The organism is Streptomyces sp. NBC_01716, assembly GCF_036248275.1.
GTDB lineage: Bacteria > Actinomycetota > Actinomycetes > Streptomycetales > Streptomycetaceae > Streptomyces.
Genome location: NZ_CP109181.1, coordinates 5,902,984 through 5,960,654 on the forward strand (window position 1 = coordinate 5,902,984; position 57,671 = coordinate 5,960,654).

A 57,671-nucleotide genomic window follows, 5' to 3' on the forward strand; every position below is an offset into this window, starting at 1 on the left:
AGCGATCATCAGCGGCAGGATGAGGACCTTCTCCAGCACCCGGCCCACCAGGGTCGAGCGGTGCAGGAGGAGCGCCACGGCGACGCCGAGGACCGTCTCGACGACGGCGGCGCCGACCGCGTACAGCACCGTCACCCACGCCGAGTCCCAGAAGGAGGAGTCGGTGAAGATGCGCCGGTAGTTCTCCAGACCCACGAGGTCCGGCTGCGGTTTGCTCGCCGCGAAGTCGAACACGGTGTAGTAGAGGCCGAGTCCGAAGGGGTAGAGGATCCCGCCGGTCAGCAGCAGGGCGGGGACGACGAGCAGATACGGCCGCAGGGAGCGCCGCCAGGCGGGCACGCTCCTCTCCGCGCCGGGACCGCGGCGGCCCCGGGGCCCCGGTTCCGCGGCCGACGCCTTCTCAGGGGCGCCGGCCACGGCCGCGTCGTCGGCCGAGGCCGCCCCGTGATCGGCCTCCGTCGACGAGTCCATGGGTGTCACCCGACCTTCGGGGCCAGATCGTCCGCCAGACCGTTGAGTACCGGCCCCGCGCTCTTGCCCCCGTAGATCTCCTGGAGCGCCGACGCCCAGCTGGTGGTCGCGTCGAAGAACTGCTCCTGCGGGGTGAACTGGATCCGGGTCTGGTCCTGGACGGCCTCGAACGTCTCGATGAAGCCCGGGAGTTCCTTCATCTTGTTCCGGTACGCCGCGTCGTCGCTCACGGATCGGCGCACCGGATCGATGTGGTTGTACTCGATCGCGCCCTTGCGCAAGTGCTCCTTGCCGGTGGCCCACTGGAGGAACAGCCACGCCGCGCTCTTCTTGCCGCTCTTCGCGTTCATCCCGAGCGACCAGATCCACATGTTGGTCGCCAGGGACCCGTCGGGGCCCTTCGGCCCCGGGTGGAACGCGATGTTCCCGGCGGCGGGCGAGGCACCCTTCACCGCCTGGAAGTACGCGGCGGTGTCCGCGTCGAAGAGCATGCCCGCCTTCTTCGCGCCGAGATCGCTGGAGCACTGGTACCAGGTGTACGAGGTCCAGGAGGGCGGCCCGCCCTTCTTGACCATCTCCGCCCAGTCGCGGGTGAAGCCGATGGCCTCGGGCGAGTTCATGGCGGGCTTCAGACTCTCGCCGTCGACCGTGAAGTCCTTCAGCCCGTAGCGGGAGAACATCGTCATGAAGCCCGGATGGATCGTCGCCCAGCTCCGCGAGCCGCGTACCGCGACCCCGTACATCCCGTCGAAACCGGCGCCCGGCGCCTTGCGCTTGATGGTGCCCGCGAGTTCACGCAGCTCGTCGAAGGACTCGGCCGGCCTCAGCCCCAGCTTGTCGAAGACCTCCGTGTTGTACGCGACGACGTTGGCCTCCCAGCCCCACGGCAGGGCGTACTGCCCGCCCCGGCCGAGCGGCGCCCCGGCCTTCAGGGACCATCTGGTGCCTTCGAGGAGACTCGGCAGGAAGTCGTTCTGGTCCCACTCCGCCCCGGTGGCCGACTCGTTGCGCATCCACGGACCGAGATCCTCCAGCCAGCCCGGCGGGCCGTACTGCCACACCATGTAGGCGCCGAGCATGAAGATGTCGTACGACGCCCGGCCGCTGGAGAGGTCCACGGTCAGCTTGTCGAAGTAGTTGTCCTCGGGGAACACGTCGTACTCGACCTTGATGCCGGTCTTCTCGGTGAAGGTCCCCAGCTCGGCGATCAGCGCGTCCGTGTACGGGTGCTTGTTGAGCAGCGCCTTGACCGTGGTGCCCTGGTGCCGCCGCCAGTCGAAGGATCCGGTGACGTCGTCGGCCGCCGAACCGTCGCTCTTGCCGTCGCCGCCGCCGAAGCCGGCCCCGCAGGCGCTCAGCAGGGGGACGGAGGACGCCGCCGCCGTCAGAGCGAGGAACCGCCGGCGGTCGTGCCCGAGCTTCCCGTGCATGTCCATCCATGACCTCCACGGTCCGGCAGGAGACGCTGTTCCCACGTCCCACTCGTGGATAACGCGTTCCTTCGAGTGGTTAACAGAGCTTGGAACACCGGTAGTTGCGCGTCAATCCCGCGCGCGCCGGAAAATCTCGGTGCAGAGTGAGAACTTCACAGAGGGAGCCGATATGTGGATGGGTGTCGATCTCGGTACACAGAGCGTCCGCGCGGTGCTCGTCGACGACGACGGGGCCGTGCTCGGCGGCGGCGCGGCCCCACTGGCCGGCGTACGCGAGGGGGTACGCCACGAGCAGTCGCCGCACGACTGGTGGCGGGCGGTTCGCGCGGCGATCGGCGGAGCCCTGCGGGACCTGCCCCCCGGCCGGTCGCGCCCGGTCCGCGCGCTCGCCGTGTGCGGCACATCCGGCACGGTCCTGCTCACCGACGGCACGGGCCGGCCGCTCACCGCCGGGCTGATGTACGACGACGGGCGCGCCACCGCCGAGGCCGCGCTGGCCCGCGAGCGAGGACTGCGCGTCCAGCCCACCTGGGCGCTGCCCAAGGTGATGTGGCTGCTGAGGGAGCAGCCGGCGGGCGAGGCCGTACGCCTCACCCACCAGGCCGACTTCGTCGTGGCCCGGCTGACCGGCCGGCCCACCGCCACCGACTCCAGTCATGCCCTGAAGACCGGTTACGACCTGACGGCCGACGCCTGGCCGCACGAGCGGCTGGCCGGGCTCGGGCTGCCGGAGAGCCTGTTCCCGGAGGTCGTACGGCCGGGCGGGCGGCTCGGCGAGGTCGGCGCCGACGGGGAGGCGGCCACCGGTGTCCCCGCCGGCACCCCCGTGATCGCCGGGATGACCGACGGCTGCGCCGCGCAGATCGCCTCCGGCTCACTGAGCGTCGGGTCCTGGAACTCGGTCCTCGGCACCACACTCGTCCTCAAGGGCGTCACCGACCGGCCCGTCCACGACAGCACCGGCGTGGTCTACAACCACCGTGCGCCCGACGGCGGTTGGCTGCCCGGCGGCGCCTCCGGTGTCGGGGCCGGCGCGCTGGCCGGGGCGTTCCCCGACGCGGACCCCGCGCACCTCGACGCCCTGGCCCACCGGTACGAGCCCTCGCACGGGCTCGCCTACCCCCTGGTCTCGCGCGGCGAGCGGTTCCCCTTCCTCGCCCCCGACGCCAGCGCCCTCCTGCTGGGCGAGCCCCGGTCCGACGCCGACCACTGGGCGGCGCTCCTCCAGGGAGTCGGCCACACCGAACGGCTCTGCCTGGACTACCTGGACCATCTCGGCGCCCCGCAGGACGGCCCGCTCACCTTCACCGGCGGCGGCTCGCGCAGCCCGTACTGGAACCAGCTGCGCGCCGACATCCTCGGCCGGACCGTGCACATCCCCCGGCACAGCGAACCCGCCCTCGGGATGGCCGTCCTCGCCGCGTACGGCGCGGGCGCCGCCCCCACCCTCGCTGCCGCCGCCACGCGCATGGTCGGCCTCAGCCATGTCCTGCGCCCCGACCCGGCGCGCACCGCGCGCTTCCTGGAGCCGTACCTGAAGCTGGTCGGCGAACTGGAACGGCGCGGCTGGCTCCCGGCGCCCGTCGCCGCGCACGCGCGCACCCGTGCCGACGCTTTGGAGACCTCGTGAGTACGACCCTGCTGCTGGCCCGCCACGGGCAGACGCTCTGGCACGCCGAGAACCGCTACGCGGGCGTGAGCGACGTCGGCCTCACCGACGAGGGCCGCGCCCAGGCGGCGCGGCTGGGGGAGTGGGCGGGCCGGCAGGCGACGCCGATCGACGCTGTATGGACCTCCACGGTGCCCCGCGCGATGGCCACGGCGGATCCGGCGTGCCGGGCACTCGGCCTCGTACCGAAACGCGAACACGACCTGCGCGAATGCGACTTCGGGGTGATGGAGGGCCGCACGCTCGCCGAGTTCGAGGCGACGGACCCGACGGGCGCGGCGGCGTTCCGCGCCGACCCGGTGGTGAACCCCTTCCCGGCCGCCGAGGACCCCCGCTCGGCCGCCGCGCGCGGAGCGGACGCGCTGCGCCGGATCGCGGGGGCGCACGACGGCGGCCGGGTACTGGTGGTGGCGCACAACACCCTGCTGCGGCTGGTGCTCTGCGAACTGCTGGGAATCCCGCTGAGCGACTACCGGCGGGTGTTCCCGGGACTGCGGAACGCGGCGGTGAGCGAGGTCCGCACGGACGGCAGGAGCGTGGCGCTGCTCTCGCTGAACGTGCCGTGCGAGCCTCGGGTGTAACTCCGCGCGCAGACGCGGAGGTTACGTCGCGGAGGAGAAGTACACCGCCAGGCGTGCCTGCTCCACGGGAGCCATGCGCTTGAACCACTTGCCCCACGTGGAGTGCTTGATCCTGCTCCGGTGAGTTCCGGACCGGACGGTGTTGAGCTCGTTGTGGCCGATCCCGGCGTCGTACTGGACTTCGTGCTCAGCGATGCCGGCGATGCCGGACGCCTCCGAGACGATCGCGTCGTCGAACGAGGAGACGGTGGTCCAGTCGGTGCCCATGCGGGAATTGGGCATGGCGTTCGGAAGGCTCTTGAGGAACGCGCTGTTCGGCTTCATGTCCGCGCACTGCTGCCAGCCCGCCGCACAGACGTTGCCCCAGTTGGTTCCGCCGTGCGGAGTGCCGAGGGTGACGACGTCCTCGATGTAGAGGCGCGGCGGGAAGCCCGCGGTGCCCTTGGCCGTGTGGTGGAGCGCGGCGCGGACGACGAGACCGCCCATGGAGTGGGCGACGACGTCGACCTTCACGTTCTTCTTCGGGTTCGAGTAGTTCTTGTAGACGTAGTTCGCGAACGCCTTGGCCACGGTCTTCAGGGACGTGTCACGGCTGCCCCTGTAGTTGTACGAGCACTTCTTGTTGCCCGAGTAGTAACCGAAGGTGAGCAGGTTTCCCCGCCATCCCTTCTTCGCGAAATGCCCACGGGCGGCAGAGAAGTAGTCGGTGCAGTCGTGCTTGCCGGTCGGAGCGAATCCGTGGACGAAGATGACGCGGTTGTTCTTCCCGTTCGCCCGGCCCGGCGCGGCACTGGCCGGTGTGACGGTGAGCATGGTGAGAACGACGGCCAGCGCGGCGGAAAGAAGCAGCCTGAGCCGCCTCTGCGGTTTCTGCATGGTGATTCCCCGTGATTGATGGTGGGTCACTTGTACCGGATGCAAGGACATTTCCGGCGGACGATGGGCACATTAGCCCGGCCAGGTCACGGGGTGTGCCGGTCGTTCGCCCCACAGGGACTCACCGGGGCAGCTGCGGATCAGTGGTAGGCGTGGACGACGGCGTGGCCCTTGCCGCGGCCGATCATCCATTTGTTCACCGGGGTGGTGATCAGGAAGGCGACGGCGAATCCGCCCAGCAGGGCCGACCAGAACAGCCCGTCGGACAGGTGGGCGTCCATCGCTCCAGGGGTCAGGGCGATGATGGCGTTGTCAACGAGCTCCATGACCGCGATGGAGACGGTGTCGGCGGCGAGGGCGACTTTGACCGCGCTCTTGAAGTCCAGGCCGGCCCGGCGGACCGCGAAGAGCGTGAATGAGTAGCCGAAGATGAATGCCAGGGTGATCGCCAGGATCATGGTGGGCACGTTGCCCCACAGCAAGGCCGTACCGATGGCCATGCCGAGGATCTCGCCGATGGCACAGCCGGTGAGGCAGTGCAGGGTCGCTTTGGCGGCGGTGGACCACGACGCGCCCGACCGCCCGTTGCCGGCCTGGTGAGTGGCGTGGTCATGAGCGGTGGGTGTGTGGTGCGCACTGTGGTCCATGACGTCCATCCCCATTCCCGTCGATGTGACCCGACGCCGGGCCCCGCATCGCGACTCTATACCCCTGGGGGGTATTTTTCCAGTGGTGTTCGGATGCCCCCAAGGGGGCGGGCGGCCTGGGGGTGCCCGCCCCCTTGCGGACTACTGGGCAGGCTCAGTTCTTGCCGAGCAGCTTGTTCATTCGGGTGATCTCGGCGGTCTGGGAGGTGATGATCTCCCCGGCCATCTTCTGGGCCGGCTCGTACGCGCCGTCGGCTTGTTCTGTCTTGGCCATCTCTACCGCACCCTTGTGGTGCTTGATCATCATCTCCATGAAGGCGGTGTCGAACGCCTTGCCCGAGGAGTCTTTGAGCTGCCGCATCTCCTCCGCGGTCATCATCCCGCCCGAGCCATGTACGGAGTGGCCCATGTCGCCCTCGGCGGGAACCTTCTCGCCCCACGAGGTCAGCCAGCCGGACAGCGTCTTGATCTCCGGGTCCTGGGCCTTCTTGATGTCCGTGACGAGCTTCTTCACCTCGGCCGAGTCCGTCCGGGACGGAGCGAGGCCGGACATCTCAACCGCCTGGCGGTGGTGGGGGATCATGCCCTTGGCGAAGGCGATGTCGGCCGCGTTGTGCTGCCCAGTGGAGGCGGAGGCCCGTGCCGACGCGGAGGGCGACTTCGTTGTGTGGCTGTCGTGTTCGGCCGCGCTGTCGCCTCCGCCGCAGGCGGCCAGGACGAGCGTGGCCGCACCGGCGGCAACGAGGGCGCCGGTACGGCGGACGAGGGAACGCTTGCTGTTCATGGTGGTGCAACTCCTTCACGCCGCCCCAAGAACTGGGGTGCGCGGATGTGGCGGAAATGAGGGCGTGCGAAAGCCCGGCACCGGTCACCGGCAGGAGCCGGGACGGGGGGTGCCGTGCGGGCCGCTCTATATCCGCAGGAGCTGCAGTTGGGAAAGGTCGGGCGGCGCCCGGCTGCTCGCGGCCGACTCCGGCACGCTGTCGCTCCAAGCGGCGGCGGCGGGGACGTCGGTGAACGCGGTGCTCAGTGCGGGCGGGGTGTAGGAGGAACCGACGCCCGTGGCCGCGCACGTCTGGTCGGCGTGATCGAGATGGCCCGTTCCGCCGGCGGTGTGTGCGCACTGCCCGGCCGCGGCGGATTCGTTCCCCGCGTGGGTCATGACCATGGTGTGGCCGCGGTCGGCGTGAGCCGTCGGCAAAGGGCTGAGTGGCAGGGCGTGCATGCCCAGCACGCCGGCCAGTACCGCCAGGACCAGCAGCGCATACAGCCGCCCGGCGGGGCGGTTGCGGGAAAGGCCGCGTGCGGTCACGGCTTCATCGTACGAGGCCGGGTGCACTGGGTGGGCACCGGCCGAATGCGTTCCACATCAGCCTATGGAACCGGCACTTGGTCGCGCAGGACGACGACCGCGGTGCGTCCGGCCCCTACCAGCTCGGCCACCACCGCTTGGCGCGGCCGGCGGTCGGCGCCGTCGAGAAGCCGGGCGGGGGCGCCGACCGTGATGGTGTGGCCGTCGACGGTGGCGGTGACGCCCGCGAGTACGAGAACCGGGGCAGCACACTCATGACCTGACCGTGATCGTTCTCAGCGCCTACCGCTGTACCGCTCACCCGTGACCCGGTCCCGCTGAACGCACCCCCGGATCAGGCAAGGTGCCACCGCCCGGACCCCACCGCCCCTTTGGTGGGAAGTCACAGCCCGCTGGGCAGTCGCCCCGCCGCGCGAAACGATCTACGTAGCGGTGCGACCACCCTCACCTCAGCGGATTCCGTGACGAGCGTCACGCCCACCGGCCGCATGGAGCGCACCAGTTGTTGGAAGTCCACGATGCGCCGGGGCGCCGCGTTGTGTTCGGTCACTCATGTCCGGGACCACGGGGGTGGGCTACGGTCAGCCTGTTCCCCAGCCCACACGTCTGTCCTCACCTCGCGGAGTCCCGATGAGCACTGCTGCCGTCACCACCCGTACCGGAGTGGTTCTCGCCGATCTGCTCCCCGTCGCCCGGAACCGGTACGCCGTCGACACCGCGCTCGTACTCGGCGGCGCCGCGCTCACCGGTATCGCGGCGCAGCTCTCCGTCCCGGTCCCCGGCTCCCCGGTCCCGGTCACCGGCCAGACCTTCGCCGCGCTGCTCGTCGGGACCGCGCTCGGTGCTCGCCGGGGCTTCCTCGCGCTCGCCGTCTACACCCTCGTGGGGCTCGCCGGCATGCCGTGGTTCTCCGAGGGCGAGTCGGGCCCCGGCATCGTCTCGCTCGGCTACGTACTCGGGATGCTGCTCGCCGCGACGGTCGTCGGTTCGCTGGCCCGGCGCGGCGGCGACCGTTCCGTCGTGCGTACCGCCGGGACGATGGTGCTCGGCTCCGTGATCATCTACGCGGTCGGCGTGCCCTATCTCGCGGTCGCCGCCGACCTGTCGCCCAGTGCGGCCGTCGCCGGCGGACTCACCCCCTTCCTGCTCGGGGACGCCCTCAAGGCCGCGCTGGCGATGGGTCTGCTGCCCGCGGCCTGGAAGCTCGTCGGCCGCGGGAACTAGGGCGTGTTCGGCGGAGCTTCGCGACCCCGGAACACGGCGCACCGTGCCCGACGTGCCACACTTCGCCCATGCGCGTCTATCTCGGCTCCGACCATGCCGGCTTCGAACTCAAGAACCACCTCGTCGAGTGGCTCACGGCCCACGGCCACGAGCCCGTCGACTGCGGCCCGCACATCTATGACGCCCAGGACGACTACCCGCCGTTCTGCCTCCGCGCAGCGGAGCGGACGGCGGCCGACCCGGCGGCCCTCGGCATCGTGATCGGCGGCTCCGGCAACGGCGAGCAGATGGCCGCCAACAAGGTGAAGGGCGTGCGCGCGGCGCTCGTCTGGAACGAGCAGACCGCGGGGCTCAGCCGCGAGCACAACGACTCGAACGTGATCTCGATCGGCGCCCGGATGCACACCCAGGCCGAGTCGACCAAGTTCGTGGAGATCTTCCTCGGCACCGAGTACACGGGCGAGGAGCGCCACGCCCGCCGGATCCAGATGCTCGCGACGTACGAGACGACGGGCGAACTGCCCCCGATCCCGGCACACCACCCCAAGCAGGACTAGGTCCTGTTCGGACGGGCACGCACAACGCACCACGCACCAAGGAGAATCCGTGCCCGAGGGGCATACGATCCACCGCCTCGCCGAGGACCTGACCGAACGCTTCCACGCGGACGCGACAGGGGTGAGCAGCCCGCAGGGCCGGTTCAGCGAGAGCGCGGCGCTCCTCGACGGGCGGGTGATGGACGGCGCGAGCGCCCACGGGAAACATCTCTTCGTCGGCTTCGAGGAGAGCGGCTGGGTCCATGTCCACCTCGGCCTCTTCGGGAAGGTGGCGCTCGGCGGGACCCCCGCCCCGCCACCCACCGACACCGTCCGGCTGCGCCTGCTGAACGACACGTACTACATGGAGCTGCGCGGCCCCACCACCTGCGCGCTGATCACCGAACCCGAGAAGCGCGCGATACACGACCGGCTCGGCCCCGACCCGCTGCGCCCGCCCGACGCACCCGGCAACGACCCGGAACGCGCGTGGGCCCGTATCTCCCGCTCCCGTACCACCGTCGCCGCCCTGCTGATGGACCAGAAGATCATCGCGGGCGTCGGCAACGTCTACCGCGCCGAGGTCCTCTTCCGGCACGGCATCGACCCGTACCGCGCCGGGCGCGATCTCACCCGCGCCGAGTGGGAAGCGATCTGGACCGACCTGGTGGCGCTGATGCGCGAGGGCGTGCGGCTCAATCGCATCGACACCGTACGGCCCGAGCATCTGCCCGAGGCCATGGGCCGCCCGCCGCGCGTGGACGACCACGGCGGCGAGGTGTACGTCTACCGGCGCGCGACCATGCCCTGCCATCTGTGCGGCACCGAGATCCGTACGGCGTCACTCGCCGCCCGCAACCTCTTCTGGTGCCCCGGCTGCCAGCGGAAGTAGCCGCGAGGCCGACGACCCGTCAGAAGCCGTGCGGCAGCCACGGTGCGACCGGCGACGCGAACGCCACCGACGCCTCCACCAGCGCGCCCGGCCGCAGTTCACGGACCAGCCCCGCCCGCGCCAGCGCCGCCGGCGAGGTGTCGCCCAGATACATCGTGGCCAACTCCCGTACCGACAAGGACAGATCGGCCGCGTCCGCCGTCCGCTCGCAGGACGCGCCCTTGACGTCACCGGTCAGCCGCCAACGCCCCTCGTTCCAGGGGCAGAAGGCGTCGTCGACCTCGAACACCACGTCCACCGGCGCCTGGTACGTCCGCGCCTCCAGTGCCGCGCCCACCTCCACCAGCCGTACGTACAGCGAGTCCCGCACCCGGATGTTGGCGCGCCGGACGTCGGAGACCAGGAACTGGAACGGGTCGTCCACCGGCAGGTTCGACACGCTCACCGTCGACGTCAGGTCGATCTCGCCGAGGAAGCGCCACAGGGTCGCGTACGCCACCGGGTCCAGAGCGGACACCTGGTCGACCACGACCGTGCTCTTCGGCCCGGCGGCCTCCCACAGGGGCTTGACCCGGTAGAGCGCGTACCCGATCGTCTCCGCGTCGTCCCCCTCGCCCCGCCGCGCGAGCACGCACTGGAGCGCGGAGGCGCCCTCACGGCCCTCGGGCGAGTCCATCAGCAGCTTCCGGTCCCAGCCGGGCCGCCGCTCCAGCATGCCGGGACGGCCGGGGACCTGACGCGCGTACACCGACTCGACCGACTCGCGCGCGTCGTCCAGCGGGACGTACCGCAGTTGTACGGGATCGGCGCCGTCCGCGTCGGCCGGCACCCGGAACGAGACGCGCGAGGTGTCGATCTCCGCGCTCAACTGCCGCGTGCCGACGCCGTATCCGAACCGCCCGTAGATCTCCGGCTCCGACGCGGTCAGCAGCGCCACCGACTGACCCCACGAGCGGACGTCGTCCAACTGCCGCCGCATCATGGAGGTGAGGATCCCGCGCCGCCGGTGCGTCGCCGCGACGCTCACCATCGTGACGCCCGCCGCCGACACCAGACCCCCGCCGGGCACCGTGAGCCCGAAAGTGAACGCCCCCGCGGTCCCCACGCACTCGTCGCCGTCCCAGACCCCGACGGAGCGTTCGTACTCCGTCACGGAACGCCAGGCCTCGCGCTCCTCGGCGGAGTCGACGAGCGCCCCGCCGAAGGCCCGTTCCAGCTTCGCGAACCAGCGGTCCCAGTCAGGGGCTTCGAGTACTCGCAAGTCTGTGGTCATATGCCATGAGTACCAGGGCGTGGGCGGTTGCGGCGACCCGATATCGAACACAATGTCACAGGGGTCCCTCTGCACGTGCGGCCCGCTGATGGATAAGGTCCACGACAATGGCCGGTGGCGCGAAGACGGATTCGTTCACGGCCCGGATGCGCAGGTCGCTGCACCGGGCCCGCGTCGGCATGCGCAAATCCGGAGTCGACTACTTCCGCGGCGACGGCTCGGACTGGATAGCACTCGTCGGACTGCTCCTGACCGTCCCCGGGATCGCCATCGCGACCATGGCGGTCCCCGTCTGGTTCGCACCGTCCGCGCTGGTCCTGCCGATCGTGGCCGGGGGACTGCTGCTGCGGCCCTCCAGCCTGCTGGCCCTGTACGCCGCCGCGGCCACCGCCCTGATCGTCGAATCGCTCGTCCTCGGCCCGTACGACCAGGGGCCGGCCACGGTGACGCCGGGCACCGTCCTGGTGGTGGCGGCCTGCGGGCTCTTCGGGCTGCTGATCGCCCAGTTCAGGGCGCGCGTGGGCGTGCCCTGGCGGCGCGGCGGCACGATGCTCTTCGACCTGCGCGAACGTATCCGGGTCCAGAGCGCCCTGCCGTACCTGCCGAAGGGCTGGCATCGCGAGATGTCGCTGCGCCCGGCCGGCGGCCAGTCCTTCTCCGGCGACTTCGTCGTGGCGGCCCGCACCAACGGGGGCCGCACGCTCGAAGTCGTCCTCACGGACGTCTCCGGCAAGGGAATGGACGCGGGCTCGCGCGCGCTGCTGCTGTCCGGCGCGTTCGGCGGCCTGCTCGGCTCGCTCCCGCCGGAGGGCTTCCTGCCCGCCGCCAACGGCTATCTGCTCCGCCAGGACTGGGACGAGGGGTTCGCGACCTCCATCCATCTCGTCCTGGATCTGGAGTCGGGGGAGTACGAGCTGCTGTCGGCGGGCCATCTGCCCGCGCTCCAGCTCCACGCGGGCAGCGGTCGCTGGGAGGAGATGGCGGCGGAGGGCCCGCTCCTCGGTGTCTACGACCACGCGGAGTTCGACCCGGTGAAGGGCGTCCTGCTGCCGGGCGACGTGCTGATGCTGTTCACGGACGGCCTGGTCGAGGCGTCGGGCCGCGACCTCAGCGAGGGGATAGACCGGCTGTCGGGCGAGGCTGACCGGTATGTCGCGGCGGGTTTCGTCGGAGCGGCGTGGCACTTGATCGAGTCGGTGGCGAAGCATGTGAACGACGACAGAGCGCTGCTGCTGATCTGCCGCGAGAGCTGAGGCCCGGCGGCCGGGCCCGGGGGGCCGGTAGGGTCCGCACCGGCCCCCGGCCCCCCCGTCGCCGCTCAGGCGCCCGACTTCGCCAGCGACAGTTCGTCGCTGCTGTCGCCGGAACCGCCACCGGACCCGGAACCGGCACCACCACCGCCTCGCCCGCGGCCCGGCAACACCCGTGCCAGCCAGTGCGACTTGGCCGCGGCCAGCGGACCGAGGACCGCGAGGATCAGGACGTACCCCGCGATGAACGGGGCCAGCCGCTCGTCCAGGGCCGCGCCCGCCGCCATCGTCGCGAGGATCAGGGCGAACTCACCGCGTGCGACCAGCGTCGTCGCGATGTTCGCCGCGGGGCCTGAGCCGAAGCGGTAGACGCGCGAGGCCACAAGACCGGCCACCACGTTCATCGCCAGCGTCACGGTGACGGCCGCCACGACAGGCCAGAGCACCGTCGGCAGGTCGCCCGGGTTGATGGACAGCCCGAAGGCGAAGAAGAAGATGGCGCCGAACGCGTCCCGCAGCGGGTGCACCAGCGTACGGATCCGGTCGCCGGAGGCCGTACTGCCCAGCATCAGACCGACCATGAACGCGCCGATCGCGTCCGCGACACCGAACCACTCGGAGACCCCCGCCATGAAGACCGCGGCGCCCAGGAAGGAGATGACGAGCAACTCGTCGTCCTTCGTGTCGATGAGGCGGCCGATGACCTTCTTGCCGAAGCGCGCGGCGAGAGCCAGCAGCAGCAGGAATCCGAACGCCTTCCCGCCGTCCGCCAGCGCGGCGGGGGCACTGTCGGCGCCGGACAGGATCGGCTGGAGCGCGGCCAGGTAGAGCGCCAGGAAGATGTCCTCGACGACGATGATCCCGAGGATCGGCTTCGTCTCGGGATTCCCGATACGGCCCAGGTCGACCAGGATCTTCGTGACGATCGCGGACGAGGAGATACCGAGCACACCCGCGAGGACCAGCGCCTCGGACGTGCCCCAGCCCAGCGCGAAGCCGAAGCCGAGCCCGGCGCCCACGTTCAGCAGCAGATACGAGCCGCCGGCGAGGGCCATCTTGCGGCCGCCCGCCTTGAGATCGTCCAGATGGAATTCGAGGCCGAGATAGAAGAGCAGCAGGACGAGGCCGAGGGCCGACAGCATCTCCAGGTCGTGCGGATCGGAGAGGAGCACGATGCCCGGGGTGTGCGGTCCGAGCAGGATTCCGGCCAGGATGAACAGCGGGATCGTCGGCAGCTCGATCCGGCTGCCGAGGCGGGCGAGGAAGGCGGCGGCGAGGAAGGCGCCGCCCATGGCTATGAGGGTGTCTGCGTGTCCGATGGGACCGTTCCTCCGTCAAGTCAAAGGCGCGTCAAGGAATCGTCAGTAATTAGTTTACCAAACGATTTATCCGGCAACTTCTGCCACACGCGCACCGTGACCTGGCCCACAACGCGAATCCGGGCCGCCTCGCCGTGCTGGACGAGGCGGCCCGGATCGGGATCGCGGGGAAATACGGGGAGGTACGGCGGCTACTTGTCCCGCCGGAACGCCCAGGTCATCTCGGGCTCCGTCGTGAACCGGAAGAGCCGGCGCACCGGCGGCGTACAGAGCAGCGTCATCGCGACGCCCGCGAGCAGGGTCAGGAAGACCTTGCCGGCCGGCTCGTTCAGCCAGGCGTTCGTGTCGAAGATCCCGCTGTACACGGCGCCCTTGACCAGGAAACCGTGCAGCAGGTAGCCGCAGATGGTGCCGGCGCCGAGTGCCGTGAACCACATCTTGCGGCGCGGTACCCACGACAGGAACGCGGCCGTCAGCACGACCGAGCAGCCGAACAGCGCGAAGGTCATGACGACGCCCAGCCACCACGGCGCCCCTTGGTCCTGCGCCGCGCTGTTGTGGTAGAACCACGCGTTCTGCATCCGGACCGCCGCCCAGTACGCGAAGACGAGCGCGCCGACGAAGACGGGCACGGCCAGCATCCTGACCTCACGCCGCCGCACCAGCTGGAAGTGCTCGGGCTTGAGGATGAGCCCCAGGACGAAGAGGGGCAGGAACTGAAGCACGCGCTGGAGGTTGAGGTCCTCGCCGATGTTCGGCGTGAAGGACGCGAGCGCGGCGATGCCGAGGGCGACCGGCAGGGGATGGCGCAGCGACAGCCAGATCGGGGTGGTCAGCCGCCAGATGAACAACGCGGCCAGGAACCAGGTGAGATACCAGGGGTCGAGCAGACTGATGGGGTGGCCCGGGTCGTTGGCGGCCCGCTTGAACAGCGAGTACGCGACCTCGAAGACGATGTACGGGACGGCGATCCCGGTCAGCAGACGTCTGATCTGGTGGGGGCGGCCGGTGTAACTCCGGGAGAAGTAGCCGGAGATGATGATGAAGGCCGGCATGTGGAACGAGTAGACGACCATGTAGAGCGCCTTCGTCGCCCGGCTGCCCTCCATCACCGGCTCCCAGGCGTGGCCCATGGCCACCAGCACGATGGCCAGGTACTTCGCGTTGTCGAAGAACGCGTCTCGCTTCGTGGACGTCTTGGCGGTGGGGGGTGTCGACTTCGCGGAATCCTGAGGGGTCCGTACAGGGGTTTCGGCCACCGCGGCCGATGCGGTCTGTGCCGTTGGGGGGACGGGATCCAACTCCCGCGAGCGGGGGAGCGGAGCCCTCTCATATCCGTGCGGAGCTTGGGACATCTGATTAACCCTAGCCCCGCACAATGCGATGAGTAAAACCTCCTGGGCACGTGGGGTGTTCGACACCGAAACAGCCTCCCACCGGTAGATATGCCCCTGTTAATCCCTCTTAAATAGGGCATATCATCAGGGTGTGGCCCTCGATATGACTCCGCGTGAATTCATCCGCCGAACTGCCCGGGGCTCGCTTTGAATTGATTGTGAGTTCCCTGTGAACGCGGGGAGAATGATCGCATCGAATTGACGTCCCCATTCATTCCCCCGCCCCGCGCGCGCCCGGCGCCCCACCCGGCGCGCCCGGCGCCCCACCCGGCGCACCCGGCGTGCCCGCCGGGGCGATTGGCGTGATCCTTTCCTCGATGATTCGTCACGGGAGGCCAACTGGGCGGAGGTTGGTGGCACGATGGTGGGAGCGGGTGTGTGCGAGGCCGTGAGCTCCCGCGGCCGGCAAGGCGGACCGACCGAGGGTGTGATCAGTTGTGGCTATTTCACTGTCTGTGGTGCTGCTGTTGGCGATCGTCCTCGTGGTGCTGATCCGCGGTGGCTCCCTGAAGGGCGGCCCAGCCACGGTCGCGATCCTGTTCGGCTTCTTCCTGGCGTCCACGGACATGGCCCCGTCGGTGAACAGGTTCCTCAACTCCCTGGCGGAGACGATCAACCAGATAAATTTCTAGGGCGGATCGGCGTCCGGGGCCGGCGCCCCGGCCGGCGCGTCAGGGCGCCAACGCATTGGGGCGCCAACGCATCAGGGCCAGTCCGGAGGATCACCCTCCGACCTGGCCCTGTGTCATATGGAGCGGGCGACGGGAATCGAACCCGCGTAGCTAGTTTGGAAGACTAGGGCTCTACCATTGAGCTACGCCCGCACGCGCTGCGGATCATGAGGACCGCGGCACGGGAAACATCGTAGCGGGTCCGCGGCCCTCGACGCACACCGCTTCCCTGTCGCTCGCGTGCCGGTGAACGTCCCGGTAAATACGTCCGGCGGACTGTCCGCGGGCATGTACCCTACGTGTCGCACCGACGGGGTGTGGCGCAGCTTGGTAGCGCGTCCGCTTTGGGAGCGGAAGGTCGTCGGTTCGAATCCGGCCACCCCGACCATCAGTACCCGTGTCTGTTCAAGATCGCGTTGTGGGCGTCATCCTGCTTGCCGCTACTATGCAAGCTGCGTGCCCGTGTGTCTGAAGAGACTGTGAAGGACCGGGCCGAATCCGCTGGTCCGCCGGAGTCACGGCGGGCGTAGCAGAACCCCAGAATCAGCCACCAAGGAGACCGAACCGTGAAGAGCGCCGTGGAGACCCTGAACCCGACCCGGGTTCGGCTCACTGTCGAGGTGCCCTTCGAGGAGCTCAAGGACAGCCTCGACGCGGCGTACAAGAAGATCAACGACCAGGTCACGGTGAAGGGCTTCCGTAAGGGCAAGATCCCCGCCCGCGTCATCGACCAGCGGTTCGGCCGTGGAGCTGTGCTGGAGGAGGCCGTCAACGACGCCCTTCCGAAGTTCTACACGGAGGCCGTCAACGAGGGTGAGCTCAATGTCCTCGGGCAGCCCGAGGTCGACATCAAGGAGCTGAAGGACGGCGAGCTGCTCTCCTTCACCGCCGAGGTCGACATCCGCCCGGTCATCGAGATCCCGGACTACACCGGCATCGAGGTCACCGTCGACGCGGTCGGCGTCTCCGACGAGGACATCGACAAGTCCGTCGACGAGCTCCGTGAGCGCTTCGCCTCCACCAGCGCCGTCGAGCGCGCCGCCGCCGAGGGCGACGTCGTGACGATCGACCTTGAGGCCAAGGTCGACGGCGAGGTCCTGGAGGACGGCGTCGCCAGTGACGTGCAGTACACCATCGGCTCCGGCGAGCTGCTCGAAGGCATCGACGAGGCCGTGACCGGCCTGGAGGCCGGCGGCGAGGCCACCTTCACCTCCCAGCTCAAGGGCGGCACCGCCGAGGGCAAGGACGCCGAGGTCTCCGTCAAGGTCACCCAGGTCGCCTCCCGCGAGCTGCCCGACCTGGACGACGAGTTCGCGCAGATGGCGAGCGAGTTCGACACCCTTGAGGAGCTGAAGGCGGACAGCCGCAAGCGCCTCGGCAGCATGAAGCAGTACGACCAGGCCACCCAGGCCCAGGAGCGCGTGCTGGACGAGCTGCTGAAGCTGGCCGAGGTCCCGATCCCCGAGAAGCTCCTCGAGGACGAGATCAAGACCCGCAAGCACAACCTGGAGCACCACCAGCTCGGTCAGATGGGCCTCGACCTTCCGAAGTACCTGGAGATCCAGGGCAAGACGGAGGAGGAGTTCGACGAGGAGACCAAGGAGCAGGCGGTCAAGGGCATCAAGACCCAGTTCATCCTCGACGAGCTGGTCAACAAGGAGAAGCTGAACGTGAACCAGGAGGAGCTCACCGAGCACCTCATGCGTCGCGCGCAGTCCTCCGGCATGTCGCCCGACCAGTTCGCCCAGGCCGTCGTCGAAGGCGGCCAGGTGCCGATGCTCGTCGGCGAGGTCGCCCGCGGCAAGGCGCTCGCCGTGGTGGTCGAGGCCGCCAAGGTGACGGACACGAACGGTGAGGTCGTCGACCTCCAGGACGACGACGAGACGGATGAGGCGGACGAGACCGCCGGGACCGCCGAGGCGTCCTCCGACGAGACGGCCACCGAGGCCGCCGCCGACACCGCCGCGGACGACGACAAGCCCGAGACGAAGAACGAGGGCTGAGCGTCCACGCTCGACCGGATCTCCGGGCCCCGGGACGCGACTCGCGCCCGGGGCCCGCTCCGTACCCCCGCCCGGCCCGGTGGGTGTGCCGCGCCCCCTGCCCCGACCCAACTACCTTGCGCTGCCAGCGAACAGTCCAGGAAGCGGGATGGCGCCCGCCGACCAGCGCGTTAGGGTCCATGAATACGAGGGCTGGGGAGCGCCCCGTCCCCCGGAACGAAAGACGCTGAGACGGCCGGAGCCGTCAGAGACGAGCAGGTGGACACGTGACGAATCTGATGCCTTACGCCGCCGGTGAGCCGTCCCTCGGTGGTGGCCTCGGCGACCAGGTCTACAGCCGACTGCTCGGTGAGCGGATCATCTTCCTCGGCCAGCAGGTCGACGACGACATCGCCAACAAGATCACCGCGCAGCTCCTTCTCCTCGCGGCCGAGCCCGAGAAGGACATCTACCTCTACATCAACAGCCCCGGTGGTTCCGTCACGGCGGGCATGGCGGTCTACGACACCATGCAGTACATCCCGAACGACGTGGTGACCATCGGCATGGGCATGGCGGCCTCCATGGGCCAGTTCCTGCTGACCGGCGGCACCGCCGGCAAGCGCTTCGCGCTGCCCAACACCGACATCCTCATGCACCAGGGCTCCGCGGGCCTCGGCGGCACCGCCTCCGACATCAAGATCCAGGCCGAGCAGCTGCTCCGTACGAAGAAGCGCATGGCCGAGATCACCGCCCGTCACACGGGCCAGACCGAAGAGACCATCATCCGCGACGGTGACCGCGACCGCTGGTTCACCGCCGAGGAGGCCGTGTCCTACGGCATCATCGACGAGATCATCTCCGCTGCTTCGGGTGTTCCGGGCGGCGGCGGCACCGGCGCCTGAGGCTTCGCAGTACGCCCAGGACCGGCCACGTCAGCCCATCGAACGCCACCAGGATGGTGAACACCCACATGAACAACTTTCCCGGCGCCTCCGCGAGCGGCCTCTACACCGGCCCCCAGGTGGACAACCGCTATGTCATCCCGCGCTTCGTGGAGCGCACCTCGCAGGGCGTACGCGAGTACGACCCGTACGCGAAGCTCTTCGAGGAGCGCGTGATCTTCCTCGGTGTCCAGATCGACGACGCGTCGGCCAACGACGTCATGGCGCAGCTGCTGTGCCTGGAGTCCATGGACCCCGACCGTGACATCTCGATCTACATCAACAGCCCCGGCGGCTCCATGACGGCCCTCACGGCCATCTACGACACGATGCAGTTCGTGAAGCCGGACATCCAGACGGTCTGCATGGGCCAGGCCGCCTCCGCGGCGGCGGTTTTGCTCGCGGCCGGCACGGCGGGCAAGCGCCTCGCCCTGCCGAACGCGCGCGTCCTGATCCACCAGCCGTCCAGCCAGACCGGCCGCGAGCAGCTCTCCGACCTGGAGATCGCGGCCAACGAGATCCTGCGCATGCGCGCGCAGCTCGAGGACATGCTCGCCAAGCACTCCACGACGCCGATCGAGAAGGTCCGCGACGACATCGAGCGGGACAAGATCCTGACCGCCGAGGACGCTCTGGCGTACGGTCTGGTCGACCAGATCGTCTCGACCCGTAAGACCACGGCGGCGGCAGCGGCCTGACCCGTCCGGTGCCCTTGGCACGGTTCACGCGGGTCTCACGACCTCGTGAACCGTGCCAAGGGGGGCCCGTACGGGGGGCCAGGCAAGGTACCGTCGGGTATGAGGCACAGGAGCCGCTGAACCAGGCTGCTCCCAGGCGAAGGGGAAGCACCTCGTGGCACGCATCGGTGATGGCGGCGACCTGCTCAAGTGCTCGTTCTGCGGGAAGAGCCAGAAGCAGGTGAAGAAGCTCATCGCAGGCCCCGGGGTCTATATCTGCGACGAGTGCATCGACCTCTGCAACGAGATCATCGAGGAGGAGCTCGCCGAGACCTCCGAGGTGCGGTGGGAGGAACTGCCCAAGCCGCGTGAGATCTACGAGTTCCTTGAGGGGTACGTCGTCGGGCAGGCGCCCGCGAAGAAGGCGCTCTCGGTGGCGGTCTACAACCACTACAAGCGCGTGCAGGCCGGTGAGAACGGCGGCGCCGGGAGCCGTGACGACGCGATCGAGCTCGCCAAGTCCAACATCCTGCTGCTGGGCCCCACGGGCTCCGGCAAGACGCTCCTCGCCCAGACGCTGGCCCGGATGCTGAACGTACCGTTCGCGATCGCGGACGCGACGGCGCTGACGGAGGCCGGCTATGTCGGCGAGGACGTCGAGAACATTCTGCTGAAGCTGATCCAGGCGGCCGACTACGACGTCAAGAAGGCCGAGACCGGGATCATTTACATCGACGAGATCGACAAGGTCGCCCGCAAGAGCGAGAACCCGTCGATCACCCGCGATGTCTCCGGCGAGGGCGTCCAGCAGGCCCTGCTGAAGATCCTGGAGGGCACCACGGCCTCGGTCCCGCCCCAAGGCGGCCGTAAACACCCGCACCAGGAGTTCATCCAGATCGACACGACGAACGTGCTGTTCATCGTGGGCGGCGCCTTCGCGGGCCTGGAGAAGATCATCGAGTCACGGGCCGGTGCCAAGGGCATCGGCTTCGGCGCGACGATCCGCTCCAAGCGCGAGATCGAGGAGAGCGACCAGTTCCAGGAGGTCATGCCGGAGGACCTGGTGAAGTTCGGGATGATCCCGGAGTTCATCGGCCGCCTCCCGGTCCTGACCTCGGTGCACAACCTGGACCGCGAAGCGCTCCTCAAGATCCTGGTCGAGCCGCGCAACGCGCTCGTGAAGCAGTACCAGCGCCTCTTCGAACTCGACGGCGTGGAGCTGGACTTCGACCTCCCCGCGCTCGAAGCCATCGCCGACCAGGCGATTCTGCGCGGCACGGGCGCGCGCGGTCTGCGGGCGATCCTGGAGGAGGTCCTCCAGTCGGTGATGTACGAGGTCCCGTCCCGCAAGGACGTGGCCCGCGTGGTCATCACGGCGGACGTCGTCCGCAACAACGTGAACCCGACGCTGGTCCCGCGCGAGCCGCGGATCGTGAAGAACGACGGCCGCCACGAGAAGTCCGCGTAACGGCGGCACCTGTAGACACGAAGAGGGGCGCCCGACCGGCTCGAACCGGTCGGGCGCCCCTCTTTCGTCTCGCGGGGGTGGTGCGTGCCGTCAGAGCTTCACGCGAACGTCGTTGCGCAGCTTGGCGGTTGTCGCGGCGGCGTCCTCAAGGGAGCCGGCCTTGCCCGTCAGAGCGCTCGCCATGTCGACCGGCATGGTGAAGCCCAGGGTGGAGTAGTCGCCCCAGATGCAGATCGAGAAGGTCACCTCGGAGGGCCCTCCGGACTCGTCTATCTTCATCTTGGCCGCCTGGCACTTCAGGACGGCGCCGTCCAGACCCTCGGGCTCGAAGGACTTGGCCTCCCCCTCGAACGTCGGAACGTCCTCGCCGCCTGCTTCCTTCTCGGACTCCGACTTGAGGTAGCCGAACATGGCGTCGACGGCCTTCTCCGGGTCGTCCACCTCGCCGTACACGCCACCGAACGAGATCAGCTTCCCGGCCAGCGGGTTGTCCTCCGACCCCGACTGGTAATTGGCGCTGACGTCCTTGGGGTTGGTCACCCCCCACTTCTCGGCGTCCTTGAGGTCGTCCTTCGTCATGCCGCCGGTGTCGCCGCTGCCCTCACCCTTCTTGTACTCGCCGTCGATCACCGTCGCCGGCGTGATCAGCTTGTGCGGGCCGTCGTCGGCGACATCACTGCTGCCTCCGCCCACCAGGAAGTACGCCCCACCGCCGATCACCGCGAGTGCCACGATGACCGAGCCGATGATCAGGCCCGTCTTCTTCTTCGGTGCGCCCTGCGGCGGCGGGAAGCCCGGGGCTCCGCCGTACGGGGGCTGCTGCGGCGGCTGGCCGTACGGGCCCGGCTGCTGCGGCTGGCCGTAGCCCTGCTGGGGGACTCCCTGGGGCGCTTGCTGCGGGTACCCGTAACCGGGCTCCGCCTGCGGCGGCTGCTGCGGGTACCCGTAGCCGGGCTGGCCCTGCGGCGGCTGCTGTCCGTACGGTCCGGGCTGGCCCTGGGGCTGCTGCCCACCGTACGGGCCCGGCTGGTTGTAACTCATGTGCTCTGTCCCCTCCAGATGCTTATGCGTATCCGACATCCTGACTGAAGGAGCGGCGTCATGGACCATCGGGGGGCGCACCGTTACCGAACTATCCCGTTTCAGTGCGGAGCTGTGACGGCTCTAAACTGTGCGGGTGACCGAGAACTCTCAAGCGCAGCCCGCAGCCAACCCTGAACTGCCGACCCAGTACGCGCCGGCCGAGGTGGAGGGGAAGCTGTACGAGCGCTGGGTAGAACGCGGCTACTTCGAGGCTGACGAGAAGAGCGGGAAGCCGCCGTACACGATCGTCATCCCGCCGCCGAACGTCACCGGCAGCCTGCACCTCGGGCACGCCTTCGAGCACACGATCATCGATGCCCTGACCCGCCGTAAGCGTATGCAGGGCTACGAGACGCTGTGGCAGCCCGGCATGGACCACGCCGGAATCGCCACACAGAACGTCGTGGAGCGGGAGCTGGCGAAGGAGGGCAAGTCCCGGCACGACCTGGGGCGTGAGGCCTTCGTCGAGCGCGTCTGGCAATGGAAGGAAGAGTCCGGCGGCCAGATCTCCGGTCAGATGCGCCGTCTTGGCGACGGCGTCGCCTGGTCCCGTGAGCGGTTCACGATGGACGAGGGGCTGTCCGCGGCCGTCCAGACCATCTTCAAGCGGCTCTTCGACGACGGACTGATCTACCGCGCCGAGCGCATCATCAACTGGTGTCCGCGCTGTCTGACCGCCATCTCCGACATCGAGGTCGAGTACCAGGACGACGACGGAGAGCTGGTCTCCATCAAGTACGGCGACGGGGACGAGACGCTCGTCGTCGCCACCACCCGGACCGAGACGATGCTGGGTGACACCGCCGTCGCCGTCCACCCGGACGACGAGCGCTACGCGCACCTGGTCGGCAAGCGGATCAAACTGCCGCTCACCGACCGTACGATCCCGGTCGTCGCGGACACGCACGTCGACCCCGAGTTCGGCACGGGCGCCGTCAAGGTCACGCCCGCGCACGACCCGAACGACTTCGAGATCGGCCGTCGTCACGACCTGCCGAACATCACGGTCATGGACGAACGGGCCGTCATCACGGCCCCCGGCCCCTTCCAGGGGCTCGACCGGTTCGAGGCCCGTTCCGCCATCGTCGCGGCGCTGCGCGCGGACGGCCGGATCGTCGCCGAGAAGCGCCCGTACGTCCACTCCGTGGGCCACTGTTCGCGCTGCAAGACGACCGTCGAACCCCGTCTGTCGCTCCAGTGGTGGGTCAAGGTCGCCACGCTCGCCAAGGCGGCCGGCGACGCCGTCCGGGACGGCCGCGTCGCGATCCACCCCAAGGAGATGGAGTCCCGCTACTTCGCGTGGATCGACAACCTCAACGACTGGAACATCTCACGGCAGTTGTGGTGGGGCCACCGGATCCCGGTCTGGCACGGCCCGAACGGCGAGACCGTCTGCGTGGGTCCCAACGAGGAGCCGCCGACCGGTGAGGGCTGGCACCAGGACACGGACGTCCTGGACACCTGGTTCTCGTCCGGTCTGTGGCCGTTCTCCACGCTCGGCTGGCCCGAACAGACCCCGAGCCTGGAGAAGTTCTATCCGAACTCGGTCCTGGTCACCGGCTACGACATCCTCTTCTTCTGGGTCGCCCGGATGATGCTGTTCGGCCTGTACGCGATGGACGGCACACCCCCGTTCCACACCATCGCGCTGCACGGCATGGTCCGCGACGAACACGGCAAGAAGATGTCGAAGACCTTCGGCAATGTCGTCAACCCGCTGGACTGGATGGACAAGTACGGCGCCGACGCGGTCCGCTTCACGCTCGCCCGGGGAGCCAACCCCGGTGTCGACGTCCCCATCGGCGAGGACTGGGTCCAGGGCTCCCGTAACTTCGCCAACAAGATCTGGAACGCCACCCGTTTCGCCATGATGAACGGCGCCACGGTCGAGGGCCCCCTGCCCGGCGCCTCGGAGATGTCCGCCACCGACCGGTGGATCCTCTCGCGGCTGAACGAGACCGTCGCGCAGGTCGACGCGTACTACGAGGACTACCAGTTCGCGAAGCTCAGCGACGCCCTCTTCCACTTCGCGTGGGACGAGGTCTTCGACTGGTACGTCGAGCTGTCCAAGACCACGTTCTTCGCGGGCGGCGAGCAGGCCAAGGTCTCGGGGCGGGTCCTCGGCGAGGTCCTGGACGTCACCCTGCGCCTGCTGCACCCGGTCGTCCCGTTCGTCACCGAGACGCTGTGGACCACGCTGACCGGCAAGGAGTCGGTGGTCATCGCCGACTGGCCGGCCGACTCGGGCTTCCGGGACCCGGCCGCCGAGCGGGAGATCGAGCAGGTCCAGCAGGTGGTCACCGAGGTCCGCCGGTTCCGCGCCGACCAGGGTCTCCAGTCGGCCCAGAAGGTCCCCGGCCGGCTCGACCTGTCCGCCACCCCGCTCGCCCCGCACGAGGCGGCGATCCGGCAGGTGCTGCGGCTCCAGGCGGCGGGCGACGGCTTCCAGGCGACCGCGACCCTGCCGGTCGCCGGTGCCTCGGTGGAGCTGGACCTCTCCGGCACGATCGACGTCGAGGCGGAGCGCAAGCGCCTGACGAAGGACCGGGACGCGGCCGAGAAGGAGAAGCAGCAGGCCACGGCGAAGCTCGGCAACGAGGCGTTCCTCGCGAAGGCCCCGGACAACGTGGTCGACAAGATCCGCGGCCGGCTGGCCAAGGCCGAGGCGGACATCGAGCGGATCACGGCCCAGCTCGCGGCTCTCCCGGAGAGCTGACGGCCGCAGGAGGTTCCCTACGGGGCGGGGGCGGCATCAGTGTCGTACCCGCTCCGTAGACTGGTCCCGTGAGCGAGCACCAGCCCGACCAGCCTGACCAGCCCGGCGAGTACGACGAGGATTTCGACGACATCGTCCACGCCGAGACCACCCGCGACCCCGACCTCGCCGTGATCGAGGCCGGAAGCCGCACGCTGCGCGCCCGGACGGGCCCGGCGCAGAGCGACGCCGTTCCGGCCCGGCCCACCGACCCGGAGGTCGACAAGGCGCTGCGCGCCGTCGAGCAGGAGCTGGCAGGCCGCTGGGGCGAGACCAAGCTGGAGCCCTCGGTCACCCGCATCGAGGCGCTGATGAACGTGCTCGGCGACCCCCAGCGGGCGTATCCGTCGATCCACATCACCGGCACCAACGGCAAGACGTCCACCGCCCGCATGATCGAGGCGCTGCTCGGCGCCTTCGACCTGCGCACCGGCCGTTACACCAGCCCGCACGTCTCCTCGGTCACCGAGCGGATCAGCCTCGACGGCCAACCGATCTCCCCTGAGCGGTTCATCGAGACGTACGACGACATCAAGCCGTACGTCGAGATGGTCGACGGCGCGCAGGACTACCGGCTCTCGTTCTTCGAGGTGCTCACCGGCATGGCGTACGCGGCCTTCGCGGACGCCCCGGTCGACGCCGCGGTCGTCGAGGTCGGCATGGGCGGCACCTGGGACGCGACGAACGTCATCGACGCCACCGTCGCCGTCGTCACCCCCATCGACCTGGACCACACCGACCGGCTCGGCTCCACACCGGGCGAGATCGCCGTGGAGAAGGCCGGGATCGTCAAGCAGGGAGCGACCGTCGTTCTGGCGCAGCAGCCGGTGGACGCGTCGCAGGTGATGCTCAAGAGGGCCGTCGACGTGGACGCGACGGTGGCGCGCGAGGGCATGGAGTTCGGCGTCGTCTCCCGCGAGGTCGCGGTCGGCGGTCAGATGCTGACGCTGCGGGGCCTGGGCGGCGAGTACGAGCAGATCTTCCTCCCGCTGTACGGCGCGCATCAGGCACACAACGCGGCGGTGGCGCTGGCCGCGGTCGAGGCGTTCTTCGGGATCGGCGCCGAGCACGCGCGGCCCATGGACCTGGACACGGTGCGCTCGGCGTTCGCCTCCGTCGTCTCACCGGGCCGGCTGGAGGTCGTACGGCGCTCGCCGACGGTCGTCCTGGACGCGGCGCACAATCCGGCGGGCGCGCGGGCCGTCGCGGCGGCGGTCGGTGAGTCGTTCGGCTTCAGCAGACTGATCGGGGTCGTCGGCGCCAGCGGCGGCAAGGATGTCCGGGGGTTCCTCGAAGCCCTGGAGCCGGTCTTCGCGGAGATCGTCGTCACGGAGAACTCCAGCGACCGGGCGATGAGCGCGGACGATCTGGCGACGGTCGCCGTCGAGGTGTTCGGCGACGACCGCGTACAGGTCGAGCCGCGGCTCGACGACGCGCTGGAGGCGGCGATCACGCTCGCCGAGGAGGACGAGGAGTACGCGGGCGCCGGGGTGCTGGTGACCGGTTCGGTGATCACGGTCGGCGAGGCCCGGCTGCTTCTGGGAAGGGGCTGATCGCATGCGTACGCTCTGCGCGTCGACGCTCATCGGTGAGTTCTTCGTGATCGGCTTCGCCGGGCTCGTCGCCATGAAGTCCGACGATCTGTCGATGGCCACCGTGTGGACGGTCTGCGGCATCGCGATGCTGCTGTCGCTGCTGCTGTGCGGAATGATCACCAGGCCGGGTGGGGTCCAGCTCGGCTGGGCGTTCCAGGTCGCGCTGGTCGCGGGCGGTTTCATGGTGCCGGTGATGTTCTTCCTGGGGGTGCTCTTCGGCGCGCTGTGGTGGGCATCGGTGCACTACGGGCGCAAGATCGACACGGCGAAGGCGCGGTGGGCCGAGCAGACCGCCGCCCAGACGTCGGCGGAGCCCTCGGCCTAGGCGTGTCCGTAGCCGGACCGGGTACGGCATGTCACGCGCGCACCTGTAGCCTCACACCACTTCACCCGTTTGCCAGCAGCGAATGCCCGCAAGGAGCCGCACACCATGACCCAGCGCACTCTCGTCCTCCTCAAGCCGGACGCCGTCCGCCGCGCTTTGGTGGGAGAGATCATCGGCCGCATCGAGCGCAAGGCCGGCTGGAGCATCACCGCGCTGGAGCTGCGCACACTCGACGAGGGCACGCTGGAGCAGCACTACGGCGAGCACAAGGGCCGGCCGTTCTACGAGCCGCTCATCGAGTTCATGGCGTCGGGCCCGGTCGTCGCGCTGATCGTCGAGGGCGAGCGCGTCATCGAGGGCGTACGCGCCCTGGCGGGTCCCACTGACCCGATCGCCGCAGCGCCGGGGTCCATTCGGGGAGACTTCGGGACGATCGTCCGGGAGAACCTCATCCACGCTTCGGACTCCGAGGAGTCCGCCATTCGGGAACTGAAACTTTTCTTTCCGGACCACTGAAAGACACCTCTTACCCTGGTCTTTTCTGATCAAACGTCAGCCATCCAGCGCTGACGATGCCTGCGGCGACCGACGGAATTCGGCCACGCCCGGCATATGCGGAGCCAGATCGGGAACGCATGGCTGCGACACCTCGTCATCTTTATTAGAGGTGGATCAACAGGTAGATCTACCGCGCCGCTTCAGCACATGCGGCACTACGATGGAAGCCTCCACGCCACAGCATCCACCTCGCCATCCTGAAAAGCCGTCAATGCTCGATTTGGGAAGGCCAGACGCATCCTCATGGGGAACAAGATGTCGTTCATCGGCCGTGACATGGCTGTCGACCTCGGGACCGCCAACACGCTGGTGTACGTCAGGGGTCGGGGGATCGTGCTCAACGAGCCGTCCGTCGTCGCCATCAACACCAACACGGGCGGCATCCTCGCGGTCGGCGCCGAAGCGAAGAAGATGATCGGCCGGACACCGGGCAACATCGTTGCCGTCCGGCCGCTGAAGGACGGTGTGATCGCCGACTTCGAGATCACCGAACGCATGTTGCGCTACTTCATTCTCAAGATCCACAAGCGTCGCTATCTGGCCCGCCCGCGGGTCGTCGTCTGTGTGCCCTCCGGCATCACGGGAGTCGAGCGACGCGCCGTCATCGAGGCGTCCACCCAGGCGGGCGCCCGTCAGGTGCACATCATCGAGGAGCCCATGGCCGCCGCCATCGGCTCGGGTCTCCCCGTCCACGAGGCGACCGGCAACATGGTCGTGGACATCGGCGGCGGCACCACCGAGGTCGCGGTGATCTCGCTCGGCGGGATCGTCACGGCCCAGTCGATCCGGGTCGCCGGCGACGAGTTGGACAACGCGATCATCCAGCACATCAAGAAGGAGTACTCGCTCCTCCTCGGTGAGCGCACCGCCGAACAGATCAAGATCACCATCGGTTCGGCCTACGACCTCGACAAGGACGAGCACACCGAGATCCGCGGCCGCGACCTGGTGTCGGGGCTGCCGAAGACCGTCGTCATCTCGGCCGCCGAGGTCCGCAAGGCCATCGAGGAGCCGGTCAACGCCATTGTGGACGCGGTGAAGACCACGCTCGACAAGTGCCCGCCGGAGCTCTCCGGCGACGTGATGGACCGCGGCATCGTCCTCACCGGCGGCGGCGCCCTGCTGCGCGGCCTCGACGAGCGGCTGCGCCGTGAGACCGGTATGCCCATCCATATCGCCGAGGACCCGCTGGATTCGGTGGCTCTCGGCTCCGGCAAGTGCGTCGAGGAGTTCGAAGCCCTCCAGCAGGTGCTCGACGCCTCGCCGCGCAGATGACCCCGACTCCGCGCAGATCATGAAAAGGGCGAATATCCCCCGGGCCCCTCAACAGGCCCGGGGGACACCCCATATGGAACGCTGACGTCCCGGCCGGTGGATCGTTGATATACAGACAAGACCAATCCGATGCGCCAATTGAGACGAATCCCTTACGGGGGATTCCCGCGATTCGCACGAAAATATCCGACGAGGCATTCCAACGAGGAAGGCACGGCCGCCGCACGTGAGGGACACACGAGAGAGCCGGCTGCTCCTGGTGCTGCTGATCGCCATCGCGTTCGCACTGATCACGGTGGATATCCGCGGCGGAGAGGCATCACCAGTCGACGGTGCCCGACAGGCCGCCGCCTCGGTCTTCGGCCCCGTCCAGGAGGGGGTCTCCAAGGCCGTCGACCCGGTCGGCAACGCCATCGGGGCCGTACGGGACTCCGGTGACCGGCACGACCGCGTCAGCCTCCTGGAGCGGGAGAACGTGGCGCTCAAGCAGCGGCTCGGCAGCGACGAGCGCAACCGCAGCCGCGTGAAGGAACTGGACAAGCTCCTCAAGACCGCGGGCGCCGGCCAGTACGGCATAAAGGCCGCCGAGGTCATCGCCATAGGAGCGGCCCAGGGCTTCTCCTGGACCGTGACCATCGACGCGGGCGCCGACGACGGCCTCAAGCGCGACATGACCGTACTGAACGGGGACGGGCTCGTCGGCCGTATCACCACCGTGGGACCGGGCACCGCGACCGTACTGCTCGCCAACGACCCGGACTTCACCGTCGGCACCCGGATGGAGAACGGCGACGAACTGGGCTTCGCCACCGGCCAGGGCGACCAGCCCTTCAACGTCCAGCTACTCAACGGCAAGGCCAAGGTGAAGAAGGGGGACCGGCTGGTCACCTTCGGATCCAGCAAGGACCGGCCCTTCGTACCCGGGGTGCCGGTCGGTCAGGTCGTCCGCGTCGACCCCTCGGGCGGCGGCCTCACGCGTGACATCTTCGTCCGCCCGTACGTCGGCTTCACCAAGCTCGACATCGTCGGCGTCGTCGTCCAGGCGCCCCGCGAGGACCCGCGCGACATGGTCCTGCCGAAGAAGCCCGCCAAGCCCAAGCCCACACCGACCGTCACTGTCACGGCCACCCCGTCGCCCAACGGCCAGGACCAGCCGGGCGACGGCCAGGTCAACGAGCAGGAGTAGAGCTGATCCCCATGCGCTTCAACCGGATGCTGCTCTCCGTCACCCTGGTCGTGGTCGCGCTGGTCGTCCAGGTGTCCGTCCTCGCCCGCCTCCAACTCCCCGGCGCCGTACCCGATCTGCTCCTCCTGGTCGTCGTCGCGCTCGCCCTGGTCTACGGGCACACCAGCGGCGCGCTCATCGGCTTCGGCGCCGGGCTCCTCGCCGACATCGCCCCGCCCGCCGACCACGCCGCGGGACGGTACGCGCTGGTGCTCTGCGTGATCGGCTATCTCGCCGGACTCGCCAAGCCCGACCACGGCCAACTGCGCACCGCGCTCGGCCCGATGGTCGTGGTGGTCGGCGCGGCCGTCACGACGACGCTGCTGTACGCGGGAGTCGGCGCCCTCGTCGGTGACACCGCCGCCCGCCACGTCGGCCTCACCAACCTGGTCGTCACCTCCGCCATCTACGACCTGTTGCTCGCACCGTTCACCGTTCCGCTGATCATGGCCCTGGCCAGACGCGCGGAGAACGATCCGCTCGCCGACAAGTCGAGCGGCGGCAGCGACGTCGCCTCCGGCTGGCTGGCGGCGGGCACCGGACTGCGGATCGGGAACCAGCGCGGGGGGCTGCGCATGAAGACGGCCAGGTCGCGTGCGGCCCGCGCCGGACGGATCAAGGGGGTCAAACGACTGTGAGCAACATTCCGGAGACCGGACGGACGCCCAGGGTCCAGGTCCGGCTCGTCATCATCCAGGTCCTCGTCTTCTCGCTCCTGCTCACCCTCGGCGGACGGCTCTGGTACCTCCAGGTCCGCAACGGCGCGGAGTACACGGACGAGGCCAAGAACAACCACGTACAGCAGGTCGTCCAGCCGGCCGTCCGCGGCTCGATCCTCGACTCGCAGGGCGTGCCGCTCGCCGACAACGAGACCAGGCTCGTCGTCTCCGCCAGCCGCACCGAACTGATGAAGATGCAGGACAAGGGGAAAGCGGTCCTCATCCGCCTCGCCGGCATTCTCGGGATGACGCCGAAGGAGGTCGGGGACAAGGTCAGGCTCTGCGACAACGAGACGCCGCAGCCCTGCTGGAACGGCTCGCCCTACCAGCCCATCCCCGTCACGGACGAGGCCACCACCCAGCAGGCCCTCCAGATCCGAGAGCGCGCCGAGGACTTCCCCGGCATCACCGCCGAACCGACCGCCGTACGCCGCTACGCCGCGCCGGGCAACGCCAACACCGCCCAGGTGCTGGGCTATCTCTCGCCGGTCACCGACGAGGAGATCACCGAGGCGCAGGACACCGACTCGCCGTTCCTCCGCTCCGACCAGGTCGGCCGCTCCGGTCTGGAGCGCACGTACGACAAATACCTGCGCGGCGACGCGGGCGTCACGCGCTACGAGGTCGACAACCTCGGCCGGGTCATCGGGCAGGCCAAGAGCGACCAGGCGGAGCCGGGCTCCAACATCATCACCTCCATCGACGCGCGCGTGCAGGCCGTCGCCGAGTACGAGCTCCAGGAGGCGATGAAGGCCGCGCGCAAGGAGCACGACCGCAACACCAACCAGAACTACAAGGCCGACGCGGGCGCCGTGGTGGTCCTTGAGTCCAAGACCGGCCGTGTCGTCTCGATGGCCTCCCAGCCGACGTACGACCCCAACGCCTGGGTCGGCGGGATCTCCGCGAAGGACTACGCCAAACTCACCAGCAAGAAGTCCAACTTCCCGCTGCTGAACAGGGGGATCCAGTCGCAGGCGGCGCCCGGCTCGATCTTCAAGGTCATCTCGTCGACGGCGGCGGTCAAGGCCGGATACGACTTCAACGGCAGCTACCCGTGCCCCAGTTCGTACTCCATCGGCAGCCAGGTCTTCAAAAACTTCGAGTCCCAGGGCTACGGCAGCATCGACCTCGGCCGCGCCCTTGAGGTCTCCTGCGACACCGTCTTCTACGGTCTCGCGCACAAGGAGTGGCAGAAGGACGGCGGCAACAAGCCCAAAAAGGGCGCCAACGACTACTTCTACAAGACCGCCAAGGAGTTCGGCCTCGCCAAGGAGACCGGCATCGACCTCCCCAACGAGGTCGCGGGCCGCATCCCGGACCGCCAGTGGAAGCAGGACTTCTGGGAGGCCAACAAGGCCGGCTGGTGCAAGCAGGGCAAGAAGGGCGGCACGTACGTCGAACAACTCGCGTACGAGGGCTGCCTCGAAGGCAACCAGATGCGCGCCGGTGACGCGGTCAACTACTCGATCGGCCAGGGCGACACGCTCGTCACCCCGATCCAGATGGCCACGATCTACGCGGCGATCGCCAACGGCGGCACGATGTACGACCCGAGCGTCGGCAAGGCGATCGTCAGCCCCGACGGCAAGAAGGTCACGGAGATCAAGCCCAAGTCGCACGGCAAGCTGCCGATCGACGGCAAGCTGCGCGACCAGCTGGACAAGGCACTCGCGGGGGTGGCGACCACCGGTTCGGCCGCGTGGCGGTTCGGCGGCTGGCCGCAGGACAAGATCCCGATGCACGCCAAGACGGGTACGGCCGAGGTCTACGGCAAGCAGACGACCTCCTGGTTCGCCTCGTACACCGAGGACTACACGATCGTCATGACGATCTCCCAGGGTGGTACGGGCTCCGGCGCCTCGGGCCCCGCCGTGCGCAAGATCTACGAGGCGATGTACGGCCTCGACGCGAAGGGCGGCCAGAATCTCAAGAAGGCCCTGATGCCCGAGCCGCGCGGGGCACTGCCCAAGATCGAGCCCGACGGCACGATCGACGCGCCGTCCATCAAGCCGTTCGAACCGGACAAGGCGCCGCTGGACGGCAACGAGATCGCGCCGGCCGGTGACAACAACGGCCTGGTGCCGCAGGCACCGGACGACACGGGCCAGGCACCGGACACCGGACAGCCACCCGGCGACACGGGTCAGGCACCGGACACGGGGCAGGCACCCGACACCGGTCAGGCACCGGACACCGGCCAGGCACCCGGCGGCGGGCAGCCACCGGCGGGTCCCGGGCGGTCGGCGAACGACAACGGACAGCTCGCGGGCGCACCCGCGCGGAGGGACTGACGCATGGCCGGCACGAGCGGCTTCTCCGTCTCCGGATACGGCCCCGAGCGCGGGCTGTGGGCCACGCTCGCGGCCCGCGACTCCCTGGCGCGCAGGCTGGACTGGCCGCTGATGTTCTCCGCGCTCGCGCTCTCGGCGGTCGGGTCGCTGCTCGTCTGGTCGGCGACCCGCAACCGTACGGACCTCAACGCGGGGGACCCGTACCACTTCTTCTTCCGCCACATACTGAACACCGGTATCGGGCTGGCCCTGATGATCGGCACGATCTGGCTCGGCCACCGCACCCTGCGCGGCGCGGTGCCCGTGCTGTACGGCATCTCCGTCGTACTCGTCCTGCTGGTCCTCACCCCGCTCGGCGCCACCATCAACGGCGCGCACGCCTGGATCGTGCTCGGCGGCGGCTTCACCCTCCAGCCCTCGGAATTCGTGAAGATCACGATCATCCTGGGCATGGCGATGCTGCTCGCGGCCAGAGTCGACGCGGGTGATCAGGTCCATCCGGACCATCGGACGGTCGCCAAGGCCCTCGGGCTCGCGATCGTTCCGATCCTGATCGTCATGATGATGCCGGACCTCGGTTCGGTCATGGTCATGGCGGTGATAGTGCTCGGCGTCCTGCTCGCCTCCGGGGCGTCCAACCGGTGGATCTTCGGCCTCATCGGTGCCGGTGTCGCGGGCGCCGTCGCGGTGGCGGCACTCGGGGTGCTCGACGAGTACCAGATCAACCGCTTCGCCGCCTTCGCCAACCCGGAGCTCGACCCGGCGGGCGTCGGCTACAACACCAACCAGGCGCGGATCGCGATCGGTTCGGGCGGGCTCACCGGCACCGGGCTCTTCAACGGCTCCCAGACCACCGGGCAGTTCGTCCCCGAGCAGCAGACCGACTTCGTCTTCACCGTCGCCGGAGAGGAACTGGGCTTCGTCGGTGCCGGGCTGATCCTGCTGCTGCTCGGTGTGGTGCTGTGGCGCGCCTGCCGGATCGCCCGGGAGACGACCGAGCTGTACGGGACGGTCGTGGCGGCCGGGATCATCGCCTGGTTCGCCTTCCAGTCCTTCGAGAACGTCGGGATGACGCTCGGGATCATGCCCGTGGCCGGTCTGCCGCTGCCGTTCGTGTCGTACGGAGGCACGTCGATGTTCGCGGTCTGGATCGCGGTCGGCCTGCTCGAATCCATCAGGGTCCAGCGGCCGATAACGGCGTGATCCGGCGGGTCGGTGTCGCGGGGGCTGCCACGAGGCAGCCCCTGCGACTACGTTTGTGAAGATGGTGGACACAAAGCGAGAGATCGAGCGTAAGTACGAACTCCCGGAGCCGCCGGAGGCCGGCGGCAGCGGCCCGCAGCCACGTGGGCGTTCGCTCCTGCCGGATCTCACCAAGGTCCCGGCCGTCTCCGCCGTCACCGTACGGGGCGTCACCGAGCTGGACGCCGTCTACTACGACACCTCTGACCTGCGGCTGACCACCGGCGCCCTCACGCTCCGCCGCCGCACCGGCGGCGCGGACGAGGGCTGGCACCTGAAGTTCCCCGTCGGCGACGGCGTCCGCGACGAGCTCCGGGCCCCGCTCTCCGACACTCTCCCCGACGAACTCGCCGCGCTGGTGCGCTCACGCGTCCGCGGCGCGGACTTGGCCCCCGTCGTACGGCTGCGCACCTCGCGCGACATCAGCCTGCTGGTCGACGAGGCAGGCCGGACGCTCGCCGAGGTGGCAGTGGACACCGTCCGCGCCGAACGCCTGCCCGCCGGGGGCGGCACCGCCGACTGGACCGAGGTCGAGGTGGAGCTGGCCGACGACGGCGCCCCGGCGCTGCTCGACGCGGTGGCGAAGGTGTTCCGCAAGGCGGGAGTACGGCCCGCGTCGGCGAAGTCCAAGCTCGCCAGGGCCCTCGCCGACACGGCGCCCGTCGAGAACGCGCCCCGAGGCCGCAGGCCGGGGAAGCCCGCCCGGGAGACCGGAAGAACGCCGGTCACCGCCGGGGACCATGTGCTCGCCTATCTGCGCGAGCAGGCCGACGCGATCATCTCGTACGACCCCGCCGTCCGCCGCGACCTGCCGGACTCCGTGCACCAGCTGCGGGTGGCCACCCGCCGGATGCGGTCCGCGTTCCGTACGTACGACAAAGTGCTCGACCGGGACGCCACCCGGCCCATCGGTACGGAGCTGAAGTGGCTCGCCGGGGAGCTGGGTGTCGACCGGGACCAGGAGGTCCTCGCCGAGCGGCTCGCCGAACGCGTGGACGCCCACGACGCGACCCTGCTGCTCGGCCCCGTGCACGCCCGGCTCCGGATCTGGGACGCCGCGGGCCGCACCGACGCGCGGGCCAGGACCCTCGGCGTACTCGACAGCGCCCGCTATCTGCGGCTGCTGCAGTCGGTGGAGGCACTGCTCGCCGATCCGCCGCTGCTCACCGGCCGCGCGGAGAAGAAGCCCGGCAAGGTACTGCCCCGGGCGATCATCAAGGACTACGAGCGCCTCGCCGGCCGGGTCGAGCACGCGCTGGAGCTCGTGCCGGGGGAGGAGCGCGATCTGGCGCTGCACGACGCCCGTAAGGCCGCCAAGCGCGCGCGGTACGCCGCCGACGCGGCCCAGCCCGCCCTCGGCAAGCCCGCCAAGCGCTTCTCCAAGCGGATGAAGGCCGTGCAGACCGTGCTCGGCGACCACCAGGACAGCGTGGTGGCCCGCGACTCCCTGCGGGACCTCGCGATCCAGGCGCACGCGGCCGGGGAGTCCGCCTTCACCTGGGGACTGCTGTACGGCGAGGAGGAGGCACGGGCGGCCGACCGGGAGCGGGAACTGCCGCAGATCTGGCGCGAGTCGGCGAAGCGGAAACTGCGGACGGCACTCACCGGCTGAGGACCGGGCCGTCTGCCGGGCCGGGGCGGGCGCTCGCGCGGTGAGGGGCGGTTGGCGCTCGGGGTAGCCTGAATGGTCACCCCGTCAGCCCACGAAAGTCGCCGTGATGTCTGCTGTTGAATCGGTCTTCCCACAGCTCGAAGCTCTGCTCCCGCATGTGCAGAAGCCGATCCAATACGTCGGTGGTGAACTCAACTCCACCGTCAAGGACTGGGACGAGTGCGACGTCCGCTGGGCGCTGATGTACCCCGACGCGTACGAGGTCGGGCTGCCCAACCAGGGCGTCATGATCCTCTACGAGGTACTCAACGAGCGTCCGGGCGTCCTCGCCGAGCGCACGTACAGCGTCTGGCCCGACCTCGAAGCGCTGATGCGCGAGCACAAGGTCCCCCAGTTCACCGTGGACGCGCACCGCCCCGTCTCCGCCTTCGACGTGTTCGGGCTCTCCTTCTCCACCGAGCTCGGCTACACCAACATGCTCACCGCGCTCGACCTGGCCGGGATCCCGCTCGCGGCGGCGGACCGCACCGCCGACCACCCGATCGTGCTGGCGGGCGGCCACGCGGCGTTCAACCCCGAGCCGATCGCCGAGTTCATCGACTGCGCCGTCATCGGCGACGGCGAGCAGGCCGTCCTGCAGATCACCGAGATCATCCGGGCCTGGAAGGCCGAGGGCCGCACCGGCGGCCGCGAGGAACTGCTGCTGCGGCTCGCGAAGACCGGCGGGGTGTACGTCCCCGGCTTCTACGACGTCGAGTACCTGCCGGACGGCCGTATCGCCCGTACCGTTCCCAACCGGTCCGGCGTCCCGTGGCGGGTCTCCAAGCACACCGTGATGGACCTCGACGAGTGGCCGTACCCGAAGCAGCCGCTGGTGCCGCTGGCCGAGACCGTGCACGAGCGGATGTCCGTCGAGATCTTCCGCGGCTGTACACGCGGCTGCCGCTTCTGCCAGGCCGGCATGATCACGCGCCCCGTCCGGGAGCGCAGCATCACCGGCATCGGCGAGATGGTCGAGAAGGGCCTCAAGGCGACCGGCTTCGAGGAGGTCGGCCTGCTGTCGCTCTCCTCCGCCGACCACAGCGAGATCGCGGACGTCGCCAAGGGCCTCGCCGACCGGTACGAGGAGGAGAAGATCGGCCTCTCCCTCCCGTCCACCCGCGTCGACGCCTTCAATGTCGACCTCGCCAACGAACTCACCCGCAACGGCCGCCGCTCCGGCCTCACCTTCGCCCCCGAGGGCGGCTCCGAACGGCTGCGCAAGGTCATCAACAAGATGGTCTCGGAAGAGGACCTGATCCGTACGGTCTCCACCGCGTACGGCAACGGCTGGCGCCAGGTGAAGCTCTACTTCATGTGCGGGCTGCCGACCGAGACCGACGAGGACGTCCTGCAGATCGGCGACATGGCGGTCAAGGTCATCGCCGAGGGCCGCAAGGTCTCCGGCCAGAACGACATCCGCTGCACGGTCTCCATCGGCGGCTTCGTACCCAAGCCGCACACCCCGTTCCAGTGGGCGCCGCAGCTGAGCGTCGAGGAGACCGACGAACGGCTGCTGAAGCTCCGCGACAAGATCCGCGCGGACAAGAAGTACGGCCGCTCGATCGGCTTCCGCTACCACGACGGCAAGCCGGGCATCGTCGAGGGCCTGCTCTCGCGCGGCGACCGCCGGGTGGGCGCGGTCATCCGCGCGGTCTACGAGGACGGCGGCCGGTTCGACGGCTGGCGCGAGCACTTCAGCTACGACCGCTGGATGGCGGGCGCCGCGAAGACCCTGCCCGAGTTCGGCCTGGACGTCGACTGGTACACCACCCGCGAACGCACATACGAGGAGGTCCTGCCCTGGGACCACCTGGACTCTGGCCTCGACAAGGACTGGCTCTGGGAGGACTGGCAGGACGCCCTGGACGAGACGGAGGTCGAGGACTGCCGCTGGACGCCGTGCTTCGACTGCGGGGTGTGCCCCCAGCTCGACCTGGACATCCAGATCGGCCCGACGGGCAAGAAGCTGCTGCCGCTGACGGTCAAGTACGGCTCCTGACCTTCGGGCGCCGCTTCACCTCAGGCCCTGGACGACCGCTGTCCGCGGGAGCCGTCGGCCGCGAGTGGGAAGCTGCGCAGCGACAGCGCGCTCGGTGGGGGCAGCGCTCCGTGGGTCCCCTCGGCGCGGAACGACTGGAGCAGATAGGCCACCAGGCGCCGGGACGCCGGACGGTCGTGCGGCAGAGCGGTGACCAGGCCGCAGTGGGACAGCAGGGCCACCGCGAGGTCGGAGGGATGGAAATCGGGCCGGAGCGCGCCCGCCGCCTTTGCCCTGCGGACCAGGATCATGAGATCCCGTTCGGCCCGTTCCCGGATCCGCGCGTGTTCCGCCGTGCTGTCCGGGAAAGCCGCGACGAACGCGGCCGGGAACCCCCGTTCCTCCCGCTGGAGTTCGCAAACCGTCTCGACCAGCTGTTGGAAGCCCCGCCACGGGTCGGGGTCGGCCAGCGCCTCGGCGAGTGCCCGGGCGCAGGTCTCCATCTGCTCTGCGTAGGCGGACCGCACCAGGGCGTCCCGGGTCGGGAAATGCCGGTACAGCGTCGCCACGCCGACTCCCGCCCGTCGGGCGACGGTCGCCATGGGCGCGTCGATCCCGTGATCGGCGAAGACCGCACGGGCGGCGACGAGGACGCGCCCCCGATTGCGCCGGGCGTCGGCCCGGAGCCCGTCCGGGCCCGCGATCCGAGAGGAATCTCCTGCCACTGTCTCTCACCTCCGGCCAAACGGACGATGTCGTCCGTTTCGCAGCCTACGCTCGGCGCCGAGATCCCCCGTACGACCGGGCTGGTGGCGAAGGTGAGAACGATGAACGACCGCACGATGAAGGCAGTACTGTTCGACCGCTTCGGTGGCCCCGAGGTGTTGTACGTGGGCCGGGTGCCACGCCCCGAACCGGCGCCCGGCGAGATTCTCGTGCGGGTGCGTGCGTTCAGCGTCAACGGTGGTGAACTGGGGGCCCGTTCCGGCCGCCTCCGCCTCTTCACCGGCCGGAAGTTCCCGCAGCGCGTCGGGCTGGACTTCAGCGGTGAGGTCGTCGCGCTCGGTACCGGCGCGACGGGTGTCGCGGTCGGCGACCCGGTGTGGGGCGTCATGGGCCGCGTCTCCGGGTTCGGCAGCGCCGCCGAGTACGTGACCGTGCGGGCCGAGCGGCTCGGCCGGGTCCCGGACGGACTGGACCTGGTGTCCGCCGCCGCGCTGCCCGTGGCGACCACGGCCATCACCGCGCTCCGCGACAAGGCCGCGCTGCGCCCAGGCGAACGGCTGCTCGTACGGGGCGCGGCGGGCGGCGTCGGTAACGTAGCCGTCCAGCTTGGGCGGGCGTACGGCGCCGAGGTCACGGCCTTGGCCCGCGCCGCCAACGTGGACTTCGTCCGCGCGCTCGGCGCCCACCACGCCGTCGACCACCGGACCGTCGCGCCGGCGGATCTGGGCCTGTTCGACGTGGTCCTCGACACGGCGGGCACCGACCTGCGGACCTTCCGGCGCCTGCTGAAACCCGGCGGACGCATGGTCACCATCGCCTTCGACCAGACGCGGCCCGCCGCCTCGCTCGGCTACATCGCGGCCAGTGCCGTGCACGGGCGCGGCCGGGTGCGCTTCTTCAGCGGCAACCCCGAGCGGGCGCTCCTCGACGACCTTGCCCGCCAGGTGGTGGAGGGGGGACTGCGCCCGGCGGTGGACACGGTTTTCCCGCTGGAGGAGACAGCGGCGGCACACCGGGCGCTGGAGGCGGGCGGTGTGCGGGGCAAGTACGTGGTCAGGGTCGACTAGGGCGTGTTTTAGAAGTAGCGTCGTCCGCCCATCGGGCGGGGCCCACGGCGTCTGGTGCGTGCGATCGCAAGGCGGAGGATCAGCCCCGTAGATGGACCGGACGTACGTGGATGACTCCGACAACGCGGCGAGCGCGCGTGCCAGGCGTCGTGGGCCAGACGGGACTTCTCAAACACGCCCTAGGCAGCACACCGCCGGTGCTGCCTCCGGCTGTCGGGCCGGAGGCAGCCTGGCTGTGGGGGGCTAACGGTGTGGGATCAGCCGATGGCGTTGAGCATCGCCGATTCGACGTGATCGGCGGCGTTCCGGTGGCCCCTGGCGTTGGGGTGGACGAGGGCCAGTTGGTCGGGGACCCGGGTGAAGACACCCTCCACCCACTTGCCGGAGTCGCAGACGCTGTGGTTCCGGGTGGAGTCGTAGAGGTTGACGAAGGACGACGCGTCGTGGGCGCCGGCCGACTTCTCGATCACCTTGTTGAGGGGTTCCAGGACATCCTCGCGGAGCCAGTCCAGGTCGCCCGGGGTGACCGAGGCGAACTGCTCCAGGTCGTTGTAGCGGCACTTGGACGTGTCTTCGGGGATGATCGTCGGGTAGCCGACAGCCAGGGTCTTGGCGTGCGGGGCCCTCTCGTGGAGCACGGTGAGCATCTCGTCGTACTCGTTGCTCACCCTGCTCAGCCGGTCGGGGACGGTGCCGGCGAGTTCGTCCCGGCACGGCGTGCCCAGGCCCCCACTGCCCGCGCCCAGTTGCAGACAGGTGGTGAGCATCCCGGCGAATCCGAGGCTGTTACCGCCCGCGCCGACGGTGATCACGTCGGTGCCGGGGCCGACGGCCGCGGACTGGGGTGGCACCGCCGGGAACGGGTAGTCCGGATCCTCCGAGAAGGGCGGCAGATGGCGGCCGATCGGCTCCTGGGCCCTGAAGGTGATGTCCTCGATCGTGGCGGCGCCGCAGCTGACGTTGGTCAGGTCGAAGAGCGAGCCGAGGTTGCGGTCGATGACCTGCGGATAGGACTGGTCGGTGCGCTCGCAGCCGTCACGGGGGACCTCGAAGATGTCGCCCGCGGCCTGGATCACCCCGGCGGAGTACGAGTCGCCCAGGGCCACCCACTCGTACTGTACGGCCGCGGCTGCCGGGGCGGCGCCCGCGAGTTGCGTGGGGGCGACGGCCCCGGCGACGAGAGCGGCGGCCGAGCCCAGCAGGGTCAGGCGCTTACGGAAACGGGTCACGAATCCTCCATGTGCACGGCGTTGATGCCGCTTTGACCGTACGGAGTTCGTCACTCATCGCACTAGATCCATTACGGACAGTCATTCAGTGATCGCGATGAGCCACTTTCGAGCGGTTTGCTTCGGTGCGCTGACGGTTCACGGGCGACAACTGACAGAGGCGGCGCGGTATGTACGCGGAGCGAGGCAGACGCGTGATCAACCGCGCCGGTCCGGGCTCGGCGCGCGGCTCCCGGCCACTGTCCTGTTCCCGATCTTGAGGGCCGGACTCCGGATCTCGAATCGGGCACGAACGCGACCTGGGCTGCCGATCCGGGATCCGGGCGGGCGCCGGCCGCGTCCTCCGAGGCATGGATCTGGACACGACGCCGGCCCGGCCGCGGACACCCGAACGGTTCGAGCCGGGTGAGGGCTGTCTGACGACGGCCATCCGGATCCCGGTCCGGATCGTCGTGCTCGTTCTCGTCGTCCCGGTGCGGATGGTCTGGGACCTGCTCGCTGGCGGCGCGAGGGTGGCGTACCGCTCCGTGCTGACGCCGGTCGGGCGAGGCATCGCACTGGCCTGCTCGTGGGCGTACGAGACGCTGCTCGCCCCGGTCGGGCACGCCGTGGGCGTGGCGCTGGGGTTCCTGGGCAAGGTGCTGTTCGTCTGGCCGTGGGTGGCGCTGTGGCGGTATGTGGTGGTGCCGGTGGTGCGGTACGGGTTGGTGGTGCCGCTGGTGTGGTTGTACGAGACCGTCCTCACCCCTGTCGGCCACGGCATCGCCTTCGTCTGTTCCTGGGTCTACGAGACGGTCCTCACCCCCGTCGGTCACGGCCTCGTCTGGCTCGTCGTCACCCTGGTGGTCACCCCGCTCGGCTGGTTCTACCGCGCAGTCCTCGCCCCCGTAGGCCGCGAGATCGCCGACGCCATCGGCGTCGCCTGGCGGATCGCCGGACAGATCTCGCGCGCGGCCGGCCGGGGGCTGAAATGGCTGGCCCGGGTCCTGGTCGGGCAGCCCGTCAGCTGGTTCTACCGCACCGTCTGCACACCGGTGGGGCATCTGGTCCGCGACTACGTCTGGGCCCCGGCCAAGAAGGCGGCCGTCGAGACCGGCCGGGCGGTCGGCAGTGCGCTGCGCTCCATGGGGCAGACGGTCGGGCAGGCCCGCCGCGACGCCTGGCGCGCTCTGGTCGGGGCCCCGCGCCCGGCCGAGCCTGTGAAGGCGTCACTCGACGGGGCGCGTACGCTGGGAGATACAACAACCGTCCCCGGCGTGGTACCCGCACCCGAGATCTCCCTGCGTAAGCAGGTGTGAGCCGGGTTTTCCGGGGCCGACCGCCCGGTCGGCCGCGCGTCCGAGGGTGTGCGCCACCGCGCGCACCCCGCACCGAGGAGAAGAACCACTGGGCAAGCGACAGCCCGAAGGCCCCCCGCCCGCGCCGGCGGTGCAGCGCATCAGACTGCGTTACACCAAGCGTGGCCGCCTCCGGTTCACCAGCCACCGCGATTTCCAGCGCGCCTTCGAGCGGGCCCTGCGCCGCGCCGACGTCCCCATGGCGTACTCGGCGGGTTTCACCCCGCACCCCAAGGTGTCCTACGCCAATGCCGCACCCACCGGCACGGGCAGCGAGGCCGAGTATCTGGAGATCGCACTCGCGGCGCCGCGCGACCCCCACACACTGCGCGAACTGCTCGACGAGTCGCTGCCCACCGGGCTCGACATCATCGACGCCGTCGAGGCCCGTACCTCGGGTCTCGCCGACCGGCTCACCGCCTCCGAGTGGGAGCTGCGGCTCGACGGGGTGGCGTACGAGGAGGCCGAGCGCGCGGTGAGTGCCTTCCTCGCCGCCGAGGTGGTGGAGGTCGAGCGTCGTGCGAAGAACGGCATGCGGACCTTCGACGCCCGGGAGCCCGTCGTCGACCTGCGGACCCTTCCTCCACAGGCCGATAGGCCGCAGGGGGAGCGCTGTGCGATACTGCGGCTGGTTGTTCGGCACGTGACACCCGCCGTTCGACCCGACGACGTCCTTTCCGGTCTCCGAGCTGTGGCCGACCTGGCGCCGCCGGTCCCCGCAGCGGTGACCAGGCTGGCGCAGGGGCTCTTCGACGAGGAGTCCGGAACGGTGACCGACCCGCTCGCGCCCGACCGCGAGGCGGTCACGGCAGGCCCTTCCACGGCCGCCGGACCCGCCGCCGCGAAGGCGCCTGAAGGTGCGATTTCCGCGTAGGACGGTTGTTGTAGCGCGGCCCTTGTACTCGGGAGCCACCTGGGTCGGGCGGCGCGCTGACCACGAAGACTTTCGCCAGGCCGTACGTGCAACGCGTACGTACGGAACCGGCGACCCAGACATAACAGCTCCTGTGCGGCGCCCGCGCCCCGGACGGCGGCAATCGCGCCTCAGCGCGGGCCGCGGCCGGACCGGATCAAGGCGTGGCGCCCGGGAGCGTGACGGGAGAACCGCCCGCATGTCCCAGAACGAACCCGGTACGAACCGGGAGACCGAAGAAGAACTGAACAGCCCCAGCGACACACTGCCGCCGCGCCGCAGGCGCCGCGCCGCGTCGCGTCCGGCGGGGCCGCCGTCGGCGGCGGCCGATGCCGCCGAGGGGGCGAAGGTCACGGCGAACGTGACGGACGACTCAGCGGCAGCCGGCGCGGACGCGGGTCGGGCCGAGGCCGCCGCCGATGAGGCCGCGCCGCCGCGTGCCCGGCGCCGTGCGACCCGTAAGGTCGCGGCGCCCGCCGAGAGCGCGCCGGAGCCGGTTGTCGAGCCCGTGGCCGAGGCCGCCCCTGAGCCCGCGCCCGTCGCCGAGCAGGACCGCGCGCCGGTCGCCGATGAGCCCGCGCCGCCGCGTACGCGCCGCCGTGCGACCCGTAAGGTCGCCGCCCCGGCCGAGACGGTCGCCGAGCCGGTGATCGAACCTGTTGTCGAGCCCGCCGCCCCCGAGGCCGTCGCCGAGCCTGTCGCAGCCGCCGATGAGCCCGCGCCGCCGCGCGCCCGGCGCCGTGCGACCCGTAAGGTCGCGGCGCCCGCCGAGACCGAGCCCGAGGCCGTCGCCGAGCCGGAGCCCGAGACCGCGCCGGTCGCCGAGGAAGCCGCGCCGCCCCGTACGCGCCGCCGCGCGACCCGCAAGGTGACCGCGCCTGCCACCACCCCCCGGCCCGTCGAGGCCGACACCGACGACGAGATCGCGCAGGGCGAGACGCTCCCCGAGAACGCCGTCACCCAGATCACCGCCGACGAGGCGCAGGTCGAGGCCGCCGAGACGGCCGCCACCCGTGGCCGCTCGCGGCGCAGGACCGGCGGTTCGCCGGAGGCCGCCGACGAGCCCAAGGCGGAGCCGAAGGCCGAGCCCAGGGCCGCCAGGAAGGCCGAGCAGCGCAACGGCTCCGCGCCGTCCGCCGCGAAGGACACCGAGACCGAGGCGCCCGAGCGCTCGCGTCGGCGCGCCACCCGGCCCGCCGTCGCCGTCTTCCAGGCGCCGGTCTTCGCCGAGCCGATGTTCCAGACCCCCGAGACGGCCGCCGCGATGGCCGCCGCCATCGACATCGAGGACGACGACGATCTCGACGAGATCGAGGACGAGACGGTGGCCGAGGCCGTCGCGCCCGCCCCCGAGCCCTCGGGCCGCCGCCGTCGCCGTCGCCGTGGCGAGTCCGCCGACGCGGCCGAGCACGCGCCCGCCCCGGCCTCCGCCGCCGAGCGGGACGCCGACGACGAGCGGGATGCCGAGCGGTCCGCCGAGGGCGACGAGTCCGAATCCGAGTCCGAGGAGTCCGACGAGTTCGACCGTCCCTCACGGCGCCGCCGCCGGGGCGGCCGTCGCCGTCGCCGCGGTGAGTCCGCCGAGGCCGACGAGCAGTCGGACGAGCACACCGACGACGAGGACCGCTCCGCGGAGAGCGCCGCCGACACCGCGGAGAGCGCCGACTCCGACGAGCACGACGGCGACGACGACTCCGCAGGCCAGTCGGGCGGCGGAAGCAGCAGCAGCCGGCGGCGTCGCCGCAGGCGCCGTCGCAGCGCCGACGGTGGCTCCGACAGCGAGAACAACGGCGGCGACGACCCGGAGCGTACGGTCGTCAAGGTCCGCGAGCCGCGCGAGCGCCGTACGAAGGAGACCGAGCCCGGTACGGGCGTGGACGAGGTCCAGTCCATCAAGGGCTCGACCCGTCTCGAAGCGAAGAAGCAGCGCCGCCGCGAGGGCCGCGAGCAGGGCCGCCGCCGCGTGCCGATCATCACCGAGGCCGAGTTCCTGGCGCGCCGCGAGGCCGTCGAACGCGTGATGGTCGTCCGGCAGCACGGCGAGCGCACCCAGATCGGCGTCCTTGAGGACAACGTGCTCGTCGAGCACTACGTCAACAAGGAGCAGGCCACCAGCTACGTCGGCAACGTCTACCTGGGCAAGGTGCAGAACGTACTGCCTTCCATGGAGGCCGCGTTCGTCGACATCGGCAAGGGACGCAACGCCGTCCTGTACGCCGGCGAGGTCAACTTCGAGGCGCTGGGCATGGCGGGCGGCCCCCGCCGTATCGAGACCGCGCTCAAGTCCGGCCAGTCGGTCCTCGTCCAGGTGACGAAGGACCCGATCGGCCACAAGGGCGCGCGCCTCACCAGTCAGGTCTCGCTCCCCGGCCGTTACCTCGTGTACGTCCCCGAGGGCTCGATGACCGGCATCAGCCGCAAGCTCCCCGACACCGAGCGGGCGCGGCTGAAGACCATCCTGAAGAAGATCGTCCCCGAGGACGCCGGCGTCATCGTCCGTACGGCCGCCGAGGGCGCGAGCGAGGACGAGCTGCGCCGCGATGTCGAGCGCCTCCAGTCGCAGTGGGAGGACATCCAGAAGAAGGCGAAGAGCGGCAACGCCCCGACGCTTCTCTACGGTGAGCCGGACATGACCGTCCGGGTCGTGCGCGACATCTTCAACGAGGACTTCACCAAGGTCATCGTCAGCGGTGACGAGGCGTGGCAGACCATCCACGGCTACGTGGAGCACGTGGCGCCCGACCTGGCCGACCGGCTGAACCGCTGGACCAGCGAGGTCGACGTCTTCGCGACGTACCGGATCGACGAGCAGCTGATGAAGGCGCTGGACCGCAAGGTCTGGCTGCCCAGCGGCGGTTCGCTGGTGATCGACAAGACCGAGGCCATGATCGTGGTCGACGTCAACACCGGGAAGTTCACCGGCCAGGGCGGCAACCTGGAGGAGACCGTCACCAGGAACAACCTGGAGGCGGCCGAGGAGATCGTGCGTCAGCTGCGGCTGCGCGACCTCGGCGGCATCGTCGTCATCGACTTCATCGACATGGTCCTCGAATCGAACCGGGATCTGGTGCTGCGGCGGCTGCTGGAGTGCCTGGGCCGGGACCGTACGAAGCATCAGGTCGCCGAAGTCACCTCGCTCGGCCTGGTCCAGATGACCCGTAAGCGGGTGGGCCAGGGACTGCTGGAGTCGTTCTCCGAGACCTGCGTCCACTGCAACGGGCGGGGCGTGATCGTCCACATGGAGCAGCCGACCGGCCCCGGTGGCGGTGGCAACGGCGGCGGTGGCGGCAAGCGCGCGAAGAAGCGCCGCGGCGGGTCCGGCGCCGACCAGGACCAGAGCCAGGACCACGAGCACGAGACGGCTGCCGATGTCCTGACGGACGCGGAGACCGAGTCCGAGGCCGAGGTGGCGGCGGAGGCCGCAGCCCCGGTCGCGCTGCCCGCGCCGGAGTTCGTGCCCGACGAGGAGCTCTACAGCAGCGTCGCGGAGGCCGAGACGGCCGCCCGTGGCGGGCGTTCGCGCCGCCGGGCGTCGCGCAAGGCGTCGGCTCCGGCCGGTTCGCCGAGGTCGACGGAGCCCGAGCCGAAGGCCAGGGCCGAGGAGCCGGCGGAGGTGCCGGCCCCGGTCGCGTCGTCCGTGCCGGTGGCCGAGCCCGAGCCGGTCGTGGAGGAGGCTGCCCCGGAGGCGGCCCCGCCGCGTGCCCGTCGCCGGGCCACCCGTAAGGCGTCGGCCCCGGCCGGTTCGCCGCGGACGGCCGGGTCGGACGAGGCGTCGGAGCAGGCGGCCGAGGTCGTGGTCGAGCCGTCGGCGCCGCCCGTCGCGGCGGAGCCGGAGGCCGTACGGTCCGAGGGCGCCACCGAAACGGCCGCCACGTCTGCCGAAGAAGAGGCGGCGCCGCCGCGTGCCCGTCGCCGGGCGACCCGTAAGGCGTCGGCTCCGGCCGGTTCGCCGGCGGGCGCCGAGGAGGCGGCCGTCGTTGTCGTGGACTCGGACTCGGCGGCGGAGACCGCTCCGTCGGCCGACCAGCCCGGCGACGGCCACGCCGACGACGCGGATTCCTCGGCTCCGGTCAAGAAGACCGCCGCGAAGAAGACCGCCAAGAAGACCACGGCCAAGAAGGCGGCCACGAAGAAGACGGCGGCGAAGAAGACCGCCGCCAAGAAGACCACCACGAAGAAGGCGGCCTCGAAGTCCGCGGCCAAGAAGACATCGGCGGCCGAGCGCGAATCGGCCTCCGCCGTGTCGGTACCCACGGATGGCTGAGCGCGTGAGCTGAACCTTTGGTGACCGCCAGTTGAACGGCCCGTGCCCCGCCCTGGGAATCCAGCGGCGGGGCACGGGTCTTTTGTTTCATGGTTGATGTGATTGGTGCGGTTAACGGTTAACAGGCCAGAAATTCTGTCGGAAATCCCTGATAATGTGACTGGCGGTCCCCGCCGACGACAGTCCCCGCCCGGAACCTGCGGTCGGGGACGGCCCGTACAGGGACAGCTGTCCCACACATTCCTCGGCAGGGCGTCGGCCATCGCGCCGTAGGGGTACACGCGGCCTCATGAGACGCGCGCTGCACTCCTGGCCTCTGCCCCAGAGAGCTTTCGCGGTGTTCAAGGAGGACGACGTCCATGTCGACCAGTGAAGTGCGGCCCATCCCCGCCGCCCGCCCGGTCATCGGGGAAGAAGAGATCGAGGCCGCGGTACGTGTGCTGCGCACCGGCCGCGTTGTGCAGGGCCCCGAAGTGGCCGCGTTCGAGGAAGGCTTCGCCGAGCTCGTCGCCGGCCGGCACTGCGTGGCCGTGAACTCCGGCACATCGGCGCTCCACCTGCTCCTGCTCGCCCTCGGCATCGGCCCGGGTGACGAGGTCATCGTCCCGTCGTTCTCGTTCGCCGCCTCCGCCAACGCCGTCCGGCTCGTCGGCGCCGACGTCGTCTTCGCCGACATCGAGCCCGGCAACTTCGGTCTCGACCCGGCCGCCGTCGAGGCCGCGATCACCCCGCGCACCGCCGCGATCATGCCGGTGCATCTCTACGGCAACCCGGCCTCGATGGACAAGCTGATGCCCATCGCAGACAAGCACAAGCTCGCCGTCGTGGAGGACGCCTGCCAGGCGCACGCCGCGTCCCTGCACGGCACGCCCGTCGGCGCCTTCGGCTCCGGCGGCACCTTCAGCTTCTACCCGACGAAGAACATGCACTCCCTCGAAGGCGGCATGATCGCCACCGGTGACGCCGAGGTCGCCCGCACCCTGCGCCTGCTGCGCAACCAGGGCATGGAGCAGCGGTACGCCAACGAGATCGTCGGCGCCAACATGCGTCTCACCGATGTGGCCGCCGCCATCGGCCGGGTGCAGCTCACCAAGCTCGCCGGCTGGACCGAGCAGCGCCGTGCCAACGCCGCGTACCTGACCGAGAACATCACCGCGCCCGGTGTGGTCACACCGCCGGTCGCCGAGGGCGCGCACCACGTGTACCACCAGTACACCGTCCGGATCAGCGGTGACCGCGACGCCGCCATGGCCGCGCTCACCGAGGCGGGCGTCGGCAACGCCGTGTACTACCCGACCCCCATCCACCGGCTGCGGCCGTTCTGGGAGCCGGACCAGAAGGCCGGACGTCACTGGGACCTGCCGGAGACCGAGCGGGCGGCGGCCGAGGTCGTCTCGCTTCCGGTGCACCCCTCGCTGTCCGAGTCGGACCTGGAGCGGATCGTGACCGCCGTGAACAAGCTGGGAGAGAACCTGTGACCACCGCTGGGGGACTGCGCGCCGGCCTGATCGGCCTCGGTTCGATGGGGCGCCACCACGCGCGTGTGCTGGCCGGACTCGACGGCGTCACGCTCGTCGGGGTCGTCGACCCGCTCGGCGACAAGAACGGACTGGCCCAGGGCGCGCCCGTCCTGGACACCGTCGGCGAACTGCTCGCACTCGGCGTCGACTACGCCGTCATCGCCTGCCCGACCGCCCTCCACGAGGAGGTCGGCATCCAGCTCGCCGAGGCCGGGGTCAGCGCGCTCATCGAGAAGCCCCTCGCCGACACGGTCGACGGCGCGCGCCGCCTGGTCGAGGCCTTCGAATCGCGCGACCTCGTCGCCGGTGTCGGCCACATCGAGCGCTGCAACCCGGCGCTGCGCAGCCTGCGCACCCGGCTGGAGGCGGGCGAGCTCGGCGACGTGTACCAGGTGGTGACCCGCCGTCAGGGCCCCTTCCCGCACCGGATCGCCGACGTCGGCGTGGTCAAGGACCTCGCCACCCACGACATCGACCTGACCGGCTGGGTGACGGGCCAGGCGTACACCTCGATCTCCGCCCACACCGTGTCCAAGAGCGGTCGCCCGCACGAGGACATGGTCTCCGCCGTGGGCCGGCTCTCCGACGGCACGATGGTCAACCACCTCGTGAACTGGCTGAGCCCGCTCAAGGAGCGCTTCACCTCGGTCACCGGCGAACGCGGCTGCTTCATCGCCGACACCCTCACCGCCGACCTGACCTTCTACTCCAACGCTGCGGTGACGACCGAGTGGGAGGCCCTGCGCGCCTTCCGCGGCGTCGCCGAGGGCGACATGATCCGCTACGCCATCCCCAAGCGCGAGCCGCTGCTGGTGGAGCACGAACTGTTCCGTGACGCCGTCCTCGGCGAGTCCCACGACATCTGCACACTGCGGCAGGGTCTTCGTACGGTCGAGGTAGCAGCGTCGGTGCTGGAGTCGGCCGCGAGCGGCCGCACGGTGGCTGTCGAGACAGGAGAGCCCGCGAGCCATGTCGGCTGACAAAGTGGTGGCGCAGCGGCGCGAGGGCCCGCGTGGGCGGATCGTGATGCTGGTCGACAACGGCGTGAACGGTGATTCGCGCGTACAGAAGGAAGCCCGGTCCGCCGCCGCGGCGGGCTGGGACGTCGTCCTGCTGGGCAAGTCGCCCACCAAGAAGGAGCAGACCTGGCGGCTGGGGGACGCCGAGGTGAGGCTGCTGCACGTACCGGGCCCCCTGCACCGCAGGCGGCACGAGTACCGGCGCGCGATCCTGCGCTCCCCGCTCGCCTACCCCCCGGGTCCGCTCGCCGCCTACCGCAGGCAGCGGATGAAGGCCTGGCGCGCCGAGCTCAACCTCCGGGTCATCGAGGCGAAGCTGGCGGGCTCCACCGTACGGAGACTGGCCCTGGTCCCGCCGCGTCTGGCCGCCAAGGCGCTCAGCAAGTGGGTGGGTCTGCGGGCCCGTCGCACGCGCGCGCTGGAGCAGCACCGGAAGGACATGACGTCCCGGCTGGACCGCTTCACCACCGCGTTCTGGGAGCGCACGATGGGGGACCGGGCCTGGCGCCGGCTCGACCCGTTCCTGTGGGACCTGGAACTGGCGTACGGCAAGGTCATCGACGCCCTCGAACCCGATCTGATCCACGCGAACGACTTCCGCATGATCGGCGTGGGCGCGCGGGCGAAGCTCCGCGCCAAGGGCAGGGGCCGCGAGATCAAGCTGGTCTGGGACGCGCACGAGTTCCTGCCGGGCATCAAGCCCTGGAACCCACACCCCCGCTGGCACATCGCCCAGTGCGCGCACGAGCGTGAGTACGCGAAGTACGCCGACGCGGTCACCACCGTCTCGGCGACGCTCGGCGAGATGCTGGTGGAGCGGCACGGGCTCACCACCACCCCGGAGATCGTGCTCAACGCCCCGGACGCGGAGATCTCCCCGGAGGAGGCCGCCGAGCCGGTGCCGGACCTGCGCGCCCTGTGCGGGATCGGCCCCGACGTCCCGCTCACGGTCTACAGCGGCGCGGCGGCCCCGCAGCGCGGCCTCGACATCATGGTCGAGTCGCTGCCGCGGCTGCCGGGTGTCCATGTGGCGTTCGTGGTGCTGCGGCCGACGTCGGAGTACATGACGTCGCTGCTGGTCCGGGCGGCGGAGCTGGGTGTGGCCGAGCGCGTCCACATACTCCCGTACGTACCGCACTACCAGGTCGTGCCGTTCCTGTCGGCGGCGGACGTCGGCGTCATCCCGATCCACCACTGGCCCAACCACGAGATCGCCCTGATCACGAAGTTCTTCGAGTACTCGCACGCGAGGCTGCCGTTCGTGGTCAGCGACGTGAAGACGATGGGGGAGATGGTCGCGAAGACCGGGCAGGGCGAGGTCTTCACGGCGGAGGACGTCTCGGCCTACGTCCGCGCGGTCACGGCGGTCCTCGCGGACCCCAAGAAGTACCGCGACGTGTACGAGGACCAGGGCCTGCTCACCGAATGGACCTGGGAGGCCCAGGCCGACATCCTCGACGGCGTCTACTCCCGCCTCCTGGGCCGCCCGCGCACCACGTCCGGGGCACCGAAGAGCCGGGTGGCGGCATGAGTGACAGACCTGATGTGACGGTCGTGGTGGCGGTGTACAACACGATGCCGTATCTGACCGAGTGCCTGAACTCGCTCGTCGGCCAGACCATCGGTCTCGGGCGCCTTGAGGTCGTGGCCGTCGACGACGGCTCGACCGACGGCAGCGGCGCCGAACTCGACCGCTTCGCCGAGCGGTACCCGGACACGGTCAAGGTCATCCACCAGGAGAACAGCGGCGGCCCGGCGGCGCCGAGCAACCGTGCCCTGGAGGTCGCCACCGGCCGTTTCGTCTATTTCATCGGGTCCGACGACTACCTCGGTGAAGAGGCGCTGGAGCGGATGGTCGCCTGCGCCGACGAGCACGGGTCGGACGTGGTGATCGGCAAGATGGTCGGCACCAACGGCCGGTACGTCCGCCAGGCGATGTACAAGAAGAGTGATCCGGACGTCAGCCTGTACGGCTCCGACCTGCCGTTCGCCCTCGCCAACACCAAGCTCTTCAGGCGTGAGCTGGTCGAGAAGTACAAGCTCCGCTTCCCCGAGGACCTGCCGGTCGGCAGCGACCAGCCGTTCACCATCGAGGCGTGCGTACGCGCCGCCCGGATCTCCGTCCTCGGCGACTACACGTACTACTACGCGGTGAAGCGCGGCGACGCGAGCAACATCACCTACCGGGCCGACCATCTGTCCAGGCTGCACTGCACCACCCGCATCATGCGGCACACGGCCGGTCTGATCGACCCGGGCCCCCAACGTGACGCCGTGCTCAAGCGTCACTTCGCCTGGGAGCTCGCCAAGCTCATCCAGGACGACTTCCTGCCGCTCGACCCCCGGACGCAGCGCGAACTGTGCGCCGGGATCGCCGAACTCGCCGACGAATACCTGACGGACGAGCTGCGCGACTCGCTCGACGTCAAACGACGGGTGCGGATCCTGCTGGCCCAGCGCGGCGCGGTGGCCGAACTCACCAAGGCCATCGCCGACGAGGCCGAGCACGGCGCGCCGCCGTTCCTCCTTGAGGACGGGCAGGCGTACGCCGCCTACCCAGGGCTGCGCGACCCGGCACTCCAACTGCCCGACCGGGGATACCAGTTGGTGGGCGAGGCGGTCCCGGGCCGGCTCGCCAACGGCACCCGGCTGATCTCCGCCGCGTGGGACCAGAGCGGCGACTCCCTCTCCCTGACGGTCGCCGTACGGATCGGGGTCTCCGGACAGACCGACTCCGCGGTGATCCGGCTGGCCAGGACCGCGATGCCGAAGAGCGCGGACAAGGCGGCGGCCCGGCGACTGCCGGCCGGCCACCAACTCCCCGAGTCGGTGGGGGAGTTCACTCGCGTTCCGGAGGTCGACGGGGGTGGCGGCACCATCCTGACCGCACGGATCCCCCTCCCGGCCACCAGGGTCAAGGCGGGCGTCCGGGTCTACGTGGACGTCGCCGGCTCCACGTACGAGATCCCCGTCCGCACCCGCGGCCTGCCGATGCCGCTCGCCCGCCGCTGGGGCAACGCCGTCCCCCACCGCGCGTCGGCCAACGTGAACCCCAAGGGGCGACTGGTGATCACCACGGCTCCGCTGTGGGAGCCCGCACTGTCCCTCGGCGCGCGGGTACGAAGCCTGCTGCCCCGGCTCAAGAGGAAAGTAAACCGATGAACATCTGTGTAGTCGCGCTCGGCAAGATCGGTCTGCCGCTCGCCGTGCAGTTCGCCGCCAAGGGCCACCGCGTCATCGGCGCCGACGTCAATGAGAAGGTCGTCGAACTCGTCAACGCCGGTACGGAGCCCTTCCCCGGCGAGCACGACCTCGACATCAAGCTCAAGCAGACCGTCGACGCCGGGCTGCTCACCGCCACGACCGACACCGCCGCCGCCGTCGCACAGTCCGACGCCGTGGTGGTCGTCGTCCCGCTCTTCGTGGACGCCGAGGGCGTGCCCGACTTCGGCTGGATGGACTCGGCGACGAAGGCCATCGCCAAGGGCCTGAAGCCCGGCACGCTCGTCAGTTACGAGACCACCCTGCCCGTCGGCACCACCCGCACCCGCTGGGCGCCGATGCTCCAGGAGGGCTCGGGGCTCACCCCCGGCGAGGGCTTCCACCTCGTCTTCTCGCCCGAACGCGTCCTGACCGGGCGGGTGTTCGCGGATCTGCGCCGCTACCCCAAGCTAGTCGGCGGCATCGACGAGGCGTCGACCAGGCACGGCGTCGACTTCTACGAGGCCGTCCTCGACTTCGACGTACGCGAGGACCTGCCGCGCGCCAACGGCGTGTGGGACCTCGGCACCGCCGAGGCCTCCGAACTGGCGAAGCTCGCCGAGACCACGTACCGCGACGTCAACATCGGCCTGGCCAACCAGTTCGCGCGGTTCGCCGACCAGAACGGCATCGACGTCAAGAAGGTCATCGAGGCCTGCAACAGCCAGCCGTACAGCCACATCCACCAGCCCGGCATCGCCGTCGGCGGCCACTGCATCCCGATCTACCCGCGGATGTACCTGTGGAACGACCCCACCGCGACCGTCGTGCGCTCCGCGCGCGAGGCGAACGCGGCGATGCCCGAGTACGCGGTCGACCTGCTGGCCGCGGCGTACGGCGACCTGACCGGCGCGAACGTACTCGTGCTGGGCGCGGCCTACCGCGGCGGCGTCAAGGAGACCGCGTTCTCCGGTGTCTTCCCGACCGTCGACGCGCTGCGCGCGAGGGGAGCCGTGCCGTACGTCTCCGACCCGATGTACACGGCCGAGGAACTGACCGCGCACGGCCTGCCGCCGCACCAGGGCGAGAAGGTCACGGCGGCGGTGCTCCAGGCGGACCACGCGGAGTACCGCGACCTGAAGCCGGCCGACCTGCCGGACGTCACGGTGCTGGTCGACGGCCGCCGCACGACCGACCCGGAGGCGTGGCGCGGGGTACGCCGCGTCGTCATCGGCGGCTGAGCCCCCGCAGACCCGGAAGAGGCCCGAACCGCCGTACGGTTCGGGCCTCTTCCACGTACAGGTGTCTAGCGGCGCTCGGTGAGCACACCGTCCTTCTCGTCGTGCAGCGCGCCGGTCCTGGGGCACTCCCACACACCGGGCTCCCCGTCCCGCTCCACGAGCTTCACCCCGGCGCGCCCGACCCACCCGATCCGCCGGGCGGGAACGCCCACGACCAGACCGAAGTCCGGTACGTCCTTGGTGACCACCGCACCCGCGGCGGTCATGGCCCAGCGGCCGATACGCAGGGGCGCGACGCAGACCGTCCGGGCACCCACCGAGGCGCCCTCCTCGATCTTCACGCCGACCGCCTCCCAGTCGGAACCGCGCTTCAGCTTGCCGTCGGAGTCCACGGAACGGGGGTTGAGGTCATTGGTGAGGACGACGGCGGGCCCGATGAACACACCGTCGGCCAGCTCCGCGGGCTCGTACACCAGCGCGTAGTTCTGGATCTTGACGTTGTCCCCGATCCGCACCCCGGTCCCGACATAGGCGCCACGCCCCACGACACAGTTCTCACCCAGGCGCGCGTTCTCCCGGATCTGCGCGAGCTCCCAGACACTGCTCCCGTCACCGACCACCGCGGTCTGATCGACCTGGGCGGTGGGCTGGACCCTGTAGTTCACGCTGGCGCCTCTCCGTGTACGTTTCCGACGGTTGAGCATACGTCGGGGTCACCGGCCCGTTTCCGGCCGCCCGTGCCCACTCCATCCGGGGCTCCACCACGTACCGGAACACCCGTCGTACAGGCGGCGTGCACAGCGCGGTCACCAGCAGCGCGGCGGCCAGGGTCACCGCGATCCGGCCCGAAGGGGTTTCCAGGAAGGGGTCGTCGTAGCCGCCCAGGAACCGGGCGCTGCGAATGAAGAAGCCGTGCAGCAGATAGCCGTAGAGCGTGCCGGCGCCCAGGGCGGTCATCCACAGACGGCGGCGCGGCACCCACGCCAGGAAGCACGCGCCCAGCACGAGCGCCACGGCGAACAGGAGCAGGGTCATCGCCGCTCCGGCCCAGACCGGCTCGTCCAGCTGGCGGGCGCTGTAGCTGCGGAAGAACCACGAGGTGGACATGCGCGGCACCGACCAGTACGCCACCAGCAGAGCGACCAGACCGACCGGCAGGGCCGCGACCCGCACCCAGGTGCGGCGCAGATACGCGAAGTGCTCGGGGCGCAGCCGGAGTCCCAGCACGAAGAAGGGCAGGAACTGAAGGACGCGCATCAGCTGGAGATCGTCCCCGATCCCGGTCGACATCGACGCGAGCGCGGCGACGGCCACGGAGAGAGCCACCGGCCACCGGACCAGTTGCCAGAACGGGGTGGTGATCCGCCACAGGAACAGGGCGGGCAGGAACCACAGGATCCAGTACGGATCCGCCGGCGTCAGCGGGAAACCGGGGGTCTCCACCGCGCGGTGGAAGAGCGTGTATGCCACCTCGAAGACCAGGTACGGCACCAGGATGCCGGTGACCAGCCGCCACACCCGCTTCGGACTCATGTCGAAGCCGCGCGAGAAGTACCCCGCGATCACGATGAAGACGGGCATGTGGAACGCGTAGACGAAGCTGTACAGCGCCTCGACCACCCGCCCACTGCCCGGCAACGGCTCCCACGAGTGCCCGACGGCGACCAGGACGATGGCCAGGTACTTGGCGTTGTCGAAGAACGGATCCCGCTCCCCGGCACCGGCACCGGCATCGACGGGAGCGGAGTTGGACGCCGGGCTTCCGGCCCGGACCGGCGAGAAGGGAGAGACCATCACGACACCCTAGGGTGTGTCTTCGCATCAGGCGGACGGCGATCTCTCCCCACGACTCCTTGCAGACCCGTAGGCCTCCGTTCGACCTCCGGAAAAGGACGGGTGCCCATCGTGGAGGCGCTGTTACTCTCTGTCTACTTGGGGGGATCGGGCCGGGGGGCTTGCTTCGCGTGACGATAGCGGCGGTGGCGCCGCGTTCCCTCCATGCCCGCAGACAGGTAGTCGGAGGAAAAACTTGAGAAGTAACGTTCAGCCACGCCGTGCGACCGTACGAAGAATCCTCGGCGCTTCACTCGTACCGGTGCTCGCACTGGGCATCGTCGCCTCGGGCGCGGTCGCGACGACCGCGACTGCCGCCGCGCCGGAGCCCACCGCCACCGGCACGCGCGCCGACGCGGCCGGCCCGTGGAGCGTCCCGACCGCACTGACCGGTACCACGGACAGCGTGGACGTCATCGATGTACGGACCGCGCCCGACGGAACTGTGGTCGCCGCGATGTACCGGGAGGTCCCCGCGACCTCCCAGCTCGAACTCCGTGTGGCCGTGCGCCCCGCGGCCAGTGGGACCTGGGGCGCGCCGACGGTGATCGACACGCTGAACGCGGGCCGGGAGACCGTACAGCTGCTGCCCGCGCCGGACGGTTCCGTCACCCTGACGTGGGTGCGTGCCAGCAGCGAGAACACCATCCGCACCTCGACGCTCGTCGCCGGCGCCACCGCCTGGTCCAACCCGGTCGACATCGCTCAGGGCACCCGGCTCTTCGACGTGACCACGGCGATCGGCGCGTCCGGAAAGGCCGTCGCGGTCTGGAACCAGTCCAGCGGACGTTCCACCCAGGTCTACGCCTCCGAGCGCGACGGAGCTAACGGCGCATGGTCGTCGGCCGTCCGCCTCGACGACACTCCCGCCGAGACTCTCGAAGGTGTCCCGCAGGTCCTCGTCGCCCCCGACGGATCACTGACCGCCGTGTGGAGCGAGTACGGCCCCGAGCGTAATACGGTCAAGGCCGTCGACAAGCCCGTCGGCGCCACCGGGTGGACCGCTCCCCGGACGCTCTCCGCCCCCACGTCCTCGGCCAGTGGCGTCCGGGCCGGCGTAGGTCCTGACGGCGAGGCCGTGCTTGTGTGGACCGCCTCCGGCGACTTGGAGGGGGCCGAGCAGTTCGAGGTGGTCGTCCGCCCGGCGGGGAGCACCGAGTGGGGCCCGATCGAGACCGTCGGCCCGGTCGACAACGCCCTCGACCCCCGGCCGCTGGTCGCCCCGAACGGGGAGATCACCGTGGTGTGGGTCGACTGGCGCGACACTTTCGGCGTCCGTACCGTCACCCGGTCGACGACCGGCGACTGGTCCGCCGTACGAACCCTGTCGACGGAGTACGTTCCTGAGCAGTTCGACGCCGAGATCGGCCCCGACGGCACGGTCCAGGCGGGCTGGGTGCAGAACGCCGCGACGGGCGAGGACGGGCGGGTTTTCCTGCACGCCGCCCGCGTCGACGGAGTCTGGACCGCGCCGACACAGCTCAGCAGGAAGCCGTCAGGTGTGGCCATCGGGCAGGTCGCCGGCGGTCCCGAGGGCCGGGCCACCGCCGTGTGGCACGAGTCGGTCGGGAGCTTCACCGGCCAGCTGTGGACGGCTGGCACGGGCCTGACCGATCCCAACCCGGACCCGGACCCGGACCCGGAACCTGACCCCGAGCCGCCGGCGAAGCCGTCCGAGCGTCGCGACTACGTCGGTGCCGACGGCTTCGTGGACCTTTTCGCGCAGACGTCCGCGGGCGCGCTCACCATCTACCAGGGCAAGGCGTCGGGCGTGTACTCGGCGAAGGTCCAGGGCGGCACCTGGCCGACCACCTCGACGCTGATCCCCTTCGGTGACGTGGACGGGAACAACGTGAACGACGTCCTCGTACGTGACGCCGCCGGTGGTCTGCGCGCCTACCACCCCGCGTACGGCAAGCCGGTCACCCCGAACAGCCCCTCCACGCCCGTGGGCACGGGCTGGACCGGCTTCGACGCCTTCGCCGTCTCCGGTGACTTC

The 57,671-nt window shown here is 70.0% G+C and carries 47 protein-coding genes and 2 tRNA genes (2 of these 49 only partly in view); 34 read left to right on the plus strand and 15 right to left on the minus strand.

Going from position 1 to position 57,671, the window contains the following annotated elements:
- Both OIE74_RS26015 and OIE74_RS26020 read right to left on the minus strand, forming a co-directional pair.
- On the minus strand, positions 1-471 hold the start of the coding sequence (locus OIE74_RS26015; protein WP_329387642.1) for a carbohydrate ABC transporter permease. Its footprint begins 549 nt before the window's first position; the window shows 471 of its 1,020 coding nt (coding positions 1-471); it begins with the start codon at positions 469-471; the stop codon falls past the left edge of the window.
- Between the two features lie 5 nt (positions 472-476).
- Positions 477-1,907: an ABC transporter substrate-binding protein gene (locus tag OIE74_RS26020; protein WP_329387644.1), complete on the minus strand. Its 1,431-nt coding sequence runs from the start codon at positions 1,905-1,907 to the stop codon at positions 477-479.
- Between the two features lie 172 nt (positions 1,908-2,079).
- Here OIE74_RS26020 and OIE74_RS26025 point away from each other — a divergent pair, with 172 nt between their 5' ends.
- Together OIE74_RS26025 and OIE74_RS26030 are read left to right on the plus strand one after the other, a co-directional pair.
- On the plus strand, positions 2,080-3,534 hold the full coding sequence (locus OIE74_RS26025; protein WP_443076234.1) for an FGGY-family carbohydrate kinase: 1,455 nt from the start codon (positions 2,080-2,082) through the stop codon (positions 3,532-3,534).
- On the plus strand, positions 3,531-4,154 hold the full coding sequence (locus tag OIE74_RS26030; protein WP_329387649.1) for a histidine phosphatase family protein: 624 nt from the start codon (positions 3,531-3,533) through the stop codon (positions 4,152-4,154). Before OIE74_RS26025 ends, OIE74_RS26030 begins: the two co-directional genes overlap by 4 nt.
- A 21-nt stretch (positions 4,155-4,175) precedes the next feature.
- Here the strand turns inward: OIE74_RS26030 and OIE74_RS26035 are convergent, their stop codons facing one another.
- The 4 genes from OIE74_RS26035 to OIE74_RS26050 all read right to left on the minus strand — a co-directional run bounded on the left by OIE74_RS26035 (position 4,176) and on the right by OIE74_RS26050 (position 6,989).
- The gene (locus tag OIE74_RS26035; protein ID WP_329387651.1) at positions 4,176-5,030 is read right to left on the minus strand and encodes an esterase/lipase family protein; all 855 of its coding nucleotides are present in this window, start codon (positions 5,028-5,030) and stop codon (positions 4,176-4,178) included.
- Positions 5,031-5,170: 140 nt separating this feature from the next.
- The gene (locus OIE74_RS26040) at positions 5,171-5,677 is read right to left on the minus strand and encodes a DUF4396 domain-containing protein (RefSeq protein WP_329387653.1); all 507 of its coding nucleotides are present in this window, start codon (positions 5,675-5,677) and stop codon (positions 5,171-5,173) included.
- Positions 5,678-5,831: 154 nt separating this feature from the next.
- The gene (locus tag OIE74_RS26045) at positions 5,832-6,461 is read right to left on the minus strand and encodes a DUF305 domain-containing protein (protein ID WP_329387655.1); all 630 of its coding nucleotides are present in this window, start codon (positions 6,459-6,461) and stop codon (positions 5,832-5,834) included.
- Between the two features lie 126 nt (positions 6,462-6,587).
- Positions 6,588-6,989, minus strand: coding sequence for a DUF6153 family protein (locus tag OIE74_RS26050; RefSeq protein ID WP_329387657.1), 402 nt, complete (start codon positions 6,987-6,989; stop codon positions 6,588-6,590).
- A 77-nt stretch (positions 6,990-7,066) separates the two neighbouring features.
- Between OIE74_RS26050 and OIE74_RS26055 the strand changes: the two genes are divergently transcribed.
- The 4 genes from OIE74_RS26055 to OIE74_RS26070 all read left to right on the plus strand — a co-directional run bounded on the left by OIE74_RS26055 (position 7,067) and on the right by OIE74_RS26070 (position 9,641).
- The gene (locus OIE74_RS26055) at positions 7,067-7,252 is read left to right on the plus strand and encodes a hypothetical protein (protein WP_329387659.1); all 186 of its coding nucleotides are present in this window, start codon (positions 7,067-7,069) and stop codon (positions 7,250-7,252) included.
- Between the two features lie 367 nt (positions 7,253-7,619).
- Entirely contained in the window at positions 7,620-8,213 is a 594-nt protein-coding gene (locus OIE74_RS26060) for a biotin transporter BioY (RefSeq protein ID WP_329387661.1), read from the plus strand.
- Positions 8,214-8,281: 68 nt separating this feature from the next.
- Positions 8,282-8,770, plus strand: coding sequence for a ribose-5-phosphate isomerase (locus OIE74_RS26065; RefSeq protein ID WP_329387663.1), 489 nt, complete (start codon positions 8,282-8,284; stop codon positions 8,768-8,770).
- A 49-nt stretch (positions 8,771-8,819) separates the two neighbouring features.
- On the plus strand, positions 8,820-9,641 hold the full coding sequence (locus tag OIE74_RS26070; protein ID WP_329387664.1) for an Fpg/Nei family DNA glycosylase: 822 nt from the start codon (positions 8,820-8,822) through the stop codon (positions 9,639-9,641).
- Positions 9,642-9,660: 19 nt separating this feature from the next.
- On the opposite strand, the gene OIE74_RS26075 is transcribed toward OIE74_RS26070, so the two are convergent.
- Positions 9,661-10,914 carry a GNAT family N-acetyltransferase gene (locus OIE74_RS26075; protein ID WP_329387666.1) on the minus strand — a complete coding sequence of 418 codons (1,254 nt, stop codon included), beginning with the start codon at positions 10,912-10,914 and terminating at the stop codon, positions 9,661-9,663.
- A 107-nt stretch (positions 10,915-11,021) separates the two neighbouring features.
- On the opposite strand from OIE74_RS26075, the gene OIE74_RS26080 reads away from it, so the two are divergent.
- Positions 11,022-12,167 carry a PP2C family protein-serine/threonine phosphatase gene (locus tag OIE74_RS26080; protein ID WP_329387668.1) on the plus strand — a complete coding sequence of 382 codons (1,146 nt, stop codon included), beginning with the start codon at positions 11,022-11,024 and terminating at the stop codon, positions 12,165-12,167.
- Positions 12,168-12,232: 65 nt separating this feature from the next.
- On the opposite strand, the gene OIE74_RS26085 is transcribed toward OIE74_RS26080, so the two are convergent.
- Entirely contained in the window at positions 12,233-13,456 is a 1,224-nt protein-coding gene (locus tag OIE74_RS26085) for a cation:proton antiporter (RefSeq protein WP_329387670.1), read from the minus strand.
- Between the two features lie 218 nt (positions 13,457-13,674).
- Entirely contained in the window at positions 13,675-14,838 is a 1,164-nt protein-coding gene (locus OIE74_RS26090; RefSeq protein WP_329387672.1) for an acyltransferase family protein, read from the minus strand.
- 479 nt (positions 14,839-15,317) lie between these two features.
- Between OIE74_RS26090 and OIE74_RS26095 the strand changes: the two genes are divergently transcribed.
- A complete protein-coding gene (locus OIE74_RS26095; protein WP_189107123.1) occupies positions 15,318-15,512 on the plus strand; it encodes a hypothetical protein in 195 nt (64 codons plus the stop codon).
- Positions 15,513-15,630: 118 nt separating this feature from the next.
- Here the strand turns inward: OIE74_RS26095 and OIE74_RS26100 are convergent.
- Positions 15,631-15,704: transfer RNA gene (locus tag OIE74_RS26100), tRNA-Gly, on the minus strand.
- Positions 15,705-15,862: 158 nt separating this feature from the next.
- Here OIE74_RS26100 and OIE74_RS26105 point away from each other — a divergent pair.
- The 5 genes from OIE74_RS26105 to clpX all read left to right on the plus strand — a co-directional run bounded on the left by OIE74_RS26105 (position 15,863) and on the right by clpX (position 20,622).
- Positions 15,863-15,939: transfer RNA gene (locus OIE74_RS26105), tRNA-Pro, on the plus strand.
- 178 nt (positions 15,940-16,117) lie between these two features.
- The gene (gene tig / locus OIE74_RS26110) at positions 16,118-17,554 is read left to right on the plus strand and encodes a trigger factor (protein WP_329387674.1); all 1,437 of its coding nucleotides are present in this window, start codon (positions 16,118-16,120) and stop codon (positions 17,552-17,554) included.
- A 278-nt stretch (positions 17,555-17,832) separates the two neighbouring features.
- Positions 17,833-18,438 (plus strand): ATP-dependent Clp protease proteolytic subunit, encoded by a 606-nt coding sequence (locus OIE74_RS26115; protein WP_031231653.1) that lies wholly within the window; start codon positions 17,833-17,835, stop codon positions 18,436-18,438.
- 53 nt (positions 18,439-18,491) lie between these two features.
- The gene (locus tag OIE74_RS26120; RefSeq protein ID WP_329387676.1) at positions 18,492-19,175 is read left to right on the plus strand and encodes an ATP-dependent Clp protease proteolytic subunit; all 684 of its coding nucleotides are present in this window, start codon (positions 18,492-18,494) and stop codon (positions 19,173-19,175) included.
- Between the two features lie 154 nt (positions 19,176-19,329).
- Entirely contained in the window at positions 19,330-20,622 is a 1,293-nt protein-coding gene (gene clpX, locus OIE74_RS26125) for an ATP-dependent Clp protease ATP-binding subunit ClpX (RefSeq protein ID WP_078077342.1), read from the plus strand.
- A 90-nt stretch (positions 20,623-20,712) separates the two neighbouring features.
- Here clpX and OIE74_RS26130 read toward each other — a convergent pair whose 3' ends face one another.
- Positions 20,713-21,663 (minus strand): hypothetical protein, encoded by a 951-nt coding sequence (locus OIE74_RS26130; protein WP_329387678.1) that lies wholly within the window; start codon positions 21,661-21,663, stop codon positions 20,713-20,715.
- 136 nt (positions 21,664-21,799) lie between these two features.
- On the opposite strand from OIE74_RS26130, the gene OIE74_RS26135 reads away from it, so the two are divergent.
- The 11 genes from OIE74_RS26135 (at position 21,800) to OIE74_RS26185 (ending at position 37,343) form a co-directional block, all read left to right on the plus strand.
- Positions 21,800-24,421 carry a valine--tRNA ligase gene (locus tag OIE74_RS26135; RefSeq protein ID WP_329387680.1) on the plus strand — a complete coding sequence of 874 codons (2,622 nt, stop codon included), beginning with the start codon at positions 21,800-21,802 and terminating at the stop codon, positions 24,419-24,421.
- Positions 24,422-24,489: 68 nt separating this feature from the next.
- A complete protein-coding gene (folC, locus tag OIE74_RS26140; protein WP_329387682.1) occupies positions 24,490-26,013 on the plus strand; it encodes a bifunctional tetrahydrofolate synthase/dihydrofolate synthase in 1,524 nt (507 codons plus the stop codon).
- A gap of 4 nt (positions 26,014-26,017) precedes the next feature.
- Positions 26,018-26,380 (plus strand): DUF4233 domain-containing protein, encoded by a 363-nt coding sequence (locus OIE74_RS26145; protein ID WP_329387684.1) that lies wholly within the window; start codon positions 26,018-26,020, stop codon positions 26,378-26,380.
- Between the two features lie 105 nt (positions 26,381-26,485).
- On the plus strand, positions 26,486-26,896 hold the full coding sequence (gene ndk / locus OIE74_RS26150; protein ID WP_329387688.1) for a nucleoside-diphosphate kinase: 411 nt from the start codon (positions 26,486-26,488) through the stop codon (positions 26,894-26,896).
- 297 nt (positions 26,897-27,193) lie between these two features.
- Positions 27,194-28,213: a rod shape-determining protein gene (locus OIE74_RS26155; RefSeq protein ID WP_031231655.1), complete on the plus strand. Its 1,020-nt coding sequence runs from the start codon at positions 27,194-27,196 to the stop codon at positions 28,211-28,213.
- 226 nt (positions 28,214-28,439) lie between these two features.
- Entirely contained in the window at positions 28,440-29,399 is a 960-nt protein-coding gene (mreC, locus tag OIE74_RS26160; RefSeq protein ID WP_329387694.1) for a rod shape-determining protein MreC, read from the plus strand.
- An 11-nt stretch (positions 29,400-29,410) separates the two neighbouring features.
- Positions 29,411-30,076 carry a rod shape-determining protein MreD gene (gene mreD, locus OIE74_RS26165; RefSeq protein WP_329387698.1) on the plus strand — a complete coding sequence of 222 codons (666 nt, stop codon included), beginning with the start codon at positions 29,411-29,413 and terminating at the stop codon, positions 30,074-30,076.
- Complete coding sequence (gene mrdA / locus OIE74_RS26170) at positions 30,073-32,448, plus strand: penicillin-binding protein 2 (RefSeq protein WP_329387701.1); 2,376 nt, start codon at positions 30,073-30,075, stop codon at positions 32,446-32,448. The genes mreD and mrdA overlap by 4 nt, the downstream gene beginning before the upstream one ends.
- A 3-nt stretch (positions 32,449-32,451) precedes the next feature.
- Positions 32,452-33,651 carry a rod shape-determining protein RodA gene (gene rodA, locus OIE74_RS26175; protein WP_329387702.1) on the plus strand — a complete coding sequence of 400 codons (1,200 nt, stop codon included), beginning with the start codon at positions 32,452-32,454 and terminating at the stop codon, positions 33,649-33,651.
- A 61-nt stretch (positions 33,652-33,712) separates the two neighbouring features.
- On the plus strand, positions 33,713-35,302 hold the full coding sequence (locus tag OIE74_RS26180) for a CYTH and CHAD domain-containing protein (RefSeq protein WP_329387705.1): 1,590 nt from the start codon (positions 33,713-33,715) through the stop codon (positions 35,300-35,302).
- Between the two features lie 106 nt (positions 35,303-35,408).
- Positions 35,409-37,343: a TIGR03960 family B12-binding radical SAM protein gene (locus tag OIE74_RS26185; RefSeq protein ID WP_329387707.1), complete on the plus strand. Its 1,935-nt coding sequence runs from the start codon at positions 35,409-35,411 to the stop codon at positions 37,341-37,343.
- Between the two features lie 20 nt (positions 37,344-37,363).
- On the opposite strand, the gene OIE74_RS26190 is transcribed toward OIE74_RS26185, so the two are convergent.
- Positions 37,364-38,047, minus strand: a complete 684-nt coding sequence (locus OIE74_RS26190; RefSeq protein ID WP_329387708.1) for a TetR/AcrR family transcriptional regulator — start codon at positions 38,045-38,047, stop codon at positions 37,364-37,366.
- A gap of 102 nt (positions 38,048-38,149) precedes the next feature.
- Between OIE74_RS26190 and OIE74_RS26195 the strand changes: the two genes are divergently transcribed.
- Positions 38,150-39,115, plus strand: coding sequence for an NAD(P)-dependent alcohol dehydrogenase (locus OIE74_RS26195; RefSeq protein ID WP_329387710.1), 966 nt, complete (start codon positions 38,150-38,152; stop codon positions 39,113-39,115).
- A 257-nt stretch (positions 39,116-39,372) separates the two neighbouring features.
- Here the strand turns inward: OIE74_RS26195 and OIE74_RS26200 are convergent, their stop codons facing one another.
- Positions 39,373-40,344 (minus strand): SGNH/GDSL hydrolase family protein, encoded by a 972-nt coding sequence (locus OIE74_RS26200; protein WP_329387712.1) that lies wholly within the window; start codon positions 40,342-40,344, stop codon positions 39,373-39,375.
- 350 nt (positions 40,345-40,694) lie between these two features.
- Between OIE74_RS26200 and OIE74_RS26205 the strand changes: the two genes are divergently transcribed.
- The 8 genes from OIE74_RS26205 to OIE74_RS26240 all read left to right on the plus strand — a co-directional run bounded on the left by OIE74_RS26205 (position 40,695) and on the right by OIE74_RS26240 (position 53,839).
- Positions 40,695-41,642 carry a hypothetical protein gene (locus tag OIE74_RS26205; RefSeq protein ID WP_329387714.1) on the plus strand — a complete coding sequence of 316 codons (948 nt, stop codon included), beginning with the start codon at positions 40,695-40,697 and terminating at the stop codon, positions 41,640-41,642.
- 130 nt (positions 41,643-41,772) lie between these two features.
- On the plus strand, positions 41,773-42,555 hold the full coding sequence (locus OIE74_RS26210; RefSeq protein ID WP_329387717.1) for a TIGR03936 family radical SAM-associated protein: 783 nt from the start codon (positions 41,773-41,775) through the stop codon (positions 42,553-42,555).
- 238 nt (positions 42,556-42,793) lie between these two features.
- Positions 42,794-46,858, plus strand: a complete 4,065-nt coding sequence (locus OIE74_RS26215; protein WP_329387719.1) for a ribonuclease E/G — start codon at positions 42,794-42,796, stop codon at positions 46,856-46,858.
- A 359-nt stretch (positions 46,859-47,217) separates the two neighbouring features.
- Positions 47,218-48,336, plus strand: a complete 1,119-nt coding sequence (locus tag OIE74_RS26220) for a DegT/DnrJ/EryC1/StrS family aminotransferase (protein WP_329387724.1) — start codon at positions 47,218-47,220, stop codon at positions 48,334-48,336.
- Positions 48,333-49,358: a Gfo/Idh/MocA family protein gene (locus OIE74_RS26225; protein ID WP_329387728.1), complete on the plus strand. Its 1,026-nt coding sequence runs from the start codon at positions 48,333-48,335 to the stop codon at positions 49,356-49,358. Before OIE74_RS26220 ends, OIE74_RS26225 begins: the two co-directional genes overlap by 4 nt.
- Positions 49,348-50,928, plus strand: coding sequence for a glycosyltransferase family 4 protein (locus OIE74_RS26230; protein WP_329387732.1), 1,581 nt, complete (start codon positions 49,348-49,350; stop codon positions 50,926-50,928). The genes OIE74_RS26225 and OIE74_RS26230 overlap by 11 nt, the downstream gene beginning before the upstream one ends.
- The gene (locus tag OIE74_RS26235) at positions 50,925-52,559 is read left to right on the plus strand and encodes a glycosyltransferase family 2 protein (RefSeq protein WP_329387736.1); all 1,635 of its coding nucleotides are present in this window, start codon (positions 50,925-50,927) and stop codon (positions 52,557-52,559) included. Before OIE74_RS26230 ends, OIE74_RS26235 begins: the two co-directional genes overlap by 4 nt.
- Positions 52,556-53,839, plus strand: coding sequence for a nucleotide sugar dehydrogenase (locus tag OIE74_RS26240; protein ID WP_329387738.1), 1,284 nt, complete (start codon positions 52,556-52,558; stop codon positions 53,837-53,839). Before OIE74_RS26235 ends, OIE74_RS26240 begins: the two co-directional genes overlap by 4 nt.
- 65 nt (positions 53,840-53,904) lie before the next feature.
- Here OIE74_RS26240 and OIE74_RS26245 read toward each other — a convergent pair whose 3' ends face one another.
- Both OIE74_RS26245 and OIE74_RS26250 read right to left on the minus strand, forming a co-directional pair.
- The gene (locus OIE74_RS26245) at positions 53,905-54,504 is read right to left on the minus strand and encodes an acyltransferase (RefSeq protein ID WP_329387742.1); all 600 of its coding nucleotides are present in this window, start codon (positions 54,502-54,504) and stop codon (positions 53,905-53,907) included.
- Positions 54,449-55,633, minus strand: a complete 1,185-nt coding sequence (locus tag OIE74_RS26250; RefSeq protein WP_329387746.1) for an acyltransferase family protein — start codon at positions 55,631-55,633, stop codon at positions 54,449-54,451. The genes OIE74_RS26245 and OIE74_RS26250 overlap by 56 nt, the downstream gene beginning before the upstream one ends.
- A gap of 301 nt (positions 55,634-55,934) precedes the next feature.
- Between OIE74_RS26250 and OIE74_RS26255 the strand changes: the two genes are divergently transcribed.
- Positions 55,935-57,671 carry the 5' portion of an FG-GAP repeat domain-containing protein gene (locus tag OIE74_RS26255; protein ID WP_329387748.1) on the plus strand. The gene runs 438 nt beyond the window's last position, so the window shows 1,737 of its 2,175 coding nt (coding positions 1-1,737); the start codon lies at positions 55,935-55,937; its stop codon lies off the right edge, out of view.

Bases quoted from the DNA above. Each gene is read 5' to 3' on its own strand.
- rodA (WP_329387702.1), top strand. From the start codon at position 32,452: ATGGCCGGCACGAGCGGCTTCTCCGTCTCCGGATACGGCCCCGAGCGC.
- OIE74_RS26155 (WP_031231655.1), top strand. From the start codon at position 27,194: ATGTCGTTCATCGGCCGTGACATGGCTGTCGACCTCGGGACCGCCAAC.
- OIE74_RS26185 (WP_329387707.1), top strand. From the start codon at position 35,409: ATGTCTGCTGTTGAATCGGTCTTCCCACAGCTCGAAGCTCTGCTCCCG.
- OIE74_RS26040 (WP_329387653.1), bottom strand. From the start codon at position 5,677: ATGGACCACAGTGCGCACCACACACCCACCGCTCATGACCACGCCACT.
- OIE74_RS26240 (WP_329387738.1), top strand. From the start codon at position 52,556: ATGAACATCTGTGTAGTCGCGCTCGGCAAGATCGGTCTGCCGCTCGCC.
- OIE74_RS26045 (WP_329387655.1), bottom strand. From the start codon at position 6,461: ATGAACAGCAAGCGTTCCCTCGTCCGCCGTACCGGCGCCCTCGTTGCC.
- OIE74_RS26075 (WP_329387666.1), bottom strand. From the start codon at position 10,914: ATGACCACAGACTTGCGAGTACTCGAAGCCCCTGACTGGGACCGCTGG.
- OIE74_RS26025 (WP_443076234.1), top strand. From the start codon at position 2,080: ATGGGTGTCGATCTCGGTACACAGAGCGTCCGCGCGGTGCTCGTCGAC.
- OIE74_RS26215 (WP_329387719.1), top strand. From the start codon at position 42,794: ATGTCCCAGAACGAACCCGGTACGAACCGGGAGACCGAAGAAGAACTG.
- OIE74_RS26195 (WP_329387710.1), top strand. From the start codon at position 38,150: ATGAACGACCGCACGATGAAGGCAGTACTGTTCGACCGCTTCGGTGGC.
- OIE74_RS26085 (WP_329387670.1), bottom strand. From the start codon at position 13,456: ATGGGCGGCGCCTTCCTCGCCGCCGCCTTCCTCGCCCGCCTCGGCAGC.
- OIE74_RS26080 (WP_329387668.1), top strand. From the start codon at position 11,022: ATGGCCGGTGGCGCGAAGACGGATTCGTTCACGGCCCGGATGCGCAGG.
- OIE74_RS26090 (WP_329387672.1), bottom strand. From the start codon at position 14,838: ATGTCCCAAGCTCCGCACGGATATGAGAGGGCTCCGCTCCCCCGCTCG.
- mreD (WP_329387698.1), top strand. From the start codon at position 29,411: ATGCGCTTCAACCGGATGCTGCTCTCCGTCACCCTGGTCGTGGTCGCG.
- OIE74_RS26020 (WP_329387644.1), bottom strand. From the start codon at position 1,907: ATGGACATGCACGGGAAGCTCGGGCACGACCGCCGGCGGTTCCTCGCT.
- OIE74_RS26235 (WP_329387736.1), top strand. From the start codon at position 50,925: ATGAGTGACAGACCTGATGTGACGGTCGTGGTGGCGGTGTACAACACG.
- OIE74_RS26130 (WP_329387678.1), bottom strand. From the start codon at position 21,663: ATGAGTTACAACCAGCCGGGCCCGTACGGTGGGCAGCAGCCCCAGGGC.
- OIE74_RS26060 (WP_329387661.1), top strand. From the start codon at position 7,620: ATGAGCACTGCTGCCGTCACCACCCGTACCGGAGTGGTTCTCGCCGAT.
- OIE74_RS26065 (WP_329387663.1), top strand. From the start codon at position 8,282: ATGCGCGTCTATCTCGGCTCCGACCATGCCGGCTTCGAACTCAAGAAC.
- OIE74_RS26250 (WP_329387746.1), bottom strand. From the start codon at position 55,633: ATGGTCTCTCCCTTCTCGCCGGTCCGGGCCGGAAGCCCGGCGTCCAAC.
- OIE74_RS26220 (WP_329387724.1), top strand. From the start codon at position 47,218: ATGTCGACCAGTGAAGTGCGGCCCATCCCCGCCGCCCGCCCGGTCATC.
- OIE74_RS26230 (WP_329387732.1), top strand. From the start codon at position 49,348: ATGTCGGCTGACAAAGTGGTGGCGCAGCGGCGCGAGGGCCCGCGTGGG.
- OIE74_RS26205 (WP_329387714.1), top strand. From the start codon at position 40,695: ATGGATCTGGACACGACGCCGGCCCGGCCGCGGACACCCGAACGGTTC.
- OIE74_RS26035 (WP_329387651.1), bottom strand. From the start codon at position 5,030: ATGCAGAAACCGCAGAGGCGGCTCAGGCTGCTTCTTTCCGCCGCGCTG.
- OIE74_RS26115 (WP_031231653.1), top strand. From the start codon at position 17,833: ATGCCTTACGCCGCCGGTGAGCCGTCCCTCGGTGGTGGCCTCGGCGAC.
- OIE74_RS26120 (WP_329387676.1), top strand. From the start codon at position 18,492: ATGGTGAACACCCACATGAACAACTTTCCCGGCGCCTCCGCGAGCGGC.
- ndk (WP_329387688.1), top strand. From the start codon at position 26,486: ATGACCCAGCGCACTCTCGTCCTCCTCAAGCCGGACGCCGTCCGCCGC.
- OIE74_RS26145 (WP_329387684.1), top strand. From the start codon at position 26,018: ATGCGTACGCTCTGCGCGTCGACGCTCATCGGTGAGTTCTTCGTGATC.
- OIE74_RS26180 (WP_329387705.1), top strand. From the start codon at position 33,713: ATGGTGGACACAAAGCGAGAGATCGAGCGTAAGTACGAACTCCCGGAG.